49 protein-coding genes, 1 tRNA gene and 2 pseudogenes (1 of these 52 only partly in view) are annotated in these 57405 nt (G+C 62.8%); 23 read left to right on the top strand and 29 right to left on the bottom strand.

Annotated features, from left to right (window positions below; translation table 11 throughout):
• Positions 1 to 761 precede the first annotated feature (761 nt).
• Positions 762 to 2024, top strand: coding sequence for an Nramp family divalent metal transporter (locus tag GRS80_RS12645; RefSeq protein ID WP_160047877.1), 1263 nt, complete (start codon positions 762 to 764; stop codon positions 2022 to 2024).
• A gap of 818 nt (positions 2025 to 2842) precedes the next feature.
• Here GRS80_RS12645 and GRS80_RS12650 read toward each other — a convergent pair.
• Positions 2843 to 4111, bottom strand: coding sequence for a GTPase (locus GRS80_RS12650; protein WP_160047878.1), 1269 nt, complete (start codon positions 4109 to 4111; stop codon positions 2843 to 2845).
• A 149-nt stretch (positions 4112 to 4260) separates the two neighbouring features.
• On the opposite strand from GRS80_RS12650, the gene GRS80_RS12655 reads away from it, so the two are divergent.
• The gene (locus GRS80_RS12655; RefSeq protein ID WP_160047879.1) at positions 4261 to 4656 is read left to right on the top strand and encodes a thioredoxin family protein; all 396 of its coding nucleotides are present in this window, start codon (positions 4261 to 4263) and stop codon (positions 4654 to 4656) included.
• A gap of 9 nt (positions 4657 to 4665) precedes the next feature.
• Here GRS80_RS12655 and GRS80_RS12660 read toward each other — a convergent pair whose 3' ends face one another.
• From GRS80_RS12660 to GRS80_RS12685, 6 genes are all read right to left on the bottom strand, one after another.
• Positions 4666 to 5679 (bottom strand): HAMP domain-containing sensor histidine kinase, encoded by a 1014-nt coding sequence (locus GRS80_RS12660; RefSeq protein WP_160047880.1) that lies wholly within the window; start codon positions 5677 to 5679, stop codon positions 4666 to 4668.
• A 75-nt stretch (positions 5680 to 5754) separates the two neighbouring features.
• Positions 5755 to 7218 (bottom strand): ATPase domain-containing protein, encoded by a 1464-nt coding sequence (locus GRS80_RS12665; RefSeq protein ID WP_160047881.1) that lies wholly within the window; start codon positions 7216 to 7218, stop codon positions 5755 to 5757.
• A 137-nt stretch (positions 7219 to 7355) separates the two neighbouring features.
• The gene (locus tag GRS80_RS12670; protein ID WP_160047882.1) at positions 7356 to 9506 is read right to left on the bottom strand and encodes a thioredoxin domain-containing protein; all 2151 of its coding nucleotides are present in this window, start codon (positions 9504 to 9506) and stop codon (positions 7356 to 7358) included.
• 166 nt (positions 9507 to 9672) lie between these two features.
• Complete coding sequence (locus tag GRS80_RS12675) at positions 9673 to 9921, bottom strand: hypothetical protein (protein WP_160047883.1); 249 nt, start codon at positions 9919 to 9921, stop codon at positions 9673 to 9675.
• 76 nt (positions 9922 to 9997) lie between these two features.
• Positions 9998 to 12487: an MMPL family transporter gene (locus tag GRS80_RS12680; RefSeq protein ID WP_160047884.1), complete on the bottom strand. Its 2490-nt coding sequence runs from the start codon at positions 12485 to 12487 to the stop codon at positions 9998 to 10000.
• A gap of 9 nt (positions 12488 to 12496) precedes the next feature.
• A complete protein-coding gene (locus GRS80_RS12685) occupies positions 12497 to 14242 on the bottom strand; it encodes a COG1361 S-layer family protein (RefSeq protein ID WP_200840385.1) in 1746 nt (581 codons plus the stop codon).
• Positions 14243 to 14533: 291 nt separating this feature from the next.
• On the opposite strand from GRS80_RS12685, the gene GRS80_RS12690 reads away from it, so the two are divergent.
• Positions 14534 to 15142, top strand: coding sequence for a TetR/AcrR family transcriptional regulator (locus GRS80_RS12690; RefSeq protein ID WP_149081941.1), 609 nt, complete (start codon positions 14534 to 14536; stop codon positions 15140 to 15142).
• Between the two features lie 49 nt (positions 15143 to 15191).
• On the opposite strand, the gene GRS80_RS12695 is transcribed toward GRS80_RS12690, so the two are convergent.
• Both GRS80_RS12695 and GRS80_RS12700 read right to left on the bottom strand, forming a co-directional pair.
• Complete coding sequence (locus GRS80_RS12695) at positions 15192 to 16184, bottom strand: methyl-accepting chemotaxis protein (RefSeq protein WP_343161562.1); 993 nt, start codon at positions 16182 to 16184, stop codon at positions 15192 to 15194.
• A 354-nt stretch (positions 16185 to 16538) separates the two neighbouring features.
• Positions 16539 to 17882, bottom strand: coding sequence for a serpin family protein (locus tag GRS80_RS12700; RefSeq protein ID WP_160047885.1), 1344 nt, complete (start codon positions 17880 to 17882; stop codon positions 16539 to 16541).
• A 299-nt stretch (positions 17883 to 18181) separates the two neighbouring features.
• Here GRS80_RS12700 and GRS80_RS12705 point away from each other — a divergent pair, with 299 nt between their 5' ends.
• A complete protein-coding gene (locus GRS80_RS12705) occupies positions 18182 to 19093 on the top strand; it encodes a hypothetical protein (RefSeq protein ID WP_160047886.1) in 912 nt (303 codons plus the stop codon).
• A 180-nt stretch (positions 19094 to 19273) separates the two neighbouring features.
• Here the strand turns inward: GRS80_RS12705 and acnA are convergent, their stop codons facing one another.
• The 5 genes from acnA to GRS80_RS12730 form a co-directional block, all read right to left on the bottom strand.
• Positions 19274 to 22036 carry an aconitate hydratase AcnA gene (gene acnA, locus GRS80_RS12710; protein ID WP_160047887.1) on the bottom strand — a complete coding sequence of 921 codons (2763 nt, stop codon included), beginning with the start codon at positions 22034 to 22036 and terminating at the stop codon, positions 19274 to 19276.
• 141 nt (positions 22037 to 22177) lie between these two features.
• Positions 22178 to 22726, bottom strand: a complete 549-nt coding sequence (locus tag GRS80_RS12715) for a dihydrofolate reductase (RefSeq protein ID WP_160047888.1) — start codon at positions 22724 to 22726, stop codon at positions 22178 to 22180.
• On the bottom strand, positions 22723 to 23739 hold the full coding sequence (thyA, locus tag GRS80_RS12720; protein WP_160047889.1) for a thymidylate synthase: 1017 nt from the start codon (positions 23737 to 23739) through the stop codon (positions 22723 to 22725). The genes GRS80_RS12715 and thyA overlap by 4 nt, the downstream gene beginning before the upstream one ends.
• A gap of 64 nt (positions 23740 to 23803) precedes the next feature.
• Positions 23804 to 24163, bottom strand: coding sequence for a type II toxin-antitoxin system VapC family toxin (locus GRS80_RS12725; RefSeq protein WP_160047890.1), 360 nt, complete (start codon positions 24161 to 24163; stop codon positions 23804 to 23806).
• A gap of 29 nt (positions 24164 to 24192) precedes the next feature.
• The gene (locus GRS80_RS12730) at positions 24193 to 24438 is read right to left on the bottom strand and encodes an antitoxin VapB family protein (RefSeq protein WP_160047891.1); all 246 of its coding nucleotides are present in this window, start codon (positions 24436 to 24438) and stop codon (positions 24193 to 24195) included.
• Positions 24439 to 24632: 194 nt separating this feature from the next.
• On the opposite strand from GRS80_RS12730, the gene GRS80_RS12735 reads away from it, so the two are divergent.
• The gene (locus GRS80_RS12735; protein ID WP_160047892.1) at positions 24633 to 25754 is read left to right on the top strand and encodes an amidohydrolase family protein; all 1122 of its coding nucleotides are present in this window, start codon (positions 24633 to 24635) and stop codon (positions 25752 to 25754) included.
• Here the strand turns inward: GRS80_RS12735 and GRS80_RS12740 are convergent.
• Both GRS80_RS12740 and glnA2 read right to left on the bottom strand, forming a co-directional pair.
• Positions 25751 to 27373, bottom strand: coding sequence for a M20/M25/M40 family metallo-hydrolase (locus GRS80_RS12740; protein ID WP_160047893.1), 1623 nt, complete (start codon positions 27371 to 27373; stop codon positions 25751 to 25753). The genes GRS80_RS12735 and GRS80_RS12740 overlap by 4 nt on opposite strands.
• Before the next feature lie 84 nt (positions 27374 to 27457).
• Entirely contained in the window at positions 27458 to 28816 is a 1359-nt protein-coding gene (glnA2, locus tag GRS80_RS12745; protein WP_160047894.1) for a gamma-glutamylputrescine synthetase, read from the bottom strand.
• A gap of 197 nt (positions 28817 to 29013) precedes the next feature.
• On the opposite strand from glnA2, the gene GRS80_RS12750 reads away from it, so the two are divergent.
• Together GRS80_RS12750 and purD are read left to right on the top strand one after the other, a co-directional pair.
• Positions 29014 to 30888, top strand: a complete 1875-nt coding sequence (locus GRS80_RS12750) for a PAS domain S-box protein (RefSeq protein WP_160047895.1) — start codon at positions 29014 to 29016, stop codon at positions 30886 to 30888.
• Positions 30889 to 31021: 133 nt separating this feature from the next.
• The gene (gene purD, locus GRS80_RS12755; protein WP_160047896.1) at positions 31022 to 32314 is read left to right on the top strand and encodes a phosphoribosylamine--glycine ligase; all 1293 of its coding nucleotides are present in this window, start codon (positions 31022 to 31024) and stop codon (positions 32312 to 32314) included.
• Positions 32315 to 32443: 129 nt separating this feature from the next.
• Here the strand turns inward: purD and GRS80_RS12760 are convergent, their stop codons facing one another.
• The 5 genes from GRS80_RS12760 to GRS80_RS12775 all read right to left on the bottom strand — a co-directional run bounded on the left by GRS80_RS12760 (position 32444) and on the right by GRS80_RS12775 (position 36009).
• Positions 32444 to 33172: a DICT sensory domain-containing protein gene (locus GRS80_RS12760; RefSeq protein ID WP_160047897.1), complete on the bottom strand. Its 729-nt coding sequence runs from the start codon at positions 33170 to 33172 to the stop codon at positions 32444 to 32446.
• Positions 33172 to 33699, bottom strand: a complete 528-nt coding sequence (locus GRS80_RS12765) for a hypothetical protein (protein ID WP_235019739.1) — start codon at positions 33697 to 33699, stop codon at positions 33172 to 33174. Before GRS80_RS12765 ends, GRS80_RS12760 begins: the two co-directional genes overlap by 1 nt.
• A 163-nt stretch (positions 33700 to 33862) precedes the next feature.
• Positions 33863 to 34138: a PadR family transcriptional regulator gene (locus GRS80_RS12770; protein WP_149081927.1), complete on the bottom strand. Its 276-nt coding sequence runs from the start codon at positions 34136 to 34138 to the stop codon at positions 33863 to 33865.
• A gap of 599 nt (positions 34139 to 34737) precedes the next feature.
• Positions 34738 to 34884, bottom strand: coding sequence for a hypothetical protein (locus GRS80_RS20435; protein ID WP_200840386.1), 147 nt, complete (start codon positions 34882 to 34884; stop codon positions 34738 to 34740).
• 474 nt (positions 34885 to 35358) lie between these two features.
• A complete protein-coding gene (locus GRS80_RS12775) occupies positions 35359 to 36009 on the bottom strand; it encodes a hypothetical protein (protein ID WP_160047898.1) in 651 nt (216 codons plus the stop codon).
• A gap of 360 nt (positions 36010 to 36369) precedes the next feature.
• Here GRS80_RS12775 and GRS80_RS12780 point away from each other — a divergent pair, with 360 nt between their 5' ends.
• Positions 36370 to 37095, top strand: a complete 726-nt coding sequence (locus tag GRS80_RS12780) for a TFIIB-type zinc ribbon-containing protein (RefSeq protein ID WP_160047899.1) — start codon at positions 36370 to 36372, stop codon at positions 37093 to 37095.
• A gap of 27 nt (positions 37096 to 37122) precedes the next feature.
• On the opposite strand, the gene GRS80_RS12785 is transcribed toward GRS80_RS12780, so the two are convergent.
• A complete protein-coding gene (locus GRS80_RS12785; RefSeq protein ID WP_160047900.1) occupies positions 37123 to 38016 on the bottom strand; it encodes a bifunctional methylenetetrahydrofolate dehydrogenase/methenyltetrahydrofolate cyclohydrolase in 894 nt (297 codons plus the stop codon).
• Between the two features lie 166 nt (positions 38017 to 38182).
• On the opposite strand from GRS80_RS12785, the gene glyA reads away from it, so the two are divergent.
• The 3 genes from glyA to GRS80_RS12800 all read left to right on the top strand — a co-directional run bounded on the left by glyA (position 38183) and on the right by GRS80_RS12800 (position 43226).
• The gene (glyA, locus tag GRS80_RS12790; RefSeq protein ID WP_160047901.1) at positions 38183 to 39430 is read left to right on the top strand and encodes a serine hydroxymethyltransferase; all 1248 of its coding nucleotides are present in this window, start codon (positions 38183 to 38185) and stop codon (positions 39428 to 39430) included.
• A 352-nt stretch (positions 39431 to 39782) separates the two neighbouring features.
• Positions 39783 to 41891, top strand: a complete 2109-nt coding sequence (locus GRS80_RS12795) for a hypothetical protein (RefSeq protein ID WP_160047902.1) — start codon at positions 39783 to 39785, stop codon at positions 41889 to 41891.
• A 516-nt stretch (positions 41892 to 42407) separates the two neighbouring features.
• The gene (locus tag GRS80_RS12800) at positions 42408 to 43226 is read left to right on the top strand and encodes a DUF5821 family protein (protein WP_149081920.1); all 819 of its coding nucleotides are present in this window, start codon (positions 42408 to 42410) and stop codon (positions 43224 to 43226) included.
• Positions 43227 to 43386: 160 nt separating this feature from the next.
• On the opposite strand, the gene GRS80_RS12805 is transcribed toward GRS80_RS12800, so the two are convergent.
• Positions 43387 to 44607, bottom strand: coding sequence for an RNA-guided endonuclease TnpB family protein (locus tag GRS80_RS12805; RefSeq protein ID WP_160047903.1), 1221 nt, complete (start codon positions 44605 to 44607; stop codon positions 43387 to 43389).
• Positions 44608 to 44910: 303 nt separating this feature from the next.
• On the opposite strand from GRS80_RS12805, the gene GRS80_RS12810 reads away from it, so the two are divergent.
• The 9 genes and pseudogenes from GRS80_RS12810 to GRS80_RS12850 all read left to right on the top strand — a co-directional run bounded on the left by GRS80_RS12810 (position 44911) and on the right by GRS80_RS12850 (position 51884).
• Positions 44911 to 45615 carry an RNase P subunit p30 family protein gene (locus GRS80_RS12810; RefSeq protein WP_160047904.1) on the top strand — a complete coding sequence of 235 codons (705 nt, stop codon included), beginning with the start codon at positions 44911 to 44913 and terminating at the stop codon, positions 45613 to 45615.
• Entirely contained in the window at positions 45599 to 46312 is a 714-nt protein-coding gene (locus GRS80_RS12815; RefSeq protein WP_160047905.1) for a class I SAM-dependent methyltransferase, read from the top strand. The genes GRS80_RS12810 and GRS80_RS12815 overlap by 17 nt, the downstream gene beginning before the upstream one ends.
• A 4-nt stretch (positions 46313 to 46316) precedes the next feature.
• Positions 46317 to 46661: pseudogene (locus GRS80_RS12820) on the top strand (Rpp14/Pop5 family protein); the annotation flags it as partial.
• 150 nt (positions 46662 to 46811) lie between these two features.
• Positions 46812 to 46973: pseudogene (locus GRS80_RS20760) on the top strand (ribonuclease P); the annotation flags it as partial.
• A gap of 4 nt (positions 46974 to 46977) precedes the next feature.
• Complete coding sequence (psmA, locus tag GRS80_RS12830) at positions 46978 to 47742, top strand: archaeal proteasome endopeptidase complex subunit alpha (protein ID WP_149081915.1); 765 nt, start codon at positions 46978 to 46980, stop codon at positions 47740 to 47742.
• Positions 47743 to 47932: 190 nt separating this feature from the next.
• Complete coding sequence (locus GRS80_RS12835; RefSeq protein WP_160047907.1) at positions 47933 to 48658, top strand: ribosome assembly factor SBDS; 726 nt, start codon at positions 47933 to 47935, stop codon at positions 48656 to 48658.
• Positions 48659 to 48926: 268 nt separating this feature from the next.
• The gene (gene hflX / locus GRS80_RS12840) at positions 48927 to 50237 is read left to right on the top strand and encodes a GTPase HflX (RefSeq protein WP_160047908.1); all 1311 of its coding nucleotides are present in this window, start codon (positions 48927 to 48929) and stop codon (positions 50235 to 50237) included.
• A gap of 88 nt (positions 50238 to 50325) precedes the next feature.
• Positions 50326 to 51483: a thiolase family protein gene (locus GRS80_RS12845; protein ID WP_149081912.1), complete on the top strand. Its 1158-nt coding sequence runs from the start codon at positions 50326 to 50328 to the stop codon at positions 51481 to 51483.
• Positions 51480 to 51884, top strand: coding sequence for a nucleic acid-binding protein (locus GRS80_RS12850; protein ID WP_160047909.1), 405 nt, complete (start codon positions 51480 to 51482; stop codon positions 51882 to 51884). The genes GRS80_RS12845 and GRS80_RS12850 overlap by 4 nt, the downstream gene beginning before the upstream one ends.
• On the opposite strand, the gene GRS80_RS12855 is transcribed toward GRS80_RS12850, so the two are convergent.
• Positions 51881 to 52717 carry a hypothetical protein gene (locus GRS80_RS12855; RefSeq protein WP_160047910.1) on the bottom strand — a complete coding sequence of 279 codons (837 nt, stop codon included), beginning with the start codon at positions 52715 to 52717 and terminating at the stop codon, positions 51881 to 51883. The two genes, GRS80_RS12850 and GRS80_RS12855, sit on opposite strands and share 4 nt — an antisense overlap.
• A gap of 146 nt (positions 52718 to 52863) precedes the next feature.
• On the opposite strand from GRS80_RS12855, the gene GRS80_RS12860 reads away from it, so the two are divergent.
• From GRS80_RS12860 to GRS80_RS12870, 3 genes are all read left to right on the top strand, one after another.
• Complete coding sequence (locus tag GRS80_RS12860) at positions 52864 to 53511, top strand: hypothetical protein (protein ID WP_160047911.1); 648 nt, start codon at positions 52864 to 52866, stop codon at positions 53509 to 53511.
• A gap of 79 nt (positions 53512 to 53590) precedes the next feature.
• A complete protein-coding gene (locus GRS80_RS12865) occupies positions 53591 to 54355 on the top strand; it encodes a ribonuclease H-like domain-containing protein (protein WP_343161563.1) in 765 nt (254 codons plus the stop codon).
• A gap of 55 nt (positions 54356 to 54410) precedes the next feature.
• The gene (locus GRS80_RS12870; protein ID WP_160047912.1) at positions 54411 to 54806 is read left to right on the top strand and encodes a thioesterase family protein; all 396 of its coding nucleotides are present in this window, start codon (positions 54411 to 54413) and stop codon (positions 54804 to 54806) included.
• 80 nt (positions 54807 to 54886) lie between these two features.
• On the opposite strand, the gene GRS80_RS12875 is transcribed toward GRS80_RS12870, so the two are convergent.
• The 5 genes from GRS80_RS12875 to GRS80_RS12895 all read right to left on the bottom strand — a co-directional run.
• Complete coding sequence (locus tag GRS80_RS12875; RefSeq protein WP_160047913.1) at positions 54887 to 55174, bottom strand: HalOD1 output domain-containing protein; 288 nt, start codon at positions 55172 to 55174, stop codon at positions 54887 to 54889.
• A 342-nt stretch (positions 55175 to 55516) separates the two neighbouring features.
• Positions 55517 to 55590: transfer RNA gene (locus GRS80_RS12880), tRNA-Thr, on the bottom strand.
• A 12-nt stretch (positions 55591 to 55602) separates the two neighbouring features.
• Positions 55603 to 56097 (bottom strand): GNAT family N-acetyltransferase, encoded by a 495-nt coding sequence (locus tag GRS80_RS12885; protein WP_160047914.1) that lies wholly within the window; start codon positions 56095 to 56097, stop codon positions 55603 to 55605.
• Positions 56098 to 56147: 50 nt separating this feature from the next.
• Positions 56148 to 56756 (bottom strand): CBS domain-containing protein, encoded by a 609-nt coding sequence (locus GRS80_RS12890; RefSeq protein WP_160047915.1) that lies wholly within the window; start codon positions 56754 to 56756, stop codon positions 56148 to 56150.
• Between the two features lie 93 nt (positions 56757 to 56849).
• Positions 56850 to 57405: the 3' portion of a GTP cyclohydrolase III gene (locus tag GRS80_RS12895; RefSeq protein WP_343161564.1), read on the bottom strand. The gene runs 206 nt beyond the window's last position; only the last 556 of its 762 coding nucleotides appear in the window; its start codon lies off the right edge, out of view; it ends in the stop codon at positions 56850 to 56852.

The raw sequence follows: 57405 nt of genomic DNA on the forward strand, positions 1-57405 counted from the left end.
CTTTGAGCCAGTGGAGTTCCTCAAGCGTGACGTCGTCGAGCCGACCCATTACCAGCTCTACACTGTCTATCGGTAAATAACTTACTTAATCACTATGAGTCGTTGATCAACGAGATGTATCACAAAGACGGGGAGAAAACGAAGTTCACAGGGAAAATCAAGGTGAAAAACGGGTCAATAGCGAAAGCTATAGGCAGAAACCTGAAGCGAGCCTCCGGATTCCTGGAATCGGAGGCGAAGCGGGAGAAATCGGCTGGATAGTCGGGCAAAAAGTATCGTTTATCGCTGTCTGCTGGTGCTTCTGTGGTGACGGCTCGCTTCTGGCGAGAATCACTGGTGATTGGGGCGGGGTGTTCTCGTCAGAACACCCCTTTCTGCGGTGCCCTCAGAAAGTGGATTCAAAATCGGAACGCAGGGGGGCAAAACGAATCGGTAGCGATCTGTGATCCACTAATAAGCGTTTCCGAAGTTCACCCACCGTTTCGATTGAGATCCATCAGTCTGAAATAGCTCTTGACTACTTCCCAAGAGCTTTCAGTCTTTGACAACTAGTAACTATAGGCTCCGATTTCGATTTGGTCCCGTCCTGTGGCGTCAAAAACACCTGTTGTGGCAATTTAAACGGGCGAAATATTGGACTAACCGTTGACTATGAGAGATACAATCACATCACACAACGTACAGTTTGCGGGAAGAACGTGGGCTTGTATCGGATTCCTCTCGTTGTTGCGTATCGACCGTCCAAAAACCAGTAACAGCGTATGAGCACGAAGAACTTCACCCCGTTTCAGGACGTGGTCGAATTCACACAGAAGTACGGGCTGGCGTTCGTAATGGTCGCCAGTTACTTCGGCTCTGGCTCGGTGTTCATTGCCAGTCAAGCTGGCGCCATGCACGGATACACACTGCTTTGGGCCGCCGTGGGAGCGGCATTACTCGGATTCATGGCCCAAGACATGAGCGCTCGGCTAGGTATCCACGGAACATCGCTGATGGTGTTCACCCGGGAAAAACTTGGCCGGCCACTGGCGATAACGATTGCACTCTTCCTGTCGATTGGCTGCATCGCCTGGACGCTCGGGTTGGTCGCCGCGGTCGGTGCTGGTCTCTCCTTCCTGCTCGGGGGTGTCGTCGCTTGGCAACCCATTGCCGTACTCACGACATTCGCTGCGATCGGTGTCGGACTATTGCGCTACGACACTGTCGAAAACATGATGATCGCAATGATGCTCTCGCTGATGGTCATCTTCGTGATCGTTGCCCTGCCGAGCGGTGCTGATCCAAGCAGTATTACTACCGGGTTCGTCCCGGGCACTGACTCGTTGGGTGCGCTGGCGATGGTAGCGGGGCTGCTCGGTACGACCGCATTGTGGCCGAATTTCTTCTTGGAATCGATCCTAGTGGATACCAAAGGTTGGACTGACGAGAGCGACCTCCCGGAGGTTCGGAGGGACTTGGCAATCGGCTATGCAGTCGGCGGGATCACGATGGTTGCAATCCTGATCGGCGCAGCAGCATTACTGCGCCCGATGGGTTACACTGAGCTTGAGTCGTTCATTACGCCGGGTGAGGCGCTGGTTGATGTACTTGGAACATGGGCGATGGTGCTGTTCGTCGGCGGCGTGATCGTCGCAGCGTTCAACAGTATCATCCCGATCATGTGGACGCCAGCCTACATCATTCCGCAAGCTGCGGGATACCCGGTTCAAAAAGGAGATCGGATGTTCAACGTCATGTTCGCAGGAATGACCGGGATCGGCGTGTTCTCGCCACTGGCGAGCTGGTGGCTAAATTTATCGGTCGTTGATATGGTGATCCTGTTTCCGATGTACAACGGAATCTTCGCGCTGCCGGTCGCAGCCATCCTGTTGTTCTGGGCGGTTAACGACCGCGAGACGATGGGCGAGTACACCAATTCGAAAGCGCTAAACGGTGTCAATGCACTACTTGTACTACTCGCGGTTATCCTAGCGATTCTGTCTATCCAAGACTTCGCTAAACTCATCACTGGCGGTGGGTTCTGACGGTAGGGCCACTCATTTCTCTTGAGACTCTAGTTTCATACTTAAGTTGGGATATTGGGGACAACGAGTGCGTTCTCCGCTAATCCGGCGAAAACGAGAGTGAGTGACTCATCGTTCTCGGTTGCTCACACCGTATTAATAGATTTTCGACAATTTTCACACATAATAACGTCGTACAGGATGTCATAGAATACGTCTCACACTCACTGTCTGGTGATTATACGGGTCATGTTCTGCATCTCACTTCCAGAAAACACCATCTCAGAATTCAATTTGTATCCTGGGGATTAGAACATTCTGCCTGAGGGCTATTGTATGACACCCTCCCTCAAAGTACTTGATCGACCCGAGCAACGACAGACACCTATACGTATCGGTGAAATACCACGAGAAATAGGTGTTATGAACGCTTCTCTGAATTCCGCCGTATCAGACCAATCTGCTTTGCAAGATATGCGCCCTGTATCTTGCACGACAGCGGGAAATATATTTTAACTGGTAGGAATTGCAGCGTTCACTAAGCACACGCAGTGAGCAGCCGGTTCATTCGAGAGAGCGTGGAATGAAGGTGAGCGTCGTGCTGACTTGATTCTCTGGATGTTGCACGCTGTTTTTACCAGTTGACGTATAGTTTATGCTCTATTGCGTTACATCATTCGCCTGTGCGACCCGTTTCTCGAGTAGACGAAGAGTCGGATACGAACTGTTCGAGGCCATCACTGCAAAATCAATGCACACTCGATCGTACCCGGCGGTCTGACGTACCGACACCGCGACATTTCGGATCACCGATCCAGAAAAATCGCGTCCCGAACCGCTTATAGCGATGGGAACTTCGCGTCTCGGAATCGTTTTTTCCCCTTCTCGAACAACCCGGACGGTTTGACCACGTTGTCGTTGAAAAAGTACTCCTCCGCGGATCGGCCGATGGCCCAGGTCGTCCCGGCGGCGACGGCCCCGGATATCGCCTGTCCGCCGACGGGTGCAAGCTGGACGAGCGACCGGGCGACCTCTCGAGCCCCCAACCCGCCGACGGCCGAGACGCCGACCGCGCTCGTGTAGTCCTGGACGGTCGCCCACTCGAGTTCCCGACAGGAGTAGGATCCGATGAGTGCAACGAGCCCCGCTTGTAGAGAGCTCAGAACGACGATGTCGGCGACGGGCATCGGCGTCGCACCGATCCCGGCGGCGATCGAACTAAACCGATTCGTCGTGCTCCGGGCCATCTTCCGCATCAGCCGTTCCCGGCGCTGGGCCTGATTGAACTGCAATCGCGCGCTGATCGGCAAAAAATCGCCGATCAACCACGACAGGGTCTCGACGTTCCAGTAGGGCTCGTCTTTGACGTACGTCGGGACGACGCCGACGTTCTCCTCGGAGTCGAACTCGTAGCCACGCAGTGGCTGGTTCTCCTCGAAGGCCGTCGGCTCCGGTTCCTCGAGCACGCGGGAGACGAAATCCAGGTTCGACTTGATATCCCCGGCGAGCGAGGGGTTCGTCTCCGGCGGCCAGTCGCCGCCCGGAGAGAGGTGCGTATCCACCTTGTTCAGACAGTAGACGACCGGCGGAAACAGGGCGTCGAGCTCTCCGCGGAGCCGTGCAACGGTCTCGAAGTCCTCCTCACCGGCCCGGACGTGATCCGGCGTCATCACGTGGATCGCGATATCCGGACGGTGCTCCTCGAGATCCCGTTTCATGAGCGAGACGGTGTCGGCGGGGACGTCCCCGTCCGGCGGGACGCTCTCGAACAGCCCCCGCGAGTCGACGACGTCCCAGCTCGCGTACCGATCGGGAAAGGAGATGTGATAGAGTTCGGACTCGACGGTCGTCGGCTCGACGCTTCCCACTTCCGCGGCATCTTTGTTCGCGAGGGCGTTGATCAGCGACGACTTTCCTGCACCCGAGCGCCCGAACAGGTAGAGCCGCGGCGGCCTCGAGTCGTCGATCAAATCGTCCATCTCGCTGAACGCCGGACCCAGAACGTTGTTCACGGCGAACTCTCGATTCTCCTCGCGTATCGGAGCCGATTCGACGAGTCGATCTAACTTCTTCCGGAGGGCTTTGAACTTCTCTGGGTCGACTGCCATCGACTGTACTGTCGTGACCGGCACTTGAAAAGCCATCCGCCGACAGCGAATCCGGCATCTATCGTCGGCGTGACCGCCGACGGTCCGCCGGGGCACGGCCGTCCTCGAGAAACACGGTCGTTAAGCCCCTTGCCACGCAATCGGTCCGTATGAGTCTCGAGACGATGAACCCGAACCCGACGTGGGACGCAGCCTCCTACAAGGACGCCGTCGACACGCTCGACGCACACAACGACGAACTCGTCTACCGGGTCTGGGGTGGCGACTGGTGTAAGGACTGTCGCAAACTGCTCCCGGATTTTGGCGCGGCACTCGAGGCGGCCGACGTTCCCGATGAGCGCATCGAGGAGGTTGCGGTCGACCAGGACAAACAGGGCCCCGGCGTCGAAGAGTACGACATCGAGTACATTCCGACTGTCGTCGTCGAACGCGCACCCGCCGGCGCAGACGGTGACGGCGAGGAGATTACCCGATTCGTCGAAGAAGAGGAGCTTCCGCCCGCAATCTGGCTGGCTCGAGAGATTGAAGCAGCCCTCGGGGCCTAATGGGGACGGTTACGCCCGACTCGCTCGAACCAGTTCGACGCCGCTGACGTCGAAGCGGGCACCGCCAGTGTCGCTCTCGCCGACCGAAAGCTCCCAGCCGTGGGCGTCGACGACGGAGGTCACGATGTCCAGTCCGAGACCGGTCCCCTCGGCGGACGAGTACCCCCGCTCTAAGACGTCGTCGCGTTTCTCGGGCGGGATTCCGGGCCCGTCGTCGGCCACGTAAAAGCCGTCGGCAGTGGTCCCAACTTCTATCGTCACGTCGCTTCGACCGTGTTCGACGGCGTTTCGAAACAGGTTCTCGAAGACGCTCGAGAGTCGGTCGGCGTCGGCGACGACCATCGCGCCCTCGTCGACGGCGACGAGGTCGGCGTCCCGACTCGCGACGACCGACCAGGCGTTTGCGACGACGGTCGAAAGCTGGACCTCGGTTGGGTTCTCGAGTTCGTTTCCCTCTCGAGCGAGCGCCAGGACGTCGGAGATGAGCGAATCCATCCGGTCGAGGGACTCTTGGGCGTGCTCGACGTGCTCTCGCTCAGAGTCGGCTACCGACGACTCGAGCAGGTCGAGACGGCCCTGTGCGACCTGGAGTGGGTTTCTGAGGTCGTGGCTCACCACGCTCGCGAACCGCTCGAGTTGTTCGTTCTGTTCCTCGAGTCGTTCGAACTGTCGCCGTCGAACGAGAAGATTCGAGAGCCGTCGGTGGAGGACGGGCTCGCGAACCGGTGCCGTAATCACCTCGTCGACCAGCCGATAGTTGTCCCCTGAATCGGTCAGGTCGAGGTCGATTCGGGTCCCCTCGCGTCGAACGAGGACGACCGGCGAGAACGACGGGGATGTCCCGAGGGACTCGAGGCGGTCACGGTAGGTCGGAACGGAGAAGTCGTCGACCAGGACGACGTCGCCGGTCAACTCGGTGTCATCCGTCCGGACCTCGTAGCGCCCCTCGAGAAGCTCTGCGAGCGCCGTTCGGTTCGCGTCGTCCTCGATCAGAAGCTGGATCGTCCCGTCGTCTTCACTCATGATCGATTCCTCCGCACGTCTGCTGGTCTGTCTCGGAGAAGTCGAAAAACGTCACAGTACGACTCCGGGCGGTTGCTACTTTGCGTTGTCGGCCATCGACCTGCTCGTGGGCGTCCCCTCGAGGATTCCCCGGACGTCAGTCAGCGGTTCGCCGACGACGATTCCGTCCGGAGTGATCTCGAACTCCCGGATCGTCCGCTCGAAGTTCCCGGCTCGCTTTTTCAACACGCCGATCCCCTTCCGAAGCTCGCCGTCGGTCTCGACGTAGTTGAGAAAGACGACGTTGTCGGCGATGTAGTTGATGTTCGCGCTCGTCGCGCTCGGCATACCTGCCGCCTGGTCGGTTTCGTCGAGCAAGAGCACGGCGACGTCCTCGCTTTTGAGGTAGCGAATCAGCGCGTGGAGTTTTCGTCCGAGTTTGCTCTCCTCGCCCTGGAGGGCGACCTTGTATCCCTCGACGCCGTCGATCATGACGATTCCCGTCTCCGTCATTTCGACGCGTTCTTTGACGTTCTGGGCGAACTCCTCGGCCGAGAGTGTCAGCGGTTCGACGGCCTCGATCGCGAGCGTTCCGGCAGCCTCCATCTCGCCGATGGGGATGCCGATCGACTCCGAGCGATGGACGAACGTCTTCGGTGACTCCTCGAAGAGGTACGCGACGGGATCGTCGCCGCGACTGGCGGCTTCGCCGAGAAACTGCGTTCCGACCGTGGATTTTCCTACTCCGGTCGGACCGGCGACGAACGTCGCCGTTCCCCGCTCGAGGCCGCCGTCGAGCAACGCGTCGAGTTCGTCGATTCCGAAGGGGAGCCGTTCCGGGCCGAATTCCCTCGCGGGGCCCGACGGGATCAGGCTCGGGTAGACCTCGAGTCCGTCCCCCCTGATCTCGAGTCCGTGCGTGCCATCCTGCTGACCGATCCCGCGGTGTTTCGGCACGGAGATCCGTCGCCCGCCGTCACCGCGCTCGAGTTCGACGATGCCGTCGCTCAGCGAGCGAACCTCGTTGTCGTTTCGCGACGCGGCGGGAGTCATCGTCGCGACCACCGTCGTTCCGCGCCCCTTCAAAAAGCGCATGAACGAGATCAGCCGCTTGCGAAACTGGTACTCCGAGGGTTCGAGATACTGCAGTTGTGAGATCGGATCCACCAACACCCGGTCAGGGTTGATCTCCTCGATCGCCTCGCGGATCTCCTCGATGAACTGCTCGGATTCGAGATCCCGCGAGTCGACCAGATCGTAGGCGTTGTCGGCGTCGAAGAAATCGGAGTCGGGACCGAGGTCGAGAAATGCCGCCGAGTCGAGATCGATGCCGAAACTCGAGGCGTTCGCGACGATCTCCGAGCGCGACTCCTCGCCGTGGACGAAGAGAACGGTTTCGTCGGCCTGTATCCCGGTCTGAAGGAACTCCATCCCCAGAAGCGTCTTCCCGGTTCCGGGTCTCCCGACGACGAGATAGAGTCTGCCCGTCACCAGTCCGCCGTAGAGAATCTCGTCCAGCCCGGAAACCCCCGTTTCGATCGTCGGTAAATCCGCGTTCATCCGCCGATCGTCCTCGTGTCGATACTCATATCGTGACCGTTCTAGAGGGACGAGTGTCGAATAAACCTACGGGTAGTGGCCTTTCTGATCCGGGTTCTGACGGCGGATCGGTTGTGGAACATCGCCGGTCGGTCGTGTTATATCGGTGCGTCGGATCCCGACTCGGGTTCGCTCTCGAGCCACTCGAGTGCGTCCTCGACGTCGTGGGTCGGCGGCGAACACGTCCGGTCGCGACAGACGTACAGCGTCGGTTCGCCGTCGCGAGCCTCACGGCCGGCCCAGATCGGCGGTACGTCCTCGAGACCGAGTTCGTCGAGCCACGCCTCGAGTTCGTCGTCGGTCGAGGGTCGGCGTGCGAACAGCCGGTCGGGCAGATGTCGCGAGGCAAACCGGTCTCGCCACTCCGCGGGGAGTTCGTCCGCGGCGACGGTCACCTCGAGCGCGCCGGACTCGAGGCGGTCGGCTGCGAGACAGAGCGTCGCGTGCTGGAGTGCGTTCGTCTCGAGGCGGTTGGCGTGGGTCTGGAGGGTCTCTGCGGCGATCCTCTCGAAGTCCTCGTCTGCGAATCCGTCGAGTGCGAGCAGGGTCTCGACGGCGACCCCCGCGGCGGAGGGCGTCGACTGGTCGCCCAGTTCCTGCGGTCGCGTGACCAGCGACTGGCCGCTCTCGGGCGTGAAGTACAGCGTCCCGCGGGTTTCGTCCCAGAACTCTTCTTCGATCACGCGGGCGAGGTCGAGTGCGAACGCGAGATGAGAGACGTTGCCGGTGGCCTCGTAACAGCCAAGCGCGCCGCGTGCGAGGAAGGCGTAGTCCTCGAGATAGCCCTCGACTTTCACGTCCCCGTCTTTGTACCGCCGAGAGAGCCGCCCCGAATCGGCGTCCCAGAGTCGATCGCGGACGAACTCGAGGGCGTCGACCGCTATCTCGGCGTAGTCGTCCTCGCCGAGGACGAGCGCGGCGTCGGCACACGTCGAAATCATCATCCCGTTCCAGCCGGCGAGTACCTTCTCGTCGCGACGGGGTCGCGGTCGCTTCTCGCGGGCCTCGAACAGCCGTTTCCGGGCCGACTCGAGTCGGTCCCGGACCTCGTCCTCCGCGAGGTCGTGACGGTCGGCGAGTTCCGAAACTGACGTTACCCGGTTGGGCTGGTTCGTCCCCTCGAAGTTCCCCGATTCGGTGATATCGTACCGGTCACAGAACAGGTCGGCGTCGGTCTCGTCCTCGAGGACCTCCCGAACCTCCGCGGGCGTCCAGACGTAGAACGCGCCCTCCTCGCGCTCGCCGGTTTCGGGATCCTCACTCTGGGCGTCGAGGGTGCTGAAGAAGCCACCCTCCTCGTGGGTGAGTTCGCGCTCGAGGAAGGTCATCGTCTCCGCGACGACGTCGGCGTACCGGTCTTCGCCCGTCAACTGGTAGCCGGCGAGCAGTGCCCGCGGAATCTCGGCGTTGTCGTAGAGCATCTTCTCGAAGTGGGGAACTGTCCAGTCGCGATCGACGCAGTAGCGGTGGAATCCGCCGCCGACGTGGTCGTACAGCCCGCCGTCGATCATCGCGTCGAGTGACTCCTCGAGGACGTCGCGGTAGCGCTCCTCGCCGGTTCGATCGGACGCGCGGGCGAGCACCCGGAACCGAGAGGGCTGGGGGAACTTCGGGCCGCCGTCGCCGAAGCCGCCGTGCTTGCGGTCGGCGCTTCGAACCGCCGCCTCGGCGGCCCGAATCAGGACGTCGCTCGTCGGCGGTTCGTCCGCGCCGATCGAGGCGGGCGTCTCCTCGAGTTGATCCCGGGCCGCTTCGGTCCACTGGTCAGCGCGGTTTTCGACCTCCTCGCGGTCGGTCTCCCAGGAGTCGACGAGGTTCTCGAGGACGTCGAGGAATCCCGGCTGGCCGCGTTTTTCCTCTTTCGGGAAGTACGTCCCGACGTAGAACGGCCGTCCGTCGGGGGTGAGCCAGGCCGACAGCGGCCAGCCACCCCGACCGGTGACCAGATTACAGACCGTCATGTAGATGCTGTCGACGTCGGGGCGCTCCTCGCGGTCGACTTTGATCGGGACGAACTCCTCGTTGAGAAGCTCCGCGACCTCCTCGTCGGCGAAACTTTCCTCTTCCATCACGTGACACCAGTGGCAGGCCGAGTAGCCGATCGAGAGGAAGATGGGAACGTCGCGCTCGCGGGCGGCCTCGAGTGCGTCGTCGTCCCAGGGTTGCCAGTTGACGGGGTTGTCGGCGTGCTGGCGCAGATACGGACTCTCCTCTTCGTCGAGCCGATTGCGCCGTGTCGGGTCGGTCATGGCCGGGGCTAGGAGCGGGTCATGTAAAAGGACGTGGTAATGGTAATTGGTAACGATAGTCGTGGTCGTGATCCGTCTCAGGCGACGGTTGACAGACGAACTTCAGGACCGGTGGTGACCTCGAATTGCTCCGTCGAACCTGGCTGACTGGCTGATTGGCGTTCGGTCACATACCCGTCCGATTTCGACAGGCTGGACAGTACATCGAGTCGGTTCGCTGAATCATGTAGGCCTCCTCGCAGTGCGGACAGGAACGCCCGATCGAGACGTTCGACTCCCGCGCGAGTCCGGACGCCGTCCGCTCGAGTCGTGTCTGTTCGCGCTCGAGGGAGTCGAGGCGGTCCTCCAGGTCGGCTTCGCCCTCGTCATCGTCTTCGTCGCGGCGGATCGTCGGTTCCGCAGTCAGTGGGATCATTGTCCGTGGAAGTGGACGACCGGTCAAAAGGTCGCTTCCAACGTGTGATGGTACGCCGTCGGCCGAGCGCCGACTGCTACTCTCGAATCCCGAGTCGCTGTGTAAGGGCACTGAGACCGTCAGTCGAGTCGGCGAACCTCGCCCAGAGGATGAGCGTGGGTGGTAACGCGACGATCGACGCCACGAACGAGTAGAACACGCTGAGTGCCATCAACAGACCGAAATCGCCCAGAACCGGCGTGATCGCGAACGCGAGGGAACCGGTTCCGATCGATGTCGTGAGCATGCTCCCGGCGAGCGCGCCGCCGGTGCCCGAGAGCGTCGTCGTGAGCGCGGGCACCGGCTCGGCGAGCTGGTTGTACTCGTCGATGAATCGCGCCGTCGTGTGGACGGAGTAGGCGATTCCGATTCCGATCGATATCGAGAGAATCGTCGCCGTGAGCGCGTTCAGCGGCATACCGAGCAGCCGCATCGTCGCGATCAGACACGCGACCGCGATGACGATCGGGAACACGTTGGCCACGCCGAGCCACGGTCGCCCCTCGAGCACTGCGTACGCGATCACGAGAAACACCGCCGTCAGTCCGACCGCGAGCATCATCCCTTGAATCGCCGACGCGAAGATGATGTCGCTGACGGCGTCGAAGACGACGATCTCGCCGGTCGCAGTCGATCCGTACCGGAAGTCCTCGGCGAACGTGCCGGCGTCGGCTGCGACCTCGCTCTGCCCGGCGTCTGCGTCGACCGCGTACTCGAGTTTCGCGCCCCGGCGATCGTCCGTGAGGTATCGTTCGGCCTCCGTGCCGGCTGGTGAGGCGAACAGTTCGTCGTACACCCGATCGAGGTTCCGATCGGGAACCCCGTTTCCACTTCGGTCGTTTCGCTCGACCAGTGCGGCGAACTCGGGATCCTGTTCGGCGTAGGAGTGGATCACCGTGACGATACTCTGGGCCTCCGCCCCCCCGCCGTCGCCGACCGCCAGACTACTCGGCGGATCGTCGTTCGGCGCCTCGAGGGCTTCTAACGCGTGATCCTCCTCGAGTGACCCCTCGACGTATATCGTCACCGACTCGTCTTGGTTCGTCGCGAACCGATCCTCGAGCAGATTGATCGTTCCGGTGATCGTGTACTCACCGGGGGCGAACGGTTCGGGAACGTACTCGACGTATCCCGGCTGTTCTTCCGGCGGCAGGAAGTCGTCCTCGTCGAACGTGGTGTCGACGCCGGCACCGTACCCCGCCGCGCCGACGCCCACCAGTAGGAGGACGACGACGAAAAAGACCGGCGCGCGCTGGCTAGCGATCGCCGGGACCGACAGCAGTCGGCCGAACGAGGACTCCTCGGAGGCGATCGGCGTCGAGCCGAACTCGGGGACGCCGAAGCGCTCGCGGAGCTGGTCGACCTCGAGTTTCGCCGCGGGCAAGAAGAGTCCGAAGATGAGAAACGTAAAGACGATCCCGACGCTCGAAGCGATTCCCATGTCGCGAATCGGGGCGAGATCGGAGATGACGTTCGCTCCGAAGCCAAAGACCGTCGTCGTCGTCACGATGACGAACGCGATCATGAGCTGGTTGTTCGCGGTCCGCATCGCAGCAACCGGTTCGAACCCCTGGACGGTCTCCTCGCGATAGCGGTTGACGATGTGAATGCCGAAGTCGACGCCGACCGCCAGCAACAGGACGGGGACGGCGATCATCATCTGTCCGAACGGAATCCCGGCGTAGCCGAGGAAGCCGAACGTCCAGACGACGGTCATCACGAGCGCGAGTAGCCCCAAGACGAGGTCGATCGGATCCCGGTAGGCGACCGCCAGAAACGCGAGCAACAGCAAGACGACGATCGGCATCACGATCGCCATCGAGTCCTCGATGATGTTCTCGAACTCCTCGTCGACGATCCCGGAGCCGAACGCACGCAGATCGGTCGGTTCGTCGTCGGCGATCGATTCGACGGCTCGCTGGGTGTCGGTCAGATCGTCGTCGCTGAACTCGCCCGGGACGTCGTGGTCGATCACGATGATCGCCGCCGACGCCGAGGCCTCGTTCGGATTGAAGTCCTCGGAGACGATACTCGCAAACGCCGGATCGTCGGCGAGCGCTCTGATCGTCCGGTCGACCTCGGCGTTCGTTGCCCCCTCGAGAACGCGGCGCTGTTCGGCCGCGGTCTCTGCCTCTGGGTCGATCGCCTGTGCGACGACCGTCGCCGGCCCGTCGGCTGACTCCATTCGGAGGTCGTCGCGCTGTTCGACCCGCTCGAGGACGACGAGGGATCGAACCAGTTCCTCGCGGGTCAGGACGTCGGTGCCGGTGTGGACCAGTTGCGTCGATTCCTCGCCGGCGTCGAACGCGCCCTCGAACTCCTCGTCGACCGCGTCGAGGGCGTCCTGTTCGGGAATGCCCTCGGTGAACGCGTCCATCTCTCCCTCCTCGGATTCGATGGCGGCCATTCCGCCGGCGAAGACGGCGGTGAGAACGAGGAAGACGACGATGATCGTCTTCGATCGGGAGACGATCGTCTCGTTGAGCCGGGCCGTCGCCTCGTCGATCCGCGCTCCGATATCTATCATCGTGTCGTTCTATCTCCGCTGGTAGACGTACGCGCCGGCACCCAGTCCGAGGCCGGTCAGGACGATCGTTCCGATCAGGAATCCGGGTAACCCGCCACCGCTTTCCGTGACGTCGATCGCGACCCGAATCGTATTCGACAGCTGGCTATTCCCTCGTTCGTCGTCGTACCGGAAGTCGAAAGAGACCGGATACGTCTTCGCGGCTGCCGACGAGTCGGCGCTCAGGTGGAAGGTCATCGTCACCGACTCCCCTGGCTCGAGTTCCTCGACGAACCCTTCGTCGTCGTCGCTGTCGAGTGGATCGTCCGCGAACAGCCGCGCCTCGACGTCGGTCACCGTCTGATCGAGGTTGTTCGTTACCTCGACGGTGACGTGGTGCTCGTCGCCGGCGGCGATCTCTCGCTCGAGGACGTCTACCTCGAACTGGTCGCGTTTCGGTTCGACGCCCGCGACGACCTCGACGTCCTCGTAGAAGCGCTGTTCGAACGCTGTGTTCCGGTACTGGACGCCGAGATCGATCGTCCGGGCGACGGGTTCGGCCTCACCGCTCACCTCGATCGGGAGCCGAAACGAGGTCGACTCGCCGGCCTCGAGCGAGCCGACGCTGACGCCCTGCTCGATCGGGATCACGTTCGGCGACTCGTCGGTGAACTGGACGACGACGTTCTGTGCGTCCGTGGGGCCGTCGTTGGTGACGACGGCGTGGAGGTCGCCATCCTCGCCGACGTGGAGATCGGATTCGACGTCAGTGACCGAGAACTGCTGTTCGGCGTTCGGAGTGACGCCGACCGATGGACTCTCGTCGACGCGTTGGAGACCGTCGTCGGTCTTGAACTGAACGGTGCCGTCGAGCGTGTAGCCGCGGACGGGCGCGTTCGGCGCGACGGCGACGTCGTACTCGACGGTCGTCGACTCGCCGGGCGACAGTTCGCCGATCCACGCCGAATCCTGTGCGCTCTCGCCGAACGCGAAGCCCGCACTCGAGGACTCGAGGACGACGGTGACGTCGCGTGCGGTCTCGTCACCGACGTTTTCGACGGTCGCTTCCATCGTCCCGGAGTCGCCGACCTGTGCGTCAGTCTTCGCGTCGGTGATCGTAAACCGGGCGTCGTCGTCGACCTCGACGTCGATCGACGTCGACCACGTTCGGGACCGATCGTCGGTGACGCCGTTTCCGGACCGCTGGTAGGTGTGTGAGTAGGAGACGTCGAGGTCGATCGTGTACGTCCCCGCGTCGACGTCGTCCGGAACGCTGACCGCGATCGGGGCCTCGTTGGGCTGGTTCTCGGTGACGCTTCCGACCGACACCTCGCCGCTCTCGACGGTGAGCGGGGTCCCGCTCGCGTCGGCGTCGACGCGAACGTTCCGGGCGGTCGTCACGAGTTCGCGCTGATCCGCCGGTCCGAGCCTGAGATGGCCACTGTTCGAGACCTGCAGCGGAACCTCGTTCGTCTGTCCCGACTGGACCTTCGGCTCCGGGGCGTGGACCTCGAGGTCGGGTTCCCCGCGGATGAGCGTCAGTTCACCCGATGGCGGTTGCTGTTGTTGCAACGTCGGTTGGCTCTCCGTTCGAACCGATTTCGTCACGGTCTCCCCGGATCCGCCGTCGTCGACACCCTCGTCCGCGACCGACTCGACCGTGCCGTTCTCGCCGAGATCGGCTGCGGTCGATCCGCCCGCCAGAGCGAGACCGGCCGCGCCGCCGATCACCGCGAGCGCGGCGACGACGACGATTCCGGCCGTTCGCCCGTTCATCCACCGACCCTCCACCGACCGCGCCGCCGATCGGGCTGACAATCGTCCGAGAGTCCGTTCGTGCACTCGCCGTACGGACGCTGTCGGCCACGATTACGTTCGATTCCTAACGTGTCCATACTGGATAGAGAAACACAAAAACAAAAAATGTTTTGATTCATGAGTTCGTATACCAACGTACTCCATGGCCGAGACACACCAAAACACGTCCACGACACCGGATGAGGGGTCTCAGAACACGGTAGAACCGAAACACACACGCCGTCGACAGATAATCCGACGACTAGCGCGATGAAGGGGTTCAGCGACGAGGAACGCGACCGCATCAGGGGACACCTCCTCGAGGAGGGGCGAGCGCTGTTCGCGCGGTTCGGACTCGAGCGAACGCGGATCAAAGACATAACCGAGGCGGTCGGTATCGGGACGAGCACGTTCTACCAATTTTTCGACTCGAAAGAACAGCTCTACGCCGAGGTACTGATCCGGGAACGCGACTGTCTCGACGAGACGATCGCCGAATCGATCGCCGACGTCGATTCGCCACGTGAGCAGGTTCGGCTCACTCTCCGAACGTTGCTCGAGGAGGTCGAAACGAACCCGCTCGTTCACCGGTTCGTCGTCGATGGCGAACTCCACTCACTTCAGGATCGGCTTTCGGACGACGAAAAGCGAGCGCTCAGCGAGAACATCCGCGAGCGGGATTTCAAATATGCCGAGGAGTGGACCGACCATCCTACGTTCAGATACGACGATCCGACGGCGATCAGTTCGTTGTTCCGGATGCTGATCTTCGTCAGCCAGTGTAAGGACGCGTTCCCAGTCGACGACTGCTCACCGCAGTACGAAGAGACCCGCGACCTCCTGATCGACGTCGTCGTCGACGGACTCTTCGCCGACTAACCCCGCGTTCACGCCCCACAATCGAAATCGATTCGCCGACTCGGTGACCTCACCGCGACGGAGCCGCGTTCGGTGCAAAGTCGTCGACGAGGTGCTCGAGCGTGCGATCCATTCGTTCGATATGTTCGGTCTGGGACTCGACTTCGGTGGCGATCGCGCCGGTGTCCTCGGCGATGCTCTCGGCGCTTTCGACCGTCTGATCGACCATGCTCGCGACCTCCTCGGTGCTCGAGGCCTGCTGGTCGGTTGCGGTGGCGACCTCCGAGATGCCGTCGGAGACCTCCTCGACGGTGTCGTGAATCTCGTCGAAGGTGTCGACTGCCCGTTCGATCGACTCGATCCCGTCCCCGATGCGGTCGTTGTTCTCGTCTAAACTCTCGACGGCCGTCGCGGTGCTCTGTTCGACCTCGCGGATCATCGCTTCGATCTCGCTCGCCCGCGCCTGGGAATCCTCGGCCAGCGACTTCACTTCCGAAGCGACGACAGCGAAGCCGTCGCCCGCTCTGTCGGCGTGAGCGGCCTCGATCGAGGCGTTGAGCGCGAGCAGATTCGTCTGATCGGCGATGTCGTTGATCACTTCGACGATCTCGTCGATCTCCGCGACGCTCTGTTGGATCGCGGTGACGTCCTGGGTGACTTCGTTTGCCGTCTCCCGGATCTCCTCCATCGCGGTCCCGATCTCGGTCGCCGACTCCTGGCCGTCCTCGGCCAACTCGCGGGCCGACTCGCCGGCCGCAGCGACCTCCTCCGAGGACGACGCGATCTCCTCGACCGCCGCCGAGAGACTCGACATCTCCTCTGCGACCTGCATGACGGCCTCGTACTGCTCGGAGGCCTCGTCGTGTATCTCCTCGAGTCGATCGCTGATCTCGTCGGTGCTCTCGCCGAGTTCGGCGATCGACTCCTGCATCTCCGCGGCGTCGTCGTTGTCGTAGTCGGCGTTCCCCTCGAGGTTCGTGACGTCCGACGTGTCGACGTCGGTCTCTACGTCGTCGTCGATCTCCTGGCTATCCGCCAGACTCGACGTGTTATCGAACGACACGACCCGATCCCCCTCGAGTGAGCCCACACACCTGTCCGCCGTTACTATTCGACCCGAAATACACTTCAAAATTCTTGAAGTAACGTTTCATCTATGTATTACGTCCGGACGTTTCGGAGTAAAAGCTGTCGGCCAACATCGTTGGTTTTGGCCAAATAAACCCATACGAACCCACAACGAGTTTTTGTAGCGTTCGTCCGAGGATCGGTCACTATTGCATTTTGATAACATCTCGTCCCGTGGTGACCGGTCGACTCGTCCGGCGACCAGAGCCTACTACTCCGCCAAGCGTCGATTGCGGGGTCGAACTCGTGGGTGCGTCGGTTCGACCCTGCAGTGCAGCGTTGGACGGCGCTACTGTGCGCTCTCAGCGTCGACGACCCGCCCGAGAAACAGTACCGCGTCGGTCGGCCGATCTCGAACGAAAAACAGGAACGGCCGGTCTGCAGTCACCGTCGGCGGGCCGGACTCGAGTGCACCGGAGAACCCCGTCGCGGCGATCGCCTCGGTTCCCTCTTCGTCGACGGAGACGTACGCCTCGTGGTAGACGTCGAAGAGGAAGAGATCGTCCGACCCGGCCTCCGTCGGCGCGACGCCCTCGAAGTTCGCCCGCTCCGGATCGAACGGATCGGGCATGCCGAGGTCGCCGAGGACCGCCGCGAGTTCGAACTCGACGTCGAACTCGAACCGGGGGAGTTGGATCATCGCCTCTCGCTTCTCGAGTTCGTCGAAAATCCCGGCGATTCGGTCGGCGTCGAGGTCGGCCTCGAACGACTCGAAAGCCTCGCGGGTCCCATCGGCGTCGGGAGCGGCCTCGGACGGCCGGGGAACGACGATCACCATGCTCACGTCCTCGCCGACGTACGGGAGTTCGATCGCTTGGTAGTCCTCACCGTGGGCGTACGGGAAGTCGTTGGTCTGGCTCATCATCCGAACCTCGTCGGTCGAGCCATCCAGCGCGGTAAACTCCCTGTCGCGAGTGTCCTCGGGATCGAACGCCTCCGCCCAGTCCGCAAAGAGCGCGACCGCGTTGGTCACCACGAGCCGCGTCGCCTCGGTCACTGAACTCGCCGGGAGGAGTTCGGCGATTCGGCCGTCAGTCGCCTCTTCGACCCACTCGTTTACCTCGCCTCGAGCGGCGTCGCGATCGTCGACAAAGTCGAGTTCGCGGAGCCCAGTGCCGTAGTTCGTCTCGAGTGTCTCCAGAAATTCCTCGCGATAGGGGTAGCCCTCCTGACCCCAGAGGGCGTTGGCGACGAAGAGTTCGAACTCGCGACCGCCACGAACTCGGTCGACGACGCCGGGGGTGGCGGCGGCCTCGGCTCGTTCGTTCAGATCGTACTGGAGCGCACCGACAGCGGGGTGAAGGTCGTCTTCGGGTGGGAACTCGAGCGTCTCGGTCAGCTGGTTGGCCGTCCTCCCGCGAGCGCCCGCTCGAGCCATCGCGAGCGCCGCGGCGATGCTCACCGGCGAGAAGACGACGTTCGCGTTCGGTTCGTCGTCCGCGAACTGCCGGAGCACCGAGGTCGCGAACTCGGTATTGCCGCGGATCAGTTCCTCGAGGTGTGCGTCGGTCGCCGCGGGCCTCGTCTCGGGACCGAGGTCGCCCTCGGGTCCGGCGCGGGTGTGCCAGAGGAGGCCGCCGCCACCGACGCCGACGCCGAGGAGGGCAAGGGCGTGTCGGCGTGAGAGTGTCACGAATCGTGACATAGTTTCGAGGCGAATAAATCTTGTGAACGTTCCAATACGAACTCGAGTGGCTCGAGTGTGGCGGGTGAGCACGCGATTCGATTTCACAGAGCCGGAACGGCATGTGCGCTTCGACAGTGTCGATCGGATCGCCGTTCCGACGGCGAGAATATAATCTTACTGAGTCATGGAAAACCAACCCATAGGTCCTTAAACCCCATTTATTGGGATTTTGCGATACATTTGTAGTTTTATTTATGTAGTTGGACGTCCAAGAGTACCTCCCTGATCCCAGGGGCTGGAAAACTATGACCGAACGAAAAGACCCAATACAGCCCGTACCGCGGCGCGTCGCGCTGAAATTGATCGGTATCGGGGGCGGAATCGTACTCGGAACCGGATCCGTCGTGGGGAGAGACCACCACGACGACCCGAAGCCTCACCCCCACGATACGCACTGGGGAGAATCCGTCGCTGTCGACGGCGGCGAGGTGCGAACGTACGCGACGACGAATCGAGCGGACGAACTCTCGTCGCTCGGCGTCCACGTCGACGGGAACGCTCTCGAGGCATTCGACGAAGACGAGTCGCACTTTCGACTGAACTTTCCCACCGTTGATACCCGTCAGTTCGAGTTTCTTGGCTTCGACTACACTCCCAGTGGCCACCCGCCAGAGGAGATTTACGATGTTCCACACTTCGATATCCACTTCTACATGGTGGGGGAACGTGAGATTGAGAACATAAGCGGCGGCCCGCTTGGCGAGATGCCGCTTCCGTTCCTCGGTATCGCGGCTTACGATATCCCCGACGACCAGTTCCCGGAGGGATACGAGTTCGAGCAAGTGCGATTTATCGTAACGGAGATGGGCGAACACCTGCTCGACGCGACCGCACCTGAATTCCACGGAGATAACTTCGCCCATACGTACGTTTACGGAGCATACGATCCGAGCATCGATCCGGAGAACCCGGACGACACCACCAGTATGCCGCTAGGGCCGGAGGGTGAAGATGTCGACGTACCGGTTTACGGAACCGGGAGCGAAGGTGAGATCACCTTCGTCGAGCCGATGATCACCACCGAATTCCTCCGTGAGGACCTCTCCGAAGCGGTCTCCGTCGAGGTCGCGACACCCGAAACCGGCGACTACCCGACGGCCTACGCCATCAAACCCGACGGCGAGGGTGGCGCGTTCGTCTCCCTCGAGGGATTTTGATCGCTCATCTCTCGTCACCAAGTTCCCGTTTTCTTAACCGTGCGTCGGTACTGGTGCGCAGACGCTGTGAACGGTGCGACTGCTCGGAGTTCATCCCCTACGGCTGATCGGTCGTCCAGAAACGAGAGACAGGATCGAACCGCGGCCGATACGGATTGATGGCTGACTGTTCGGAGGCGGTTAGTTCAGTTCCTCGGTGAGTAGTTTCCGAAGAACCAGGTGGAGGACGCCGCCGTTCTCGACGTACTCGACCGCCATCGGCGTGTCGACCTGTGCAGTCACTGTGAACTCGGTGACGTCACCCTCATCGTCCTCGGCGGTCACCGTCAACTCGGCGTTGGGCTCGAGGCCGTCCTCGAGTCCGGAAATCTCGAAGTACTCGTCGCCCTCGAGGCCGAGTTCTTCCCAGCCCTCGCCCTCTTCGAACTGCAGAGGCAGGACGCCCATGCCGATGAGGTTGTCACGGTAGATGCGCTCGTAACTCTTGCCGATGGTCGCGCGGATGCCGAGCAGGTCGGTCCCTTTGGCGGCCCAGTCGCGACTCGAGCCAGTGCCGAGTTCCTCGCCAGCCATGACGACCAGCGGCGTCTCGTCCTCGCGGTAGCGCTCGGAGGCTTCGAAGACCGTCGTCTCCTCGTCCGTCGGGTGGTGGATCGTGTAGCCACCTTCCTTCCCATCGAGCAGTTCGTTCTCGATGCGGACGTTGGCGAAGGTCCCGCGCATCATGACCTCGTGGTTCCCGCGGCGCGAACCATAGGTGTTGAACTCGTGGGGTGGGACGTCGCGTTCTTTCAGCCACTGGCCCGCTGGCAGGTCCTCGCCGAACAGGCCCGCGGGACTGATGTGGTCGGTCGTGACCGTATCTCCGAGCGTCAGCAGTGCGCGCGCGTCCTCGACGTTATCCACGCCGGGGGCCTCGAGTGGGAACTCCTGGAAGAACGGCGGTTCGCGGATGTACGTCGATTCGTCGTCCCAGTCGTAGACGTCGCCAGTTGGCGCGTCCAGCGCTTCCCAGCGCTCGTCGCCCTCGTAGACGCTCGCGTACTTCTCCTCGAACATTTCGGGGGAGACGCTGTCGTGGATCGTCTCGCGGATCTCCTCGGTGTCCGGCCAGACCTCCTCGAGGTAGACCTCCTCGCCGTCGTCGTTCGTACCGATCGGCTCCTCCTCGAGGTCGATGTTCATCCGGCCCGCGAGGCCGTAGGCGACGACCAGTGGCGGGGACGCGAGGTAGTTCGCCTGGATCTTCGGGTGGATACGCGCCTCGAAGTTGCGATTGCCCGAGAGGACGCTCGTCGTCCAGAGATCGTGTTCCTCGATTGCGTTCTCGATCGGTTCCGCCAGCGGCCCGGAGTTGCCGATACAGGTCGTACAGCCGTAGCCGACGACGTGGTAGCCCAGTTCTTCGAGATCCTCGAGCAGGCCCGATCGCTCTAAGTACTCCGTGACGACCCGGCTGCCGGGTGCGAGACTCGTCTTGACGTACTCGGGTACCTCGAGTCCGGCTTCGGCGGCGTTGCGCGCGAGCAGACCAGCGCCGACCATCACCGACGGGTTCGACGTGTTCGTACAGGACGTGATCGCGCTGACGAGGACGTCGCCGTGGCCGATCTCGACCTCGGTGCCGTCCTCGAGTTCCACGGGAACTTTCTCGTCGAGTGCGAGGCCGGGGCCGGCGTCGGTCGCGTCCGCCGCAGACGCGCCACTGCCATCGCTAATGGCGGGCTCCCCGCCCGGACCGAGCACGCCCTGGTCCTCGAGCAAACTCGGGAAGTGCTCGTCTAAGTCGCCCATCGGGATTCGCTGGTGGGGCTTCTTGTGGCCGGCGAGGCTCGGTTCGACCTCACCCAGGTCGAACTCGACGACCTCGGTGAACTCGGGGTTTTGCTCGCCGAAGAGGCCCTGTTCCTCGAGGTACGCCCGAACGAGGTCGATGTGTTCGGGGTCGCGACCCGTGAGTTCGAGGTACTCGAGGGTTTTCTCGTCGACGGGGAACATGCTGATCGTCGAACCCTGTTCGGGGGCCATGTTCGCGATGGTCGCCCGATCCGCGACCGAAAGCTGGGAGACGCCGGGGCCGTAGAACTCGACGAACTTGTCGACGACGCCGACCTCGCGGAGCTTCTCGGTGATGTGGAGGACGAGGTCCGTCGCCGTCGCACCCTCGGGGAGGTCACCCTCGAGGCGGACGCCGACAACTTCGGGCAGGGACATGTTGATCGGCTGACCGAGCAACGCGGCTTCGGCTTCGATGCCGCCGACGCCCCAGCCGACGACGCCGATGCCGCCGATCATGGGGGTGTGGCTGTCGGTGCCGACGAGCGTGTCCGGAACGAGCCAGCGTTCGCCGTCGACCTCGCGATCGTGGACGACCCGTCCGAGGTGTTCCAGGTTGACCTGGTGGACGATCCCCGTCCCCGGCGGGACGACCTCGAAGTCCTCGAAGGCCTGCTGGGCCCACTTGATCGCACGATATCGCTCTTCGTTGCGCTCGTACTCGATCTCGACGTTCTTCTCGTAGGCGTCGTCGGTGCCGAAGTGGTCGACCTGGACGCTGTGGTCGATCACGAGGTCGCAGGGAACTTCGGGTTCGACGACCGTCGGGTCGACGCCCTTGCGGTCTGCAGCCGAGCGAAGCGCTGCGAGGTCCACCACTGCGGGAACGCCCGTGAGATCCTGCAGAACGACCCGCGAAACCGTGAAGGGAACTTCGGCGTCCGGCACGTCTGGCTCCCAGGAGGCCGCGGCGCGAACCGAGTCCGCGTCGATCTGATCGCCATCAGCGTTTCGCAGTACTGACTCGAGCAGAATGCGGATGCTCACGGGCAGCGAATCCAGATCGCAGAGACCGCGTTCCTCGAGAACCGCCAGATCGGCTATCGTATACGTTTCGCCGGCGTGTTCGAACTCCCGGATCGCATCCGAGAAATCCTCGGTTACCATGAGAGTGAGTTCGAATTAGCCGCATTTGAAACTGCCGAATTCTGCAATAAGAACGATGTGAACCCGTCATTCGTTGGGTTGGTCCCCCATCACAGTCCGACCGTCACGATCCGTTCGGCTACACTCCGGCCGGACGAGGAGCTACCGATCGGCGACTCGGACGTACTCGACGAACGCGAACCCGTCGCGGTCGTCCCGGCTCACCTCTCGCCAGGGCTCCCAGTCTAACTCGGGAAACCGCGTGTCCCCGTCGGGATCGTCGTGAATCTCGGTCACGATCAGCCGCTCGAGTGCCGGCAGATACTCCTCGTAGACGGTTGCACCCCCGGCGACGAAGATTCGATCCGCGTCGTAGCGTTCCTCCGCAACGTGCTCGGCGACCGCGAGGGCCTCCTCGAGTCCGTTCGCGACCGTCGCGCCGTCGGGTACCTCGAGATCCTGACTCGTCAGCACGATCGTCGTCCGGCCGGGCAACGGCTCGCCAAGCGTCTCGAGGATTCCCTCGTACGTGACCCGACCCATGATCACGGGGTGGCCCATCGTCGTCTCCTTGAAGTGTGCGAGGTCGGCGGGGACGTGCCAGGGCATCTCGCCGTCGCGGCCGATGATCCCGTTGTCGGCGACGGCGACGATACCGACGAGCTCCAGCGGCGTCTCGAGATCTCGCGCCGGATCGATATCGTCGCTCATTCCGCTACCGAGAACGTGAGCGGGGCGTGGGAGTCGTAGCCGTGTAACTCCACATCCTCGTACGATAGGTCGTCGATCGTGGCGTCGCCGATCTCGAGGGTCGGCCGCTCGTTTGGCTCGCGTGTGAGCTGTTCGAGTAAGTTCGGCACGTGGTCGTAGCCGTTCTCGCCGTCGGCCTCGGCGGGCGCTTCGGACTCGAGCCACTCGCGGACTGCGCGGTACTCCTCGCGGTCGTCGACGTCGGCCAGGCGGGATTGCAGGGTCTCGAGGTTGTCGGCGTACCACTCGCCGCGGTCGCCACGGCCACAGTAGACGTGGGCGTCGACGACCGTGTGGGCGAACGTGCCGGGTTCGAAGCCGGTCTGGGTCGCGACGACTTTCGTCAGGAGCGCGTAGGCCGCGACGTTGAACGGCACGCCGAGGGCAATATCGCCCGAGCGCTGGGTGAGATGACAGTTCAGGCGGTCGCCCTGGACGTTGAAGACGAACGAGTAGTGACACGGCGGCAGCGTCGAAATCGCGGCGTTAGCCGGGTGCCAGGCGTTCACCACGAGCCGCCTCGAGTTCAGCGAATCCGAGAGCGTGTCGACGACGTACTGCAATTGGTCGAACGTGAGTCGGCCGCCCTCCTCTTCGGTCACCCAGCGGTGGGTCTCGTCGGGCCAGGACTCACCCTCGAGTCGCGCCTCACCCTCGGGGATCGGGTACCGTCGCCAGAACCGTCCGTAGGCGGTGTCCAGGTGGCCCTCGTCGTCGGCCCAGGCGTCCCAGATCTTCGTCTCCTCGCGCAACTCGCGGATGTGCTCCTCGCCGGAGAGATACCAGCAGACTTCGTGGAGCATCGAGTTCCACCGATAGCCGTCCATCTGCTTGGTCGTCAACAGGGGATACCCCTCCTGTAAGTCGACTTCGTACTGCTCGCTGAACGAGGAGATGGTGTCGACGCCGGTCCGGTTGGGCTTGTACGCACCCCCGGCAAGAGCCGATTCGACGAGCTCGAGGTACTGTCGCATCGTGACGCCGTTTCGCGCGCGGGTTCTTTAGCGTTCCTGAACCACACACGGAGGCCCCGTCGATTCAGTACGATTCGACGTCGAGTCCATCGATCCGTTCGAAGTGCTCGACGTTTCTCGTGAGTACCGGTTCCTCGTGAACGAGCGCCGTCGCGGCGATGATCGTATCACCGATCCCGATCGCCTGACCATCGGCCGCGAGTCGTCCGTCGATACGGCCGGCTTTTTTCATGACTGCGGCGTCGGCCGGGTAGACGTGTCTCGTCTCGAGTACGCTCTCGATGTGTCGTCGTCGCTCACCAGATTGTTTCACTCGTTCGACGCTATGATAGAGTTCGAACTGCGACATCGACGAAACACAGAGCGGAACACGCTGTGCTTCGAGATCCTTCAGCTTCTCCACGGCGCGATCGTTATCCTGCATTATGTCGATGAGAACGTCCGTATCGACGATCACGAGTCCATTCGCTCCGCTAGTCGGTCGAGTTCGTCGCGCGATCGTTCGTCCCGCGCGTGGATCGCCTCGCGCATCGACTCGGCTTCCTCCTCAGTGAGCATTCCCTTGAGATCGAGCAGCGACCGTTCCCCTGCGATTCGTTCGACGGTATCGGAGAACGACTCACCCTCCCGCTTGCGGCGCTTGAGTTGGCGGTATGCGTCCTCGGTAAGTCGGACGTTGCGATACTCGGTATCGCCCATGCACACACATGTGTGCAGAACGTGCTTAACTGTTGTGCAGGGTTTCCGGGACGTGGACTGTTCGTCCCATTATGTGAACCGCAGCGGAGCGTAACATCGAGCCGCCATTACTGGGACCATGTGTCGGGTCAGGTGAGCGCAGGGCGTCGCGCGGACGTAAGTTCCAACACGATACCACGAGACAGTGAGACACGATGACGATTCGGGAGACGATCGAAACGACGGCGCTGATCGACAACCACGCCCACCCCGTCGAACCGCTGTCGGAGACGGACGTCCGCGAACGCTTCGCGCGCTGGTTCACCGAGGGCGACCTCGAGTACCGCGACGCCAGACACACCTTCAACTACCGGGCGGCGCTTGGCGTCCTCGCCGAACGGTTCGACGTCGACGCCGGACCCGGTGACGACGCGTTCGAGCGGGAACTGCTCGAGTCCCGCGCCACGGTCGATCGCCACGAGTACACCCGCGACTGCATCGCCTCGACGAACACCGACGTCATCCTCACGGACGACGGCTTTCCGGACACCTCGCCCGCCGAGTTCCGCGAGTACACCGATGCGGACGTCTACCCGCTGTTGCGCCTCGAGGCGCTCGCCGAGTCGCTGATCGACGACCACGCCGAGTTCGGAGCGTTCGAGGACGCCCTCGTGGATCGGATGGAGTCGGCCCTCGAGGGCGAGTACGTCGCGCTGAAGACCATCGTCGCTTACCGGCGCGGACTGAACGTCGGGACGGCCGATCGCGCGGACGCCCGGGCGGCGTTCGCCGACGTCCGATCGGGCTGGGACGGCCGCCTCGAGCACCCACGACTGCTGGATTACGTGATCCATCGCGCGTGCGAGGTCGCCGCCGACTACGACGCGCCGATCCAGTTTCACGCCGGATTCGGCGATCCTGACGCCCACCCGCGATACGTCGACCCGACCCACCTCGTGGCGTGTATCGAGGCCCATCCCGAGACGTCGATCGTCGTCCTCCACGGGGCCTACCCCTACGTCGGCCAGGCGGGGTACGTGACCGCGACCTACCCGAACGTCTACCTCGACCTCTCGCTCGCCGTGCCGTTCGCCCAGCACGGCTCCGAACGGGTGGTCTCGACCGCGATGGAGCTCGCGCCGACGACCAAACTGCTCTACGGCAGCGACGGCTTTTCCGTCCCCGAACTGTACGTTCTCGCGGCGCGTCGGTTCCGGGACGCGCTCGCGTCGACGCTCGAGGGTGCCGTCGCCGACGGCATCGTCACCGAATCGTACGCCGAGACGGTCGCCGAGAACGTGTTGCGCGAGAACGCGTTGGGGCTGTACGATCTCTAACGATCAGTTCCCCCTTCCGAAAGTCCGAGTTGTCGCACCGCAAACTCGAGCAGCGCCTCCGCCCCTCGAACGACCTGCTCGCGCTCGACGAACTCGAGGGGTTCGTGGGACCACGCGCCCGCGGGGCCGTACTCGACCAGGGTCGGGAGCCTGGTGCCGTGGTAGATGGAGGCCGCGTCCGTAACGCCGGGGGCGACGGTGACGCCGGGGTCGTAGCCGAACGTCCCGCGGGCCGCGTCGATCGCCGTCGCGACGAGCGGGTGGTCGAGCGAGTCGGCCTCCGAGGCCGCGACGGCGACCGGCGGGAAGAACTCCTCGGGGTCGATCTCCGCCTCGAACTCGACGTCCGGCGCGCGGTCGGCCGCCTGCGACTCGATCGTCGTCTCGAGGTGGTCACGGACCGACTCGAGGTCGTCGGGGAACGACGCCCAGCGCGGAAAGCGGACGTCGAACGTCGTCTCACACCAGTCCGGAACGGAGTTGACGCCGCCGCGGTCGACGACGCCGTCCTCGACGCGCCGGACGTCGCCGCCGGCGATCGTCGTTCCGGCCGCGACGGTGAGATCGCCCAGCAGTTCGTCCTCGCGGAACGGCTCGACCAGTTCGTTCCGGAACGGCCGATCGCGCACGCCGGCGAGCGCCTCGGCGGTCCCGAGGACGGCGTTGCGCCCGAGGTGGGGCGTAGAGGCGTGGGTCGACTCACCCTCGGCCCGCAGGCTGATCCACGCCAGCCCGCGGTGACCGATCGCCGGGACGAAGCCGTACGATCCCTCGAGGACGACCGCCGCGCCGCTCGGGTCGGGATACCGGTCGCCGAGCCAGTCGGGGTAGCCCTCGCGGCCGACCATCGCCTTCGCGCCCTCCTGGGCGACCTCCTCGCCGACGAGGTGGCCGTGGACGAGCGTCCCGTCGAGTTCGGCGTCGTCCCCGAGAGCCGCCTCGAGTGCGAGCAGCGAGCCGACGAGACAGACGATCGATGCCTTGTTGTCGTAGGCGCCGCGGCCGACGAAGACCGCCCGTTCGTCGGCTGAACTCTCGCCGCCACCGCGGTCGTCTCCCTCGGCTCGACGACGCCAGATCCGATCGTACCGGCCGCGGATCGAGCGCGTCTCGACCCGGTCGCCGACGCGGAGTTCGAGGGTTTCGGGTTCGGGTCGGCGGACGACCCCCCTGGCCAGTTCGTACGGATCGTCGTTCGGCCAGTCGGTCGAGTCACCGGGCGGAACGGTGTCGGTGTGGCTCGTACAGACGAGTAGCTCGTCGCTTTCCCCCTCGAGGACGGCGTAACAGTTGTCCCGCGGCTCGCTCGCGCTCCCGACGTCGGTCAGCCGTTGAGTCGTCAGATCGGCCCGCTCGAGGCGCTGTGTGAGGAACTCGTGAAGGTGGCCGACGGTCGTCTCCGGATCGTCGGTGGTCCCCTCCGCGCCCGTTACGCTCGGTCGGGCGACCAGGGCGGCGAGCAGTTCCTCCAGGTCGGTTTCGTGTGCGCGGATCCACTCGCGTCCGCGCTCGACGATCGCGCGCTCCGCCGTGGAGAGCCCGTCGCTCGTCTCACCGGCGCGTCTCTCGTTCGTCGTCGCTTCGTTCGTCGTCTCGGTCGGCCCGTGTTCGTCGCTCATCTGGTCGTCACGTGTGGTGTGTCCGTTTGGTGTCGTTCGTTCGATACGCGTCAGTAGTCCAGGTCGGTCGGCGATCGGGCGCGCTCAGAACGCCCGCAGAAGGTAGTCGGCGGTCCACTCGCCGTCCTCGTCGACGGAGGCCTCCCACTCGCTGCGTTTGACCTCGAGGTACGACTCGTGGAGCGTCTCGCCGAGTGCGTCGCGAAGGACGTCGTCGGCGGCGAGTTCGTCGAGTGCGTCCGCGAGCGTCTCGGGCAGGCGTTCGATGCCGCGGGCGTCTCGCTCGTCCTCGGAGAGCGCCGAGGGATCCCGGTCGAGCGGTTCGCCGGGGTCCAGACCGCGCTCGACGCCGTCCATTCCGGCGGCGAGCAGACCCAGTTCGACGAGATACGGGTTGGCGGTGTTGTCACAGGACTTGTACTCGATCCGCGTCGACCCGGTCTCGTCGCTCCAGTTCGTCGACGGAACGCGGACGCAGGCCTCGCGGTTGTCCGGCCCCCAGCAGGTAAACGCCGACGCCCACATGCCCGGCTGGAGGCGGTCGTACGACTGCACCGTCGGCGCGGTGAGCGCGACGAGCGCGGGCGCGTGCTCGAGGACGCCCGCGACGAACTGGCGTCCGAACTCGCTGAGTCCGTACGGACCGTCGGCGTCGGGGTCGGCGAAGACGTTCTCGTCGTCGCGCCACAGCGAGAGGTGGACGTGACAGCCGCTGCCCGGAAGGCCATCGAACGGTTGTGGCGCGAACGTAGCCTCGAGGCCGTGCTGGCGAGCGACCGCGTTGACGGTGGCCTTGTAGAGGACGTGGTTGTCCGCCGGTGCGATCCCCTCGTCGTGTTCGATCACAAGCTCTTGCTGGCCGGGGCCGTACTCGGGGTAGTAGTTCGACAGTCCGAGTCCCTGAGCTTTCAGCGCGTCGACGGTGTCGAGTGTGACGTCGTGGGCCGAATCCATCCCGTCGACTGCGAAGCAGGTGCTGTCGTCGAACGGCTCGAGCCCCTCGCCCTCCTCGGGATCCCGTGCCAGGTAGTACTCTCCCTCGAACGCCGCGGTGGGGACGAGGCCGTCGTCGGCCAGCTCCGCGAGGTACGACTCGAGACGTGAGCGCGGGCAGGCGTCCCACGGCGTGCCGTCGAGTTCGTACATGTTACACAGCGCGACCGCGGTCCGGTCGGCGTAGGGGAGCACCCGAAACGTCTCCGGGTCCGGGACCACCCGTATCTCCCCGACCGGGCCGAACGTCCCGTCGGGGACGAGGGCGTCGAGGGCGTTGAACGACTGCATCCCTTTCGTGAGGTTCGCACCGTCCTCGAAGATCGCGTCGACGTCGCCGGCGTCGAGTACGCGCCCGCGAGGCACGCCGCTGTTGTTCACGAACAGCAGTCGCACGAGCTCTACGTCGTTTGCGTTGATCGTCCGTTCGATGTCGGTTGTGTCAGTCATTACTGACCTCCGGAGTGTCAGCTGGTACCACGAACCCCTCGCTCAAAACTGTTGGTTCGACTGGGTGATGGGGCGATCCCGTTCGCTCCTCCCCGCCACCGCCCGACGGCCCGGGCGAAGACCGGTCCCCGATCCTGTCGGCGCTCGACCGAAATACCGCACGAACGGCTTTTGCCCGTCGAGTTCATACGATTGGCATGGGTGACTCGATCCGCGTTCTCTCCGTCGGCGTGGACTTCGCGGATCGAATTGGTGACACGAGCGAGGCGGTCGACAGTCGCCTCGACGTACGGGCCACCGACTCCGTTCCCGCCGCACTCGAGGCGGTGGCCGAAACCGACGTCGACTGTCTCGTTTCGGGCCACGACCCGCCCGAGATGGACGGTATCGCGTTGCTCGAAGCGATTCGAGAGACGCACCCGTCTCTCCCGTTCGTTCTGTGTCCCGACGACGGCTCCGAGGCGCTCGCCAGCGAGGCGATTTCGGCCGGCGTCACCGAGTACGTCCACGCCAACGACGAAGCCGACCGCTGTGAGTCGATCGCCCGGCGCGTGATTGCCGCCGTCGGTTGCGAGAACCGTCGGACGAGACCGTTCGTAGGCAGACTCGAGGACTTCGTCGAACACTCCCCGGACATGATCGACGTCCACGACGCGGAGGGGACGATCCTCGACGTCAACCGTCGCTTCTGTGAGGCGCTCGGCCAGTCGCGGGAGGAACTCGTCGGCAGAAAGATCTGGGAGGTCGATCGATCGCTCGATCCGGACGAGATTCGAGCGACGCTAGCCGAGATGAACGTCGGAGATCGCCGTCACGTCGAAACGCGGTTCGAACGCGACGACGGATCGTCGTTCCCCGCGGAAGTACACGTCGCCAAGCTCCGAGGCGCCGACGACGACCGGTTCGTCGTCATCACGCGCGACATTACGGAACGAAAACGCCGTCAGCGAGAACTGATCGAACTCGAGAACGCCCTGGAGATCGTCCTCGAGCACGTGCCAGTCGTCTTCTTCGCGTTCGACGACGAAGGGGTGTTCACCCGGTCACAGGGGCGGGCGCTCGAACGGGTCGGTCTCGAGCCGGGTGAGGCCGTCGGCGAATCGGTGTTCGACCTGTACGCCGACGTTCCGGCGATACTCGAGCACAGCGAGCGGGCGCTGGCCGGTGAGCCGGTGAGCACGGTCGTTGAGGTCCGCGAGGCGACCTTCGAGTCGTGGTACCAGCCGATCTTCGAGGGCGAAGCGGTCACCGGCGTCGTCGGTCTCTCTTACGACGTTACCGAACGCGAAGAACGGAGGGAGCAACTCCAACGACAGAACACCAGGCTCGACGAGTTCACGAGTATCGTCTCCCACGATCTTCGCAATCCGCTGAACGTCGCCAGCGGTGCACTCGAACTCCTACGCGACGGAGACAGCAACGAGGAAGTGACCGGAACGGACGCGCCGACAGACGCCGACAGAGCGATATCGATCGCGTCGAACGCACACGATCGAATGGATCGACTGATCACGGATCTCCTCTCGCTCGCACGCGAAGGAGAACGCGTCACGGAGGACGAGCCGGTCTCGCTCGAGGCCGCCGCGCGACGGTGCTGGCAACACGTCGAAACGTCGAAGGCCACACTCGACATCGAGACGACGCAGACGGTCCGCGCGGACGGCGGCCGTCTCGAGCAACTCCTCGAGAACCTCGTGAGCAACGCCGTCGAACACGGTTCGACGAGCCCTCGGTCACAAACTCCCGAGGACGCCGTCGAACACGGTTCGACGAGCCATGCAGAACCAGACAGTTCTGCAGACGCGATCGACCACGGCGGCGACGACGTGACGGTCACGATCGGCGACCTCGAGGACGGCTTTTACGTCGCAGACGACGGCCCTGGGATCGACGAAGACGACCGCGAGCGCGTCTTCGAGTGGGGGTATACAAGTTCCCGCGAGGGGACCGGACTGGGGCTGAGTATCGTCGAAGAGATCGTCACCGCTCACGGCTGGACGATCGAACTCTGTGAGGGGGTCGACGGCGGCGCGCGGTTCGAGATCACCGGCGTCGAGATCCTCGAGCGGTGACCGACGGCCCCCGTTCTCGGCACACGACTCTCGGCTCTGACACGCGAGTTCCGTCGTCGATGCCCACGTCCGTGCACACATTCTACTCGCCAAAAGGGTAACGCTTACAGGTTCGTGCGCTCCGCTATCGACTATGCGAGAGAACGTGCTTCTGATCGGTGGTGGCGGCCGCGAACACGCTATCGCCCGCGCGCTCGCGGATAGCGAGGCCGACATCTACGCCTGTGCAGGGAACCGAAACCCGGGTATCGCAGAGATTGCGGCCGGATTCGAGACTCTCGAGACGACGGATCCCGAAGCCGTCGTCGAGTACGGGACGGAAGTCGAGGCGACTATCGCCGTCGTCGGCCCCGAGGCACCACTCGAGGCGGGCGTCGCGGACGAACTCGAGGCCGCCGGGATCTACGCCTTCGGCCCCAAGGAAGCCGATGCCCGTATCGAGACGGACAAGGCGTTCCAGCGTCGGTTCATGGCCGAAAACGACGTCCCCGGCTGTCCGGACTTCGAGACCTTCGACGACATGGAAGCCGCCTGTGAGTTTATCGACGAGTACGACGGCGACCTCGCGATCAAGCCGGCCGGGCTGACCGGCGGCAAGGGTGTGAAGGTGATCGGCGACCAGATCACGGCCGAGGAGGGCAAGGAGTACATTCGCGAGTCCGACTACGACCGGATCGTCTTGGAGGAGCGACTGATCGGTGAGGAGTTTACGGTCCAGGCGTTCGTCGCCAACGGGACGTTCGAGACCGCTCCGGCCGTCCAGGATCACAAACGTGCCTACGAGGGCGACGAAGGGCCGAACACGGGCGGCATGGGCAGTTACTCCGACGCGACCCGCGAACTGCCGTTCATGACCGAGGAGGACTACGAGGAGGCGGTCTCGATCATCGAGGCGACCGTCGACGCCTTAGCGGACTATCGGGGCATCCTCTACGGCCAGTACATGCTGACCAGCGAAGGACCGAAGGTGATCGAGTTCAACGCCCGCTTTGGCGACCCCGAAGCCATGAACACGCTGCCAGTCCTCGAAACCGACTTCCTCGACGTACTGACGGCCGCACGAGACGGCGAGGCGGTGCCGGAACTCGAGTTCGCCGACCAGGCCACGGTCTGTAAGTACGCCGTGCCGGAGGGGTATCCGACGGATCCGGACGCGGGTGCGAAGGTGCAGGTCGACGAAGAGAGCGCGGGCGACGCTCTGCTGTTTTACGCGAGCGTCGACGAGCGCGAGGACGGCATCTACACGACGACCTCGCGATCGTTCGCCCTGGTCGGCGTCGCGGACACGATCACCGACGCCGAAGGGATCGCAGAGGACGCCCTCGCGGTCGCCGGCGACGATGGACTACACGTCCGCCACGACATCGGTAAACCCGACCTCGTCCAGCAGCGTATCGACCACATCGAAGAACTTCGGGGAGACTGAGACGGTTTCCTGCCAGTCAGTGCCGGCGCACCCGCGATCCGGGCGGCGGGTGGGTGTACCGGTCCATCGGGACAGCAATCCGTGTGAGACGGAACACGTGTCGGACCACAGTAGCGAGTCCGGCCGCCGTCACCCGAAGCCGTACGTCGACTCGAGATCGTCGAGGAGGTCGTCGACGATCTCCGGATCGTACGTCCAGAACCCGTAGTACCGGTCTGGGCCCCGTTGCTCGGCGACCAGCGCACATTTTTGGAGGGCGTTTTCGGCGCCATCGAAGACGAGAAACCAGACGTCGCCGATCTCCCCGCCCGCGTCGGTGACGACGGTGACGTCGTCGAACGGATCGTCCCACTCGTCGTCGATGAAGACGGTGACCGTCACCGACCTGCGGGTCGCGAGCCGTTCGTAGACGTCTTTCTGATCGGCGAGAGCGTCCCGTCGTTGGAATCCCACGTACAGTGTTCCGCCACCGACACGCCAGGCGCGCTCTTCGATCTCGCGAGCCGCTGTGAGCATCTGGCGGCGATCGTAGGCGCTGAACACGGTGTTCTCGAAGAAGTCGAACAGTTCGTCCGGCTCGACGGTGGCGTCTGTGAGCTCCCACAGCGGGTTGATCTCCGGTGAGAGGATCGCATCGAACTGCTCGATCCCGAGTGCACCGCGGAACTCGCCGTCGCCACTACGGACGACCACAAATCCAGTCACGTCCAGCGCACCCAGCGACCGGTGTGAGACGTCGACGTTTCGGGTTTCGAACTGCGTCGCCAGCTCGTCGGCGATCTCGGGATCGTCCGTGTAGACCTCGAGTCGCTTTCGGCGTCGTTCGACGGCGTCGATGGTGTCGCGTAGCCCCATCATCACTCCGTTTCGACGTCTATACACGAGTAGATTGTCGGCGGGATCGAGACGTCGTCGACGGTGCCGTCTTCGGGGTGAAACGCGAGGAGGCCGTGGTGGTCCAGTCGAGGAAGCGTCGCGTGATAGAGGGAGATCCGTGCGTTCTCGTAGTCGGCCTCCGTCGCGATCGTTCCCGTCTCGGTCGCGGACACGGCTGCGAGGACCGCAGCGAGTCGAGGAAGCGTCGTCTCCGAACGACCACGCAAGAATCGGATTGTCGTTCGCACGTCGTCGTCCGCGATCAGACGGAAGACCTGGTCGGCGGAGAGGTCGACGGCAGCCGACTCGAGTTCGGCGACGATATCGAAGTAGTCGTCCATGCGGGACAGTCGCCCTCCGCCGTTGTAAGGTAAATAGATGACGAACGCTAGGATGGCGAACTCCGCCGTCGAACGCATCCCCTCGCGCTCGAGGCCGAGAAACAGTTCGAGCGTCCTCGCCAACGCGATTCGGACGATCGTCTCGTCGAGTGGCCATCCGTCCTGCAACAGTACTCCATTCACTCGACGTTCTTCCATTCGACTGCCCATGACAACAAGTCACGTGGTAACGGCGGCAATCGACGTTCGACCCGCTAGAACTACACAGACGTAGCGCTCAACGGTAGTCGATCGTTCGAACCCGCGAAAAGTAACACTCGAATGACTGTAATCAGAGGTCGACGTACTGGGATTCCCACTCACGCCGGGCCTCGAGTTCACGCCGACCGCGACGAGTAAGCGTGTAAAAGTTCGTCCGGCGGTCGCGACGGCCCTTCTCGACCAGGCCCTTGTCGACGAGGGTGTCGAGGTTGGGGTAGAGTCGCCCGTGGTGGATTTCTTTCTCGTAGTACTCCTCGAGTTCTTCTTTGATCGCCAGTCCATGGGGTTCATCCTCGCCAGCGATGACGAACAGCAAGTCACGCTGGAATCCTGTCAGGTCGTACATTGGGAAAGTACCACTCGTACTTACTGTCGAATTTTAATAAGGCTATCGGGTTGCTATGATCAAAACCGGGATATTGCCCGCAACAAAACGCTATCCAGCCCGAGAGAAATGATAACGGCCGTGATGAGTAGATCCGCAACCCACACCTAACACGGAGTTCATGTTTACAGTACGTTCATTAACTCTCGGGATAATTATATCGTGTTTGCAACCACTCGATCGCAACACTGTAACGATATCCGGGACTCGAGTCGAGCGTTGACTCACCGGTACAAGATACGCGAGCATCGGCTCACCGGTACAAGATACGCGAGCATCGGCTCACCGGTACAAGATACGCGAGCATCGGCTCACCGGTACAAGATACGGAAACAGGAAAGCAGATCGCGTGACGGAAAAAGTCACGCGATCGCTTGCCGCCCTGAATTGGTCCCCGCTGACGCTTCGGCCCTCCAAGCGAAGCGTCAACAGAAAGATTTCGCTGGTTCCTCTTAAAGGTAACGACACACTCTCGGAACGTGATATGTCTGTGAGGCGTTTGTGGCCACTCGAGGACCTGCGTGATTGCCTCGGTCACCCGCCGTCGCTCCGAGGCGCGATCACATGTGCTCTTCTTCGAGAACCCACCCGAGTGCGCGTTTATAGTGGGTAAACATCGATTCGACGCCGTCGTGGCGCATCTCTTCGCTCTCGAGTTGTTCTTTCAGAAACTCGTATTGCTCGCGGATCTCCGCTTCGTCGCGCATACCGAGAGATGGACGACGAGGGACAAAAGCCCGCGGGAGCAGGTCCTCGGGTATCGGCGTCACGACGGTGGCGACGATAATCCGCTGGGGTGACTCGAGCTGCAAGTCATAGGGATTATCGTAGGAGTTCATCGTTTCCCAGTGAAGAACCGAGAGACAGTGCCGAAAGAGAGGATTCGAAACCGGTGGTTGGCTACGATAATCCCTATCAGTCGCTCTCCTGCGGCTGGCACCCACGAGACGACCTCGAGTTCGCGACCGACGTCTCGCTGTCTTCTGTCCGACAGTGTCGGCCAACGGGTGTCAAAAATGCGTGGTTCGAACGTCACCCGTTTCGCTCGAGGCGTGGGTGATCGTCGAGGATGGTTCCGGTCCGAAACGGTGGCGAAACGAGATCGGGTCTGATCGTGAGACGGGACACGGCCGAGTGCCGATCGAGAAACCGAACCCGATCCGTTAGCGGTGTTCGATCGCTTAGACCCCGTCGTCCTCGTCGTCTTCGCCGTCGTCCATCTCGTCGTCTTCCTCGCCGAGCGTGAGCGTGATCTCCTCGTCGGCGCCGTCGATCTCGACCTCGTCTACGGCCTGCTCGCCTTCGTATTCGGCTCCGACCGCGTACTCGCCGTCCTCGAGGTCCTCGAACTCGGCCTGTCCGTCCTCGTCGGTTTCTTCTTCCCACTCTTCGGCGTCTTCGTCGTCGTCCATCTCGTCGTCTTCGTCGTCGTCATCCTCGTCGTCCATCTCTTCGTCTTCGTCGTCCTCCATCGCATCGTCTTCGTCGTCCTCCATCGCATCGTCATCCTCGTCGTCTTCGTCGTCTAATCCGTCTTCCTGAAGCTCGACGGTCGCCCCTTCGACGGGTTCGGCCTCGTCGTCCTCAACGGTGACCGTCAGCGTGTACGTCTCGGCTTCGTCTTCTTCTTCTTCGTCGTCTACCGGATCCTCCTCTTCGTCGTCCATCGGATCTTCTTCTTCGTCCGGATCTTCCTCCTCTGCGGGGTCGTCGTCCATCGCGTCGTCGTCTTCCTCGCCGGGACCTTCGTCGGCACATCCGGCCAGAACGAGCGCACTTGCTGTACCTGCCGCAGCGATGAACTTCCGCCTGTTGAATCTGGGGTGGGACATATTCCTGGATAGAACGTTCCCGCTGGTTTCAGTGCGGCCTGCAGTTGCCGTACGTTAATCACCTGTGGAACGTCGTGTTTCGTCCAGTGACGGTCCGCGAGTCGAGACAGTTGCAGCAATCCGTATGATTCGCCGGCGGCTCGAGGCTCGTGCGATCAGATCCCGGCTCGACGGTTTCTACGGAACCGTCGACGCGATCTCGAGCGATAGGTGAACGCTCGCCGTCGCGACGGTGTACGCTCACTGTAGCATGCGCTTTCTGATGCTCCCCGTCTATCTCGGCGGCGTGGCCGCTGGCGGGCTCACGATCGGCCGCCCGTGATCAGTGGGACTTTCCGCTCGGCCGGCGTAGCGTGGCTCATGAAGATTCGCGGGGAACGCGAGTGCACCGAGTGTGGCACCCGCTGGTCGTACTACGAGACCGGAAGCATCGGCTGTCCCGCCTGTGGAAGCCTCCACAGCGTCGGTCTCGACGAGCGAACCGAACACACGGATCTCCGCGTCGAGTTCGATCTCACTCCGGTCCGCGCCGACATCGACGAGGTGGCGACCGACGAACTCGCCGAGCGGGCTCGAGACCGCTGTCGCGAGTACGTCCGCCGCCGCGGGTTCGTCAACGCCGGCGATCTCCGTGACCTCGACGACACCTATCTCGCGGCGACCGAACTGCTCCACGTCGCCGATATCGTCGTCCGCGAACGCGATCTCGAGGAACGCGAAGCGCTGTACTTCCTCTCGCTGTTGCGCGACGCCGACGACGACGAGCGCCCGGCGCCCGACGAGGTCCCGCGGACGCTGCGGGCGGGCCGCGGACTCGCCTACGCCAACGCGGTCAGGGAGTACCGCCGCGAGATCCGGACCTGGGCCGACGACCGCGAGCTTACGACCGCCGAACGAACCGCCCTCGAGACGCTCGGCGAGCACGTCAAACGCGTTCGGATGCTCGACGGCGACGTCAGTCCACGGACGGCAGAACGGCTGGTTCAGGCCACACGCGAGCTCGCGAACGGAGTCCACGGCGACGAACTGGCCGTCATGAAGGCCCAAGACCGACTCGAGGAGTTGGAGGCCGGCAGCCTCGAGTAACGAAACGGAGACTCGAAAAGCGACGGGTTAGGGCAGGTCGACGTCGGCTCCTTCCTGTAAACTCGCTGCTTTCACCGTATTATAGAGCAACATCGCGCGCGTCATCGGGCCGACGCCGCCAGGAACGGGCGTGATCGCGCTCGCTTTCTCCTTTGCGCTCTCGAACTCGACGTCGCCGACGAGTTCGTACCCCTTCTCGGTGTCGGCATCGACGCGGTTGACGCCGACGTCGATCACGACCGCGCCGTCGTCGATCATCGAGCCGTCGACGAGTTCGGGGACGCCGACAGCGGCGACGACGACGTCGGCGCTCCGGGTCTTTGTCGCCAGATCCTGGGTTCGAGAGTGACAGACCGTCACCGTGGCGTTGCCGTCCTCGGCTTTCTGGATCAGCAGGTTCGCGAGCGGTTTGCCGACGATGTCCGACCGGCCGACGATCGTCACGTCTGCCCCCTCGAGATCGACGCCGGCGGACTCGAGGAGCTTCTGGACGCCGTGTGGTGTACAGGGACGGAAGCGGGCGTCACCGGCGACGAGCCGACCGACGTTCTCGGGGTGGAAGCCGTCAACGTCCTTCGCGGGATCGACCCGGCGGATGACCTCGCGGTAGTCGACGTGATCCGGGACGGGTGCCTGGACGATATAGCCGTGTACGTCATCGTTTTGGTTCAGCGCGGCGATCTCGTCGAACAGCTCCTCCGCCGGGGCGTCTCCGTCGACATCGACGTGAACGCTCTCGATGCCGACCTCCTCGCAGTCGCGCTGTTTCATGTTCACGTACGTCTCGCTGGCCGGGTCGTCGCCCATCAACACGGTCGCGAGGCCGGGTCGCGACCCGGCGTCCGCGAGCGTCTCGATGGCATCTGTCAGGTCGTCGCGTATCTCGCTCGCGACGGCGTTGCCGTCGATGATCTCGGTCATTACTCGAGTCCCCGACCGCGAGGCTATTCAACCCTCGGATTCGTGCTCAGATGACGCCCCATTCTGTGGGAAATAGACACGATCGTGTATAGTATCGGGCAGGAAATAGTGGCTCCACTTGCCGGGGAAGGGTACACTTATGCGGCCGACGACCCCCACATCGGACATGGAACACGAGCACGTCCGGGACGTCGATCCCGCCGTCGCCGATGCACTCGAGTCGGAAGTCGACCGCCAGCGATCGTCGCTTCAGATGATCGCGAGCGAGAACCACGCCAGCCGTGCGGTCATCGACGCGCAGGGAAGCGCGCTGACGAACAAGTACGCGGAGGGCTACCCCGGCTCGCGTTACTACGGCGGCTGTGAGTACGCAGACGAGGTCGAACAGCTGGCCATCGACCGCGCCACGGAACTCTTCGGTGCCGAGCACGTCAACGTCCAGCCTCACTCGGGCACACAGGCGAACCAGGCCGTTTACTTCGCGATGCTCGAGCCCGGCGACAAGATTCTCTCGCTGGACCTGACCCACGGCGGCCACCTCAGCCACGGCCACCCGGCGAACTTCGTCGGCCAGTTCTACGAGGTCGAACAGTACGAGGTCGACCCCGACACGGGTTACGTCGACTACGACGGGCTGGCCGAACAGGCCGCCGAGTTCGAGCCCGATATCATCGTCTCGGGCTACTCCGCGTACCCACGCGAGATCGAGTGGGAGCGCATCCAGGACGCCGCTGACGATGTCGACGCCTTGCACCTGGCGGACATCGCCCACATCACGGGTCTGGTCGCCGCCGGCGTCCACCCCTCGCCGGTCGGCGTCGCCGACTTCGTCACCGGTTCGACACACAAAACCATCCGCGCCGGTCGAGGCGGTATCGTCATGTGCGACGAGGAGTACGCCGACGACGTCGACTCGGCCGTCTTCCCCGGCGGTCAGGGCGGCCCACTCATGCACAACGTCGCCGGCAAGGCCGTCGGCTTCGAGGAGGCCCTCCAGCCCGCGTTCGAGACCTACGCCGAACAGACCGTCGCGAACGCGAAGGCACTCGGCGAGAGTCTCGCCGAAAACGGCTTCTCGCTCGTCTCCGACGGGACGGACAACCACCTCGTGCTCGTTGACCTCCGCGAGAGCCACCCTGACACTTCCGGCGGTGACGCCGAAGAGGCACTCGAGGAGGCCGGTATCGTCTTGAACGGGAACACGGTGCCCGGCGAGACGCGCTCGGCGTTCGATCCCTCGGGTATTCGCGCGGGCACGCCCGCGTTGACGACTCGCGGCTTCGACGAGGACGACTGTCGCACGGTCGCCGATCTGATCACTCGCGTCGTCGACGCCCCCGAGGACGACGACGTCGTCGCCGAGGTCCGCGAGGAAGTCGAGCAGTTGTGTGCGGCGAACCCGCTCTACGAGTAACGCGAGTCTCGCGAGCATCGTTTTTTTGCGGACTTCCCGTCATGTCCGTCGCTGAACTCGGGGTCGAGGGCGAGTTCGATTTCGTCCTCACTGCCAGCAGTGTCAGCGCGGGGTGGGACGTTTCGGAGCCGGATACTGCGGATCCGTAGCAGCGATCGGTTCGCCTCGAGTTCGCCACCACTTCCGTCCGAAGCGCCACGGATCGGTAGACGATTCTGTAATCGAACGATCGCAACCCAAGACTAACAGTCGATACTAATTAATCAAGAACGACTCGTCGTTCGATCCAACCCGACAACTGAGGTGACTTTCCGATACAACTAACTTATCGGGGTGACATTCGCCGTATCGAATGATAGAGTGGGAGGTGGGAACCCACGCTCTCCGCGTAACGGACGTGGACAACGCCGAACTGGTCGTCGTCGGTGACGATCTCGGCGTCGATGGCGGTGGTTCCGACGTTCCACGGCCGGTCGACGAGACTGTCGCTGCGACGGCGAGCGAACTTCGATTCCCCCACGCCGTAGTGTACGCGTTTTCGCTCGATTCCGACGAGCGGTACGAACTCGAGGACGCCGGAGGGACGATCTCGCTTTCCTCCGGCGAGTACGTCGTCGACGTCGATACGGACATCAAAACATATCTCCGGTTTTCGGGCCCTGCACGGATCGAACGTTCCGCGGGCTTCGATTCGATCGTCGTCAGCTTTCCGACTCGAACGCCGATCCAACTCGGCTTTCGGAGCCGCCACGAACTGCCGGCGGCAACGATCACCGTCCCCGACTCCCCCGAGGCCGTCGCCGAAGCACTGACCCATCTGTCCTCCTCACAGAAGACGACCGGCCCGAATCGCACGTATCCGACGCTTCGGGGCCACCCGCCGCTTTTCGAACCAGGTGAATCCCTCGAGATTCCCGACCACGTTCGAGGCGAGACACCGAACTCAGGCGTCGAGTTGCTCGTTCCGCCGACGTACGAGAGCCTGCTCGTCACCGCGCCGCTTGCGTACTATTTGCAGGCGACCGTTCGAACCCTGCCGGATGCGGGCATCGCCCACGAACCCGAGAGCCCCCGCCTTCGACTTCCCGTCGTCGGCGTCGACAGACGCCTCGAGCCGATGCCCGAACTCGAACGCGACGTGGAGCGACTCCTCCGAAAGACGTTTTTCCTCGACTGTCTGGTCCGCAACGCCGGTCCGTACGGGACGAAACTCGCAGCGACCAGCTTGCTGGATGCACTCGAACTCGATCCGACGACGCTGTACGAGGCGTCACCACAGCGTCGCCTCTCGACGTACCTCGAGGTTCCGTACGCAGCGGTCGAACACAGGCTCCCGGACTGGCACCTCTCGACGTACCTCGAGCCCGGCTACGATCGTCTCGAGACGATACCGTTCCTGCTCGACCGTCTGAGCATGATCTATACGCCCCGGACGTCCGAACTCGACGGCAAGGAGCTGGTCGAACGATCGCTCGAGGACTTCTACCGTGGCGACACGGACCCGTCGGTCGACGGACGCGCGAGCACAGGCCAGGTCGCGTCGGTCGATATCGTCAAGCCGGAGCTGAGGAACGGACGAGTTCACGGCTGGCTCGCCGACGGCGTGCCGATCGACGTCTTCAAGTGTGCGTCGGAGGCCTACCAGAACCGACTCGAGTACGTCGAACGGACGAGCGATTCCATCTCGATTCAGGTCATCCTGAACGATCCGGAGATGAGCGGCGAACACGACAGCGTCGCCGAAATCTATCGCCAGCGCTCCGAGGTGTTGCCGATGCACGTGACCGTCGAGGAATCGCTTCGAACCGCGGATCTCGCCCGGACCTTCGAGGCGAGCCACGACTTCATCCACTACATCGGCCACTGCGAGACCGACGGACTTCGGTGTTCGGATGGCTATCTTTCGACTTCGAGTCTCGACCGCTGTAACGCCCAGACGTTCTTTCTCAACGCGTGTGGCTCCTTTTTCGAGGGACAGACGCTGATCGAGAAGGGAAGCGTCGCGGGCGCGGTGACGTTCACCAAGGTGTTGAACGACCACGCGGTCAAAGTCGGCTCGACGTTCGCCAAACTCCTCGTTCACGGCTTCAGCATCGAACGAGCGATGTGTCTCGCTCGCAGGCGAATCATGATGGGGAAAGATTACGCCGTTGTCGGCGACGGAACCCACTCGCTCATCCAGGGCGAACACCGGCTGCCGACGACGGTGAAAATCGAGGAACTCGAGGACACCGACGATCAGTTCCTGGTTACGTTCGACTGTTACTCGACGGAGGCCACTGGTGCGTACTACTTCCCGCACACGACGGACAACGAGTACGCCTACCTCTGTGGTAGGGAATCGAGCTTTACGCTCTCCCGGTCGGAACTCGCTTGTGTCCTCGAAGAGACGGAGGCGTCCGTGATATACGACGGCGACGTATACTGGTCCGAAGAACTCTCGACCCGGTTCGATTCCTGACGCTACGGACCGCCGTACGTACTGACTCGCTTCGCCCGCATCGTACGACGATCAACCCGTTGATCGTCCGTCAGAGGTGGCGACTCCTGGCCGTCGACGGTCTCGAGGGAATTCCACTGGAACTGATCGGAGCGAACACCCATACGATACTGTAATAAAATGACACAGGTATATAATTATTGTCAACTATGTGTTTCTTGCCCAACTGGTTTGAACGGTCACGAAATCTGCCCGAACGAGGTCGATCGGTGAGTCGATGTCACGTTTCAGGTCGGACAGATCTGCCTGGGTTTCGTGGTAACTACCGAGGAACGCAAGAACGACGTTCCGCCAACGCGCAGTCGAACGGTATTCGGCTGCCGACCCCGACGATGTATTGTTACCGCGACGCGGGTGTCGTCGACAAAATAATATGTTATCCCTCAAAAATTACCGGTACAGGCTAAGACGAGAAGTTCTGCTGTGAGAACGGCCAGCAAAATTAAGTGAGACGGGCACATTTACTTGTGCATAGGCATGACCTCGAATTTACTCAACCATCAAATTGACGATATCCTCGAGTCGGTTCTCGAGGATGCCAGTGGGGACGTCTACATGATCAACCCATCCCGGGACGCCATCGAAGAGTTCGTAACCGTCGCCACCGAGTTCGACGGCTCCGCTCCGTCGGTTCGCATGCTCGCCGACGAACGGACGCTGAAAGACGTCATGGACGACTTCATCGTCGCGTCGAACGCTGCCGACCTCATCGCCGACGACACCCTCTCGCTTCGAACCATCGACGAAGCCCCGGAGAACTCGCTTCTGATCACCGACGACCGCGTCGTCGCCGTCGTCCACGCCGGCGACCGTGTCGGCGGACTCGGCACCGACGACGGGGGATTCGTTGAGGATACCGCCGAGACGTACGCCGAACGCTGGGAGGACGCCGCTGCGTTCAACCTCCGGACGCCGCCGATTACGGACGTCCGCGATACCCTCTCCGAAGAGATCAGTCCCGATGCCGAAGACGACTTCACGGCGATCCTCAGCTCCCTCGAGACCGCCCGCGGCGACGGCGATGGTCTCGACGAAGTCACCATCTCGCTGCTCGTCGCGGCGAAAAACGAGGCGCTGCTCTACGACATCAGCAAGTGGGGCGAGGACGTCGGTATCGCCTCCAAGGCCACGTTCTCGCGAACGAAGACCAAACTCGAGGACATGGGCCTGATCGACACCGAGAAGGTCCCGATCGACGTCGGCCGGCCGCGTCTCCGACTCAAGATCGGCGACGACCGCCTCCGCGAGGCGGACAACGGCCAGCTCGCGACGGTCGCACAGTCGATTCTCAACTAGAACCGAACTTTTGCTCTGCGGGCGTGGCGAAAGCCGCGCCCTCGGCAACATATCGAAAGACCGCGAGCGCTCTTTCCTACCTCGCGGGATCTTCGATCCCGCTTAGCTTCGGTCAACTGCCTCGGGGTCAAGCCCCGAGGCTTGTCAGTGGACTCCCGCTCTAACTGCGAAGCGCAGTAGGTCGGAACCGACCGTTCGCGTTCACTGTCCCTGACTTCAGAGCCAGTTGACTCGTGGCTCGTCCAGCACCAGACTTGAGCCAGTGCTGGATAAGACGCCACCCAACGTTTCGAGCGGCGTTGTAATCGCTGTGCAACTGCTTCCCGCACTTCAAGCACTCGAACTCGTCACCATCTCGGTTATCTTCATGCGTGAACCCACATTCGCCGTGGCTACACCGTTGAGACGTGTATGCAGGATTCACATCATCCACGTCGATACCGTGTTCTTCGGCCTTGTATTCGACGTGGCGTTGCAGTTCCTTGAACGCCCACTGCTGGAACTTTGAGGCGTTCGAGATGCGCTTCCTGATATGTTTCAGGTTCTCGAACGCAATCGCTGTACACTCATTCTCGATGGCTTCTTGGACGAGTGCTTTCGAGATGCGGTGCAAGTAGTCCACGCTCCACCGAGCGAACCGTGAGCCGATACTCTTGATGGTGAGGTGTGCGGAGCGAGTGCCTGCCCGTTGCAGGTTGCCGCGCCGACGCTCGTATTCGTCGCGGCGGTGATTGAGGTAGTCTGCGTTACCGAGGAACGCTCCCGTACTGGTGACGGCGACGTATCCGTCCACGTTCAAGTCTACACCGAGAACCACTCCGTTCTCGGATTGTTCATCGCAAGAGGGGTCAACGTTTTTCTTCACGGCGACGTGGAGGGAGTACGTTCCATCGCGCTTGTGGAGCGTTGCTTCGGCTTTCTCCCACTCATCCGTCCAGTAGTCCGCGAACGGCGTTCCGTTCTTGTTGACGGGCGTGACGTACTCAGCGGTCACGCGCTTGTCCGTTGTGGCGAGGGATACCGAGTCGTCGTTGTACGTGATGGTTCGACCGTTGTACACGACAACTGTGCCTTTGAACTCGGGCTTGCTCGCCTTCTCACCGTCGAATTTACGGTCTTTGCAGTTTCCGAGTGCGGTGGCCGCGAGGTTTCTCGCGGATTGGACGAGACTGGATTGTAGAGTGAGTTTCTCACGAACGTCAGAATACGTCTCCTCGTGGAGCGTGTTCTTCGTGTCCGTGATGTTATAGGGGTTGTCGTCCCATCCGTGGTCAGCGACGTGTTGCGCCGCTTGTTGGAATTGCTCGAACGTTTCATCGAGGACTTCGGAGTCCTCGTCGGAAACGTCGAGTTTGACTTGGATGTTCCGAACAACCTCCATACTTCATTAGTGTACCTAAAGATACTTATTAGTATTTATTCAGATGGGGGAATCAGACTTGCTTTCGGGCGTGGTTTGTGTCATCGAGTGTCGGCTTCCTCCCCGACCTCAAGGGTCGGGGTATCCGCCTCGACCGCCGATGAAAACCACCGGAAGACGCTCGCGTCTTCCGAGCTCTCGTTCGCTTCCGCTCACGAGAACACTCCTCCTTCGGGCCGTCGGTTCCGTCGATCCGAGCCGACAACCGATTTCGTTCCGTCGCGTGACGCAAACCCCAAGTTTCCGCCGCGAGCAGAGTCGGGTATGTACGAGGCCGTCCACGCCCACCCCGACGGACAGAGCACGGTCGAGCGGCTCACGGAGACGGCGGCCGACTACGGCTTCGAGGGCCTGGTCGTGCGCAACCACTCGAGCGCTCGAGCGGAGTACGACGCCGAAAAGATCGCCGACGAGGCCGGGATCGACGTGGTCTGCGGCGTCGAGGTTCGAGCCGACGATCCACAGCAGGCAAGCGGCGCAGTCGGAAACCATCGGACCGACGAGACGATCGTCGCCCTCGAGGGTGGGACGAACGCGCTGAACCGGTTCGCCGTCGAGAACGACAAGGTCGACGTCCTCGCGGACCCGATGGCCGAAAGCGGTGACGTCAATCACGTGCTGGCGAAGGCGGCCGCAGAGAACGGGGTCCGATTCGAGTTCAACCTCGCTGGCGTCCTCCGAACCCACGGCGGACGGCGGGTCCGGACCATCCAGTCGCTTCGAAAGCTCGGCGAAATCGTCGACTACTACGACGCACCGTACGTCGTGAGCGCGGATCCGTCTTCCCACCTCGAGCTTCGAGCGCCCCGCGAACTGCTCGCGGTGGGCGAGGAGATCGGCTTCTCTCGGGAGTTCGTCGAGGAGGGACTCGCGGAGTGGGGACGACTCGCCGAGCGAAACCGACACGTCCAGTCCGAGTCGTTCATTGAGCCGGGGGTCGAACGGGGGCGATATGAAGAAGAGCCGTGAGGAACACGCCGCCCGGTTCGACGAGATCGCGAGCGAGTACGACGACGAGGGTTCGGAGGAGTATCGCGCCTGCGCGAACCTCGTGATCGAACACGCCGCACCCGACGAGGACGACGTCGTTCTCGACCTCGGGACCGGCACGGGAGCGATCGCACTCGCGCTCGCCCCCGACGCCGAGTACGTCGTCGGACGTGACATCAGCGAGGGGATGCTCGAGGAGGCGCGGGCGAAAGCCGACGAGGCCGAACTCGAGAACGTCGAGTTCGGATACGGTACCTTCCGAGAGCCGGAGTACGACGGCGACGTCGACGCCGAGTCGTCGGAGACGCCTCGAGCCCACACTCGCTCCGCCGGCGTGGACGTCGTGACGTCGAACTTCGCGATGCACCACCTCTCGGACGAGGAAAAGCGGGAGGCCATCGCGGTGATCGCCGACGTAGAGCCCCGGAAATTCGTCCTCGGGGACGTGATGTTCTTCGGCGAACCCGATCCGAGCGAGCCGTTTTACTCGCCCGAGGTCGACGATCCGGCGACCGTCGGCGTCCTCGCGGACGCGTTTACCGACGCGGGCTTCTCGCTGACCGCCGTCGAGCGCGTCCACGGCCAGGTCGGCGTCCTCGTCGCCGAGCGAACGCCCTCCGCCGGGGAGAGGCCAGTCGACCGCGTAACCGAACTCGAGACCAGCGGCGGCGAGTGAGCCGATGAAACACCTCCCGAAACATCTCCAGCCACGGTGGCGGTATCTCGCCGTCGGCCTCGAGACCCGACCCGGGGAGTCACTCGACAGGCGGTCGTTCCAGCGGGAGTGTTGGTACGCGGGCCAGAACTTACTCGGCGATCCGGGGAGCGCTCGAGCGGATCTGCGCGTGATTCGATACGAGTTCGCCGACGGGACCGGGGAAGCCATCGTTCGGGTCAGGCGGGGGGAAACCGATCCGGCTCGAGCGGCACTGGCCTGTATCGACGAGGTAGACGGTGTACCGGTCGGGCTCGTCGTCCGCGGTATCAGCGGGACGATCCGTGCGGCCGAAGAGAAGTTTCTCGGCAACTAATACGGACGGCGATGAGTCGGTACCGGTCGACCACAAAACGGCGGACGATCGACTGGTAATCAGTCACCGCAAACAGTACGATAGGACAGTAGGGTGCCGGCGTAAACTTGGGTCTTGTCCTACCGGCGACGGGCATCGTGGTAAGAAAACTATTTAGGACGCCGTGGGCAAGTCACGGAAGAGAGAAACGTCGTGTTCGGGAACGAGGAGCGAGTCGCCGTCTACCGTGATGGATATACAGACGTGCGACTCGAGGAGACGTTCGCGGACGTGACAGACCTCGATTACGATTCAGATTTAGCGTGATACTATGCAGGGACAAGCCCAACAGCAGGCGTACGACCGAGGCATCACGATCTTCTCGCCGGACGGCCGACTCTACCAGGTCGAGTACGCCCGCGAGGCGGTCAAACGCGGCACGGCAAGTATCGGTGTGCGAACGACGGACGGCGTCGTACTCGCAGTCGACAAACGGGTCCCCTCGCCGCTTTTGGAGGACTCGAGCGTCGAGAAGATTCACAAAGCCGACGACCACATCGGCATCGCGAGTGCGGGTCACGTCGCCGACGCCCGCCAACTGATCGACTTTGCGCGTCGCCAGACGCAGGTCAACCAGCTTCGGTACGGCGAACCGATCGGCGTCGAGACGCTCACCAAAGAAGTCACCGACCACATCCAACAGTATACCCAGGTCGGCGGTGCCCGCCCGTTCGGCGTCGCGTTGATCGTCGGCGGGATCGAAAACGGGGAGCCGCGCCTGTTCGAGACCGATCCCTCGGGGACGCCCTATGAGTGGAAGGCGCTGGCCGTCGGTGCCGACCGGAGCGAACTCCAGGAGTATCTAGAGGAGAACTACGACGCGGAAGCCGACTTAGACGGCGGAATCGCGCTCGCCCTCGACGCGCTCGCGTCGGTCAACGACGGCTCGTTGCTCCCGAGTGAAGTCGGACTCGCGACCGTCGACGCCGAAACGGAGTCGTTCGAACAGTTCGACCAGGATCGGATCGGCGAGCACTTAGAGGAGAACGACCTCCTCGACGACGGCGACGAAGACGGCGACGAAGACGACGAGTAATCGTTCCCGTCTCTCCCGATCGACCTGCCTCGCCAAACCGACCGTTTTCGACGCGACTATCCGAGTGTACGGTCCGTTGTCGATCAGTACCGACGAAATCACAACGATTCGTTCGTGCTTTCGCAGCGACACTGTGACAGCAATCCGTATCAGGAAAAGCTCTTTTACCCGGCCGTGGGTACTCCCGAGTATGATATCACTTGACGAGGCGGTGACAGCGCGACTCGAGTCACACGGGGCGCGCTTCGAAGTGTTGGTCGACCCCGACGCGGCGCTCGCGATCAAACGCGACGAGTTCGAGGACGATCTCGAGGACGTGATCGCCGCAGAAGACGTCTTCGAGGACGCCTCGCGGGGCGATCGTCCGGCGGAAGACGACCTCGAGACGGTCTTCGATACCACGGACCCACTCGAGATCATCCCCGAAGTTATCAAAGACGGAGAGATTCAGATCACGGCCGAGCAGCGCCGCGAGATGCAAGAACAGAAACGAAAACAGCTGATCGATAAGATCGCGCGCAACGCGGTCAATCCGCAGATGGACAACGCCCCCCACCCTCCAGAGCGAATCGAGAACGCACTCGAGGAAGCGGGATTTACGATCGATCCGATGGAACCGGTCGAAAACCAGGTCGACGACGCGCTCGACGACCTACGACCCGTCATCCCGATCCGGTTCGAAGAGGTGACGATCGCCGTCCAACTTCCCGCGGAGCACGCCGGGAGCGCCCAGGCGAAGGTTCGCCAGTTCGGTGACCTAGAGCGCGAGGAGTGGCAACCCGACGGCTCGTGGATCGGTGTCTTGACCTTCCCGGCGGGAATGCAAAACGAGTTCTACGACACCGTCAACGAACACACGAGCGGCACCGCCGAAACCGAGATCATTAAGGACAAAGACGATCTGCGGACCCGGTAGCTCGGGCCACCGACCGATCCGTCACGCTGGTGGTGGGTCCACATCGAGCACGGGATTCAAGATGGTCCGACACGTACGGTACCCTATGACTCAGCGTCGAAACGCGGAGGTGTTCGACCGCCATCGATAGCGTGTTCGGGCACGTGAGATCCCGTTCTCACGATCCACCGTCCGCGAGTTCCCCTCGACCGAGAGGGGGCGGTCGTCGCAACGTCGAGCGATGCCGCTCGAGCGACTGCTTTCGCCCAGTTTACGTCTCCGTACAGCCATGAGAGCGATCATCGCAAAACGCGTCGATTCCGGAACGCCCGACACAGACGAAATCCGCGAGCTCGCGGAGGCGGCGGGGTACACCGTCGTCGGGGAAGTAACGCAGTCACGGCGTGCAGATCCCGCACTTCAGCTAGGTGAAGGGAAAGCCGAAGATCTCGCCACGACGGTCGCGAAGACGGAGGCGACGACCGTCGTCTTCGACAACCGGCTCGGGCCGTACCAGACCTACAACCTCGGTCAGCTGTTGCCCGAGGGCGTCGAGGTCATCGACCGGTTTACGCTCATCCTCGAAATATTCGGTCAGCGGGCCCAGACGCGCAAGGCACAGCTCCAGGTCGAACTGGCCGAACTGCGATACGAACTGCCGCGTGCTGAGGCGAAGACGAGCCTCGCGAAACGGGACGAACACCCCGGGTTCATGGGCCTCGGCGAGTACGACGAGAGCCGTGAACGGGACATCAAAGCCCAGATCAGTCGGATCAACGACGAACTCGAGCAGATCGAGCAGACGGAGGAACACCGACGGGAGCGCCGTCGCGACTCCGGGTTCGACCTGGTCGCACTCGCCGGATATACGAACGCGGGTAAGTCGACGCTGCTGCGCCGGCTCTCGGAAGGACTCGACGTCGCCGAGAACGAGGATCTCCACCCTGACCTCGATTCGACTGCCGAGTCCGAAGACAGGCTGTTTACGACTCTCGGGACGACGACCAGACGCGCAGCCATCGAGCCCCGTGACGTGTTGGTGACCGACACCGTCGGGTTCATCAGCGATCTCCCACACTGGCTCGTCGAGTCGTTCAAGTCGACGCTCGACTCCGTCTACCGGGCAGATCTCGTCTTGCTCGTCGTGGACGTTGGCGAGGATATCGACGAGATCCACGAAAAGCTCGTCACGAGCCACGACACCCTCTACGAGCGAAACGAGGCACCGATCGTCACCGTGTTGAACAAGATCGATCAGGTCGACGAGGCGGAACTCGCCGAAAAACGCGAGGCATTGTCGGGGCTCGCCCCGGACCCGGTCGCGGTCAGTGCACAGGAGGGAACCAACGTCGACGCCTTGCTCTCGCGAATCGACGACGAACTCCCAGACTGGAAACAGGAACGACTCGTGTTACCGATGACGGAGGATACGATGAGCGTGGTCTCCTGGATCCACGACAACGCGAACGTCGACGACGTCACCTACGGCGACGAGGACGTCCTCGTCGACTTTCAGGCTCGGCCGGCGGTGATCTCGCAGGCCCGTTCGCGTGCGAGCAAGTTACACGCCCCACCGACGGAGTCGACGGAAGCGTCGTAACGGCTGTTCGGAGTAACCGATTTTCAGCGGCCGTCGCCGCGCAACCACTTCCCTCACTTATAAATCGCAGAGACGACTCTGAATGGATATGGAACGTGTTGCAATCATCGGCGCGTCGATGACCCAGTTCGGACAGCGCGAGGAGTGGGTCGTCGACCTCCTCACGGAGGCCGCCCTCGATTGTCTCGAGGACGCAGCGGTAGACGCGTCGGCCGTCGAGCACCTGTACGTCTCGAACATGGCAAGCGGCGAGTTCGAAGGGCAGTCGGGCGTGATGAACGCAGTCGCTCACGACATCGGTGCCGTGCCGGCGTACACGCAGCGAGTCGACCAGACGAGTTCCAGTGGTGGTGCTGGCATGTACGCCGCCTGGCAGTCGGTGGCAAGCGGCGCGAGCGAGATGACGCTGCTCGTCGGCGGCGAGAAGATGACCCACAAGACGACCGGTGAGGCGACCGACGTCATCGCCTCGCTGACCCACCCTGCCGAGTACAAAACCGGCGTCACGCTGCCGTCGTTCGCCGGCCTGACGGCACGACACTACCTCGAGCGCTTCGACGCCCCTCGCGAAAGTCTCGCGAAGGTCGCCGTGAAAAACCACGAGAACGGCGTCGACAACCCACACGCCCAGTTTCAAAAGGAGATCGACGTCGAGACCGTACTCGAGTCGCCGATCGTCGCCGATCCGCTCCGCCTGTACGACTTCTGTCCGATCACGGACGGCTCCGCGGCGCTTCTGTTCTGTCCGGAATCCGTCGCGAAGGAGTACGCCGACGAGTACGTCGTCGTCGCCGGGATCGACGGTGCGACCGATACCCACGTCGTCCACGAACGCGAAGATCCGACCGTGATGGGCGGCGTCGTCGAGAGCGGCGAGGGTGCCTACGAGATGAGCGGCTACGGCCCCGACGACGTCGACGTCGCGGAGCTCCACGACATGTTCACCATCCTTGAGTTCCTCCAGATGGAGGGTCTCGGCTTCGCCGAGCAGGGGGAGGCCTGGAAACTCGTCGAAGAGGGCTACACCGAACGCGATACCGGCGAGTTACCGATCAACACGTCGGGTGGACTCAAATCCAAGGGACACCCACTCGGTGCCAGCGGCGTCGCACAGGGCGTCGAAATCTACGAGCAACTCGTCGGCGAGGCAGGCCCGCGTCAGGTGGACGCGGACGTCGGCCTCGCGTGTAACGTCGGCGGGTTCGGAAACTGCGTAATCACGACTATCATGGAGGCAGCACGATGACGATGGAAGCCTACCGATACGAAGACGGTTCGATCAGCTATCCTGGACATCCCCGAAGCCTCGACGGCTTGGAGCCGGTCGACACGATCGACCTGAGCGAGTACACTGCAGAGGTCGTCACGTGGACGACGAGCACCGCCACGCCGCCGGGCGTTCGCCAGCCGAACACCCTCGTGATCGTCGAGTTCGATCTCGGTGAGGCGTCGTCAGACGCCTCGAGCAGCCAGATAGAGGCCGAGGACGGCGAGACCGTTCGAGCGATCGGGCAGGCGACGACCGACGACGTCGAGACGGGCGATACGGTGCGTCCGGTCCACGTCGACGAACTCCGCGAGCCGGGTGCCGGCATCCGCGAACCGGACAGTCAGGAGTGGGACGGTTACCGTTTCGAGCCGGTCTAACTCTCGTCTTCGCGACCGCCGTCACGATTCTCGCTCCCGTTTCCATCCGAGTCGTCGGTCCGGTGGTCTTCACCGTCAGCTACGCCGTCGAAATCCGCTCCATCGGAGTCGTCGGAGCCCGTGCCGTCGATGCCGCCGTGATCCTCGCCGGCCGAATCGTCGACAGCCCCGACACCGTCGTCCGCGGACTCACTCGTCCCTTCCTCGTCTGCGCCGTACCGATCTTTCAGCGTCTCGAGTTCGGCGTCGACGTCGACGGCGGACTCCGGCCCCGGCTGGGGGTCCTCGGAATCGGATCGCGGATCGCCGTCCGCCACGTCGATCTCGATCGACCTCGAACCGGACGATCGGTCGGAATCAACGGGATCGTCTTCTTCCGTGGCCGCTCTCAGACGGTCGTCTACCTCGTCGCGGAGCGTCCGGGCATCGGTGAGAAGCTCCCTGGCGTGTTCGTCCGCGGGAAGCGTCCCCTCCGACGACGCTCGTTGAAGCTCGGCGAGCACCGTATCGAGCCTCGAGAGCGTCGTTTTCCTGAGTTCGTTCGCTCGCTCGTTGGAGACGGCGACTGCGTCCGTCGTTCGATCCCTGACCTCCCGCTCGGTTCGGACGAGTTCGAGCCCCCGCTGGAACGCCTCGAGTGCGCGAACGCTCGACTCGAGGACGGCGAGCAGGGCGGGGATCGCGACCTCGTCAGTAAACGAGAGTAGCTCCCGCGGCGTGGGGGGCCGAAGTGGTGGTCTGCGCCGGGGGGACTCGAGTTCGTCGGAAAGCTCGTCGATCGTCCGTGTCAGTTCACGGATCGCCTCGACGAGTTCGTCATCTCGGTCGGCCATACCACCCCTACGTGGTTCTGTATGAAAAGAGAGACGATTGGTGGCTGTTTATCGGCGTCAGATGGTTGCAATTAGGAATGAACTCGATTTCTAAACAATTTTCCGGCCACAATATTTATTTAATTCATTATCCTGACCTAGTGTGAATGCAACGTGAACTGGGGGAGCGGGGGGGAGAGCGTGCAACGTTTGCCCAAACACTCAACACGTTGAAGCATACGGGGAGTAATCTGCTTCTCGTCGGAAGCGGTGGTACTGCACACGATACTGCTTGCCGTCGACTGCGTGGTGAAAGCCAAGGCGAGTCGCGGTATCGGGTGTTCGTAACGGACGACGTGAGATGCTGTTACCACGACCACGACGAGGGAGATGTGAGCACCGCTATCGTCGAGTACTCCGGCACACGGTCGGGCGGCCGCGACGACGGGGGCAGCAGTGACGAGGCACTCGGCCGGCTTGTCAGAAATGTTGTCGATGCCGTCGAGGAGTTCGAGGACGAAGCCGGAGGATTCGAGCCCTCGGAGCTTCGCGTCTGCGTTGACTCGCTCGTGCCGTTGCTGCAGCAATACGACACCGAGGACGTGTTTCGGTTCGTTCACGTGACGACCGCCCGAATCGAGCAGGCACGTGGCATGGGCCACTATCACCTCCCAGTGTCGCGCGACCACGACGCGGTTTCCCTCCTCGAGCCGATGTTCGATGCCGTCGTGTCGCTTCGCACACGCGACGACGTCCACGAACAGCAGTGGCATCTCCGCGATCGGGGGACACCGACCGACTGGATCCAACTCTAAGGACCTCGAACGGACGCCAGCGGTCACGGCACCCGGCGAGACCCGAGTGTTTTTTACGGTCTCTCCCCCCTGAACAGGTGTGCGAATCGAGAACAGTTTCATTCCCGTCCGCGGCGTCGGTGAGCACACCGAACGTCGCCTCTGGGAGCACGGCATCACCCACTGGGACGATTTCGACGGCAGCGTCGTTGGCGAGACCCTCGCCGACCGGATCGACGCGTTCATCGAAGACGGACGAACACACCTCGATCGCGGCGACGTCTCCGTCTTCGCCGATCAGTTGCCCGCCTCGAGCCGCTGGCGGCTCTACGAGAACGTCCGCGAGAACACCTGTTTTCTGGACATCGAGACCACAGGGCTCGACGCGAACCGAAACCGGGTGACGACGGTCAGCCTCCACCGGGGCGGCGAAACCGAGACGTTCGTCAACGGCCGGGACCTCACGTGTCAGCGCCTCGAGGCGGAACTCGAGCGATCGTCGTTGCTGGTAACGTTCAACGGACAGCGCTTCGACGTCCCGTTTCTCGAGACGTGTTACGACCTCGACGTCACCGTTCCGCACGTCGATCTGCTCTACCCCTGTAAGAAACTCGGACTCGACGGCGGACTCAAGGCGATCGAGCGGGAGGTCGGTATCGGCCGAGAGATGCCGGATCTTAGCGGACAGGACGCCGTCAGACTCTGGCACGAGTACGAACGCGGCGACGACGCCGCTCTGGAAACCCTCGTCGAGTACAATCGCGCGGATACGGAGAACATGAAACCACTGATGGAGACCGTCGCCGATCGGTTACATCGGCAGGTCTTCGAGACGTGTTGTCCGTCCGGTGGGCCCGAGAGATGATCCGGCTTCACTCGGGAGCGCCAATCATACGGTGGTAGACGACGTTCACACGGTCATGAACGAATTCGAGTACGAGGTCGACCTCGAGGTTCGGCTTCGCGACATCGATTTCATGGGTCACGTGAACAACGCAGTCTACGCGACGTACCTCGAACAGGCTCGTGATCGTTACTTCACCGACGTGCTCGAGGTCTCGCTGGCCGACGTCGGGACTGTCCTCGCCAATCTCGAGATCGATTACGCACAGCCGATCGAAGCCGACGAATCGGTGACAGTCGCTCTCGGTGTCCGCGAACTCGGCGACGCCAGTATCCCCATCGAGTACGAGGTCCGTGCGGACAGTACGGTCGCCGCGACGGCCCGCACCGTTCAGGTCGTCGTCGACGCCGGGACGGGCGAATCACAGTCCGTCCCGTCGACGTGGCGGTCTCGGATCGAGAGTCGCCGGTAGTCTGCCGCACGGCCCGCTGGCCGCCGGTGGGTGGCCCCGCAGGCCGCGGGCCCACCGCCGCGACGGGACAGCAGTCCGTCTTACTCCTCGAGGTCGTCGTACACTTCGACGTCGCCCTCGCTGGTGACGACGACGCGATAGCCACAGAACGGGAACTCGACGCGACCGTGCGTTCGAGTCGTTCCATCGGTGCGGGGAGAAAACAGGGAATCGAGTGCTTCGGGATTGACGACGCTGTAGAGCGATTCGTATTCGGGTGGTTCGATCTCCATCGGATCGACTCCTTCCCGTTCGGCGACCGAAGCGATTACCTCGAAACTCAGTGGGTGAGCCGAATCAGCCTGCGAACGATCGACTGAGAGTAGCATTGGGCGCACACTTTCTTTCGGTGCACATAAATCCTCTGGCCTCAACACGAGCCTGTTGACCAATTATATACTTCAACGTACGCTTGTATCCAGTAGAGATCTTTTTGGGAACCGTATTATATCTGTGTTTAGAATTCTTTCTTTGGTTAAAATTATTTAACGAGAAAATATCTACCTAGAAAGGAGAGATTGTAACGAAACGAGAGACAATCGATGCGCCAGAATTCCTCGCGACGACCGAAGCCAGGGCGGGGATTTGAACCACGGTCGGAGCGACGCACCTCCCTGATTCAACTCCCGCCGTCTCTCGTCGTCGCTCGCGAACGTGCTCGCGACGACCGAAGCCAGGGCGGGGATTTGAACCCCGGAAGTCTCGATTACAAGTCGAGTGCATGAACCGCCCATGCTCCCCTGGCGCAGTCGGTCAGTTAGCGGTCCTCCTTTGAGTGTGTGTCGTTTTCCGACCGGCCTTCCAGTGACCGTTCCATCGTCACGCGTAGTGGGTCGTATCCGTGTCGGCGGTAGAATCGTCTCGCGTCCTCGTTTTCGGCCATCACCTCGAGTAACAGTACTTCCACGTCCCGCGCTGCGAACGCCTCTTCGACCGCCTCGAGCAGCGTCGATCCGATCCCGCGGCCGCGGTAGTCTGGTTCGACGTACAGATTCGAGAGTGATCCGCGGGTTGCCTCGAGTTCCAGCGCACCGCGCTCGACGGAGAACGAGGCGAATCCGACGACGTCGTCGTCGACTCGAGCGACGAGCAGTCCGTCAGTCGCCTGGTATGCAGCGAGCGTTTCGCGCATCGCCGTTCGATTGGGATCAGGTCGGACGTACGAGCCGTGCGAGCACTGATCTCGTGCGAGACGCACCCACAGCTCTGTAACCGTCTCGAGGTCGTCGGCCGTCGCGGGTTCGACGATCATGTGATCAGGTCACTCGCGGACAGCGCGAAAAGGACTGTGCATCGAGCCGATCACACTGTTCGGCAGTCAGAACAGACGAGCTGTCCGTTGGCGTCCCAGAGCGTGTCCGCAAGCGAGCCACAGGTCTCACAGACGCCTTGAGTAGAGTACTCATCGCCGCCGTTGGGAAGCGCGCGTTCGTCAGCCGTCCCCCCAAGCGTTGGCGCGACCGACTCGTCAGTTCGGTGTTCGGTGTCGGCTACCGGGTCGGTCGACCGGGGCGGTGTCACCGCTCCCTGGAAGGATCCCGCCGCGGCGATGACGTCCCGTTGCGTGAGCAGTCCGAGGACCTCCTCACCGTCCTCGACGACGACGTTCCGGATGTTTTCCCGGCCCATCGTGGTCGCTGCATCAGAGAGCGAGCGGTCCGGCCCGATCGAGATCACAGGCGTCGTCATCACGTCGCCGACGTCGGTCTCGGCGGGATTACCCTCGTCGGCGACGACGCCGAGTACGTCCCACTCGGTGACGATGCCGACCGGCACCGAGCCGCGAACGACGAGTACGCTACTCGTTCGCTCCCCGCGCATGAGCCGAACCGCGCCGAGGAGGCTGTCCGACTCGCTGACCCCGACGTATTCGGTCGTCAGGACGTCCCTGACCGACAGTTCCGATTCCATATGTGAACAATACACATGGGCGGGCTAAAAGCTACCCCCGCTACACTTAAGCGAATCGGCGGAGAAGTTTCGGGGCCCGGCGACCGCACCCGATTACCACGCGAGCTCGACTCTCGTTCCGTCGGCCCGGCACACTTCGAGGGCGTGTTTCGCGGCGAAGCCAGCGTCGTGGGCGCTCGAGCCCCGACCGACGCCGACTTGCAGTTCGACGTCGACGGCGGTTTCGACGTGGCCGATCGCCTCCTCGTAATCGTCCGCCTCGAGGTCGGGACAGACGACGATGACGTTGTCACCGCCGACGAAAAACGAGAGGCTGTCGTGGGCGTGGCGCATGTGGCGCATGAGTTCGGCGTAGCCCTGTTCGATCTGGATGAAGCTATCGAAAGCATTGAGTTCGTCCGTATACTGCCCGGTGGCGTCGACGACGTCGAAATGGGCTATCTGGACGTCGTCGTCGGTCCGGTGAGGATCGTCGATAGTCCGTCCCTCGAGACACTCCCGTCTGTCCTCGTCCTGTGCGCTGCCGGCGTCTTGGACGACTGTTGTCGCGTCGGAAAGCGCCTGAACGGGTGAGGTACCCGTCGCGACGCCGAGACTGAGCGTGACAGGATACCGGTTGCCGACGGACTCCTGGAGGAGTTCGTGGTCG

Source organism: Natrialba sp. INN-245 (assembly GCF_009807105.1).
GTDB lineage: Archaea > Halobacteriota > Halobacteria > Halobacteriales > Natrialbaceae > Natrarchaeobius > Natrarchaeobius swarupiae.

What these genes read in the sequence shown, in the direction of transcription:
- GRS80_RS12680 (WP_160047884.1), bottom strand. Translation starts at nt 12,487, where the DNA reads ATGATAGATATCGGAGCGCGGATCGACGAGGCGACGGCCCGGCTCAAC.
- GRS80_RS12725 (WP_160047890.1), bottom strand. Translation starts at nt 24,163, where the DNA reads ATGCAGGATAACGATCGCGCCGTGGAGAAGCTGAAGGATCTCGAAGCA.
- GRS80_RS12740 (WP_160047893.1), bottom strand. Translation starts at nt 27,373, where the DNA reads ATGAGCGACGAACACGGGCCGACCGAGACGACGAACGAAGCGACGACG.
- thyA (WP_160047889.1), bottom strand. Translation starts at nt 23,739, where the DNA reads ATGCGACAGTACCTCGAGCTCGTCGAATCGGCTCTTGCCGGGGGTGCG.
- purD (WP_160047896.1), top strand. Translation starts at nt 31,022, where the DNA reads ATGCGAGAGAACGTGCTTCTGATCGGTGGTGGCGGCCGCGAACACGCT.
- psmA (WP_149081915.1), top strand. Translation starts at nt 46,978, where the DNA reads ATGCAGGGACAAGCCCAACAGCAGGCGTACGACCGAGGCATCACGATC.
- GRS80_RS20435 (WP_200840386.1), bottom strand. Translation starts at nt 34,884, where the DNA reads ATGCGCGACGAAGCGGAGATCCGCGAGCAATACGAGTTTCTGAAAGAA.
- acnA (WP_160047887.1), bottom strand. Translation starts at nt 22,036, where the DNA reads ATGGTAACCGAGGATTTCTCGGATGCGATCCGGGAGTTCGAACACGCC.
- GRS80_RS12675 (WP_160047883.1), bottom strand. Translation starts at nt 9,921, where the DNA reads ATGATCCCACTGACTGCGGAACCGACGATCCGCCGCGACGAAGACGAT.
- GRS80_RS12670 (WP_160047882.1), bottom strand. Translation starts at nt 9,506, where the DNA reads ATGACCGACCCGACACGGCGCAATCGGCTCGACGAAGAGGAGAGTCCG.
- GRS80_RS12735 (WP_160047892.1), top strand. Translation starts at nt 24,633, where the DNA reads ATGACGATTCGGGAGACGATCGAAACGACGGCGCTGATCGACAACCAC.
- GRS80_RS12690 (WP_149081941.1), top strand. Translation starts at nt 14,534, where the DNA reads ATGAAGGGGTTCAGCGACGAGGAACGCGACCGCATCAGGGGACACCTC.
- GRS80_RS12655 (WP_160047879.1), top strand. Translation starts at nt 4,261, where the DNA reads ATGAGTCTCGAGACGATGAACCCGAACCCGACGTGGGACGCAGCCTCC.
- GRS80_RS12835 (WP_160047907.1), top strand. Translation starts at nt 47,933, where the DNA reads ATGATATCACTTGACGAGGCGGTGACAGCGCGACTCGAGTCACACGGG.
- GRS80_RS12775 (WP_160047898.1), bottom strand. Translation starts at nt 36,009, where the DNA reads ATGTCCCACCCCAGATTCAACAGGCGGAAGTTCATCGCTGCGGCAGGT.
- GRS80_RS12890 (WP_160047915.1), bottom strand. Translation starts at nt 56,756, where the DNA reads ATGGAATCGGAACTGTCGGTCAGGGACGTCCTGACGACCGAATACGTC.
- GRS80_RS12660 (WP_160047880.1), bottom strand. Translation starts at nt 5,679, where the DNA reads ATGAGTGAAGACGACGGGACGATCCAGCTTCTGATCGAGGACGACGCG.
- GRS80_RS12760 (WP_160047897.1), bottom strand. Translation starts at nt 33,172, where the DNA reads ATGATGGGGCTACGCGACACCATCGACGCCGTCGAACGACGCCGAAAG.
- GRS80_RS12750 (WP_160047895.1), top strand. Translation starts at nt 29,014, where the DNA reads ATGGGTGACTCGATCCGCGTTCTCTCCGTCGGCGTGGACTTCGCGGAT.
- glyA (WP_160047901.1), top strand. Translation starts at nt 38,183, where the DNA reads ATGGAACACGAGCACGTCCGGGACGTCGATCCCGCCGTCGCCGATGCA.
- GRS80_RS12850 (WP_160047909.1), top strand. Translation starts at nt 51,480, where the DNA reads ATGACGATGGAAGCCTACCGATACGAAGACGGTTCGATCAGCTATCCT.
- GRS80_RS12705 (WP_160047886.1), top strand. Translation starts at nt 18,182, where the DNA reads ATGACCGAACGAAAAGACCCAATACAGCCCGTACCGCGGCGCGTCGCG.
- GRS80_RS12870 (WP_160047912.1), top strand. Translation starts at nt 54,411, where the DNA reads ATGAACGAATTCGAGTACGAGGTCGACCTCGAGGTTCGGCTTCGCGAC.
- GRS80_RS12685 (WP_200840385.1), bottom strand. Translation starts at nt 14,242, where the DNA reads ATGAACGGGCGAACGGCCGGAATCGTCGTCGTCGCCGCGCTCGCGGTG.
- GRS80_RS12805 (WP_160047903.1), bottom strand. Translation starts at nt 44,607, where the DNA reads ATGGAGGTTGTTCGGAACATCCAAGTCAAACTCGACGTTTCCGACGAG.
- GRS80_RS12855 (WP_160047910.1), bottom strand. Translation starts at nt 52,717, where the DNA reads ATGGCCGACCGAGATGACGAACTCGTCGAGGCGATCCGTGAACTGACA.
- GRS80_RS12645 (WP_160047877.1), top strand. Translation starts at nt 762, where the DNA reads ATGAGCACGAAGAACTTCACCCCGTTTCAGGACGTGGTCGAATTCACA.
- GRS80_RS12665 (WP_160047881.1), bottom strand. Translation starts at nt 7,218, where the DNA reads ATGAACGCGGATTTACCGACGATCGAAACGGGGGTTTCCGGGCTGGAC.
- GRS80_RS12795 (WP_160047902.1), top strand. Translation starts at nt 39,783, where the DNA reads ATGATAGAGTGGGAGGTGGGAACCCACGCTCTCCGCGTAACGGACGTG.
- GRS80_RS12715 (WP_160047888.1), bottom strand. Translation starts at nt 22,726, where the DNA reads ATGAGCGACGATATCGATCCGGCGCGAGATCTCGAGACGCCGCTGGAG.
- GRS80_RS12885 (WP_160047914.1), bottom strand. Translation starts at nt 56,097, where the DNA reads ATGATCGTCGAACCCGCGACGGCCGACGACCTCGAGACGGTTACAGAG.
- GRS80_RS12800 (WP_149081920.1), top strand. Translation starts at nt 42,408, where the DNA reads ATGACCTCGAATTTACTCAACCATCAAATTGACGATATCCTCGAGTCG.
- glnA2 (WP_160047894.1), bottom strand. Translation starts at nt 28,816, where the DNA reads ATGACTGACACAACCGACATCGAACGGACGATCAACGCAAACGACGTA.
- GRS80_RS12810 (WP_160047904.1), top strand. Translation starts at nt 44,911, where the DNA reads ATGTACGAGGCCGTCCACGCCCACCCCGACGGACAGAGCACGGTCGAG.
- GRS80_RS12860 (WP_160047911.1), top strand. Translation starts at nt 52,864, where the DNA reads ATGCAACGTGAACTGGGGGAGCGGGGGGGAGAGCGTGCAACGTTTGCC.
- GRS80_RS12875 (WP_160047913.1), bottom strand. Translation starts at nt 55,174, where the DNA reads ATGCTACTCTCAGTCGATCGTTCGCAGGCTGATTCGGCTCACCCACTG.
- GRS80_RS12650 (WP_160047878.1), bottom strand. Translation starts at nt 4,111, where the DNA reads ATGGCAGTCGACCCAGAGAAGTTCAAAGCCCTCCGGAAGAAGTTAGAT.
- GRS80_RS12845 (WP_149081912.1), top strand. Translation starts at nt 50,326, where the DNA reads ATGGAACGTGTTGCAATCATCGGCGCGTCGATGACCCAGTTCGGACAG.
- hflX (WP_160047908.1), top strand. Translation starts at nt 48,927, where the DNA reads ATGAGAGCGATCATCGCAAAACGCGTCGATTCCGGAACGCCCGACACA.
- GRS80_RS12770 (WP_149081927.1), bottom strand. Translation starts at nt 34,138, where the DNA reads ATGTACGACCTGACAGGATTCCAGCGTGACTTGCTGTTCGTCATCGCT.
- GRS80_RS12730 (WP_160047891.1), bottom strand. Translation starts at nt 24,438, where the DNA reads ATGGGCGATACCGAGTATCGCAACGTCCGACTTACCGAGGACGCATAC.
- GRS80_RS12785 (WP_160047900.1), bottom strand. Translation starts at nt 38,016, where the DNA reads ATGACCGAGATCATCGACGGCAACGCCGTCGCGAGCGAGATACGCGAC.
- GRS80_RS12780 (WP_160047899.1), top strand. Translation starts at nt 36,370, where the DNA reads ATGAAGATTCGCGGGGAACGCGAGTGCACCGAGTGTGGCACCCGCTGG.
- GRS80_RS12815 (WP_160047905.1), top strand. Translation starts at nt 45,599, where the DNA reads ATGAAGAAGAGCCGTGAGGAACACGCCGCCCGGTTCGACGAGATCGCG.